The following is a 57,671-nucleotide window of genomic DNA, read 5'->3' on the forward strand; positions in this document are numbered from 1 at the left end:
TTGTGAAATTTACCGCAAAGTGCGCAAAGGTTTTTTTTATCGTCTGTACTGCTGTCTTTATTAAGGTCGCAAAGGCTGTTCGTTGCAAACTTTGCGTAATCCCTTGCGTTCTTTGAGGTTAAATAACAGTTTATTTACATGATCTCTTCTGAAAGTAAAAACTATGAGGTTCTATGGATTGGAATTTGGGATTTAAAAGTTGGAATTTCTTTTGAAAATAATACTTCCTTTTTACCGTAAACTGCGTTAGGGATAGTAGCGGTATCCTTTTGCGACACACTATACTTCTGGCAAAGCAGACTACAATCTCTCTCGCAAAAGATTTAGCGGACAGCCCGGCCCGGAGGGAAACGCCAAAATTATTATCTATGCGCATAAACACTTGATTGTTTATAAAGGTGTTTTGCTTTATTTTTTAGCTTTTAAAATAGTTTTGTGTCTTACGCTTGTAGTAACGAGAAAATAATGCCTTAAATCTTTTGTTTTGTAATTTCAAAATTGTGAAATCTGTTGTGATGAATTTTAGAATTCATTGTTCGATTATATTGGTACATTTGTTTAGCAATTATTTGAATTATGACGAAATTATTAGATGTAATAAATAGCTTTCAGGAATTGGATTTTGAAACTGAAGAAGCGATAAGAAAATATTTTATCGAGGAAAAGTTTCAAAAAAATGAACTCATAGTTAGTGAAGACAAAATATGTTCTAAAATCTATTTTATAAAATCAGGTTTAGTACGACGATTTTGTGTTGAAGATGGAATAGAAATTATAAAATGGATTTACCGATAATCAATTCGTTACTTCTTTGAGTAGTTTTTTTGAACAGAAACCTTCTTTTGAAAATTTTCAGGCTTCTGAGGACACAATTTTGTATTCGTTGTCGTATGAAGATGAAGAAATTTTATTAAAATATCCTTTATTTTCTAAGTTTCATATTAAATTACTTCGACTTTATCTTTCTAAATTAAATGAGTTTTATCATCTTTTTACATCAATGAACGCTCAGGAAAAATATTTGTATCTACTAAATACATTGCCTCAGATTATTTTAAAAGCTAAATTAAAAGATATTGCTTCTCTAATAGGTGTAAGTCCCGAAACTTTAAGCAGGATTAGAGCCCAAATTAATTGATTTTAGATCAATAAATTGTATTTGTTTCTTTTTAATATTTGTATTCTACACAAAATAATAGAAATTGAAAAATAGTGTGATTGGCCGCAAAGCTATAATTGGAAAGAATGTTCATATTGGAAATTTTACAAGTATTGAAAATGATGTTATAATTGGGGATAATACCTGGATTGGTAATAATGTAAATATTTTGAATGGTACCAGGATTGGAGAAAATTGTGAAATACACTCGGGAGCTATTTTTGGGGGGAATCCGCAAGACTTAAAATACAAAGGGGAATATAATTCTCTGGAGATTGGCAACAATACGATTATTAGAGAATTTGTTACCATAAATAAAGGAACCGCATCAAAGGGTAAAACTAGTATTGGTGATGCCAATTTAATCATGGCAAATACTCATATAGGTCACGATTGTGCTATTGGCAATAATTGTATTATTGGTTTTAATGTCGGTATAGCAGGCGAGGTAATTGTTGGAGATTGGGTGAATATTAGCGGCTTAACCGCTATTCATCAGTTCTCTATTATTGGCGAACATTGTATGATTGGTGGTATGAGCCGCATTGTTAAAGATGTTCCTCCTTATATTTTAGCATCACGAGAACCATTGTCTTATTGTGGTTTAAATGTAATTGGACTAAAAAGAAGGGGTTTTGGAGTCGATAAAATTAATGAGCTAAGAAATATCTATCATGTTATTTTTCAGGAAAAGCGAAATACAACTCACGCGCTGAAACTGATAGAACAAAATTTTGCACATACTGTAGAACGCGATAAGATTGTAACTTTTATTAAAAAATCGACCCGAGGAATTATAAAAGGGATAGATTAAAAAAACTTCATTATTTTTTTAATGGAGCTTTTTTTGTTAGATTTTCTAAAGTTATTTTACTTTTATTTAGATTAAAATATCAATCATATTCTTTTGTCATTTTGGCTAATAGAAAAATCAAAACGACTACATCTCAGATAACACTTCTTCAGACTTTTGCCTTATAATTTTAAAACAATAAAAAAATGCAAAAGACAATTTTTATCACAGGAGCGTCATCAGGTTTAGGAAAATCAACCGCAAAATTATTTCAGAGTAAAGGCTGGCGAGTAATTGCCACAATGCGTAATCCTGAAAAAGAAACAGAATTAAATAAATTAAAAGATGTAATACTACTTCCTTTAGATGTAACACAACAGGAGCAAATTACTTCGACTATAGAAAAAGTTACCAATTTATATTTGGTAGATGTTGTAATGAATAATGCAGGATATGGTTTGATTGGTGTATTGGAATCTTTAAATGACGAGCAAATTCAACGTCAAATAACAACAAATTTACTTGGTGTTATCAGGATCTCCAAAGCTTTTACTTCTCACTTTCGTGAAAGAAAAAGCGGTATATTCATCAACATTACCTCGACTTTTGGATTAATAGGATTTCCAACTTGTTCAATTTACAGTGCTACAAAATTTGCTGTCGATGGCTTTTCTGAAAGTATGGCATATGAACTCGCTCAGTTTGGAATACAGGTAAAAATTATTGCTCCCGGAGGAATGCAAACTGATTTTGCCGTACGTTCTATGGAATTAGGACAGCATGAGGCTTATGAAAAATTAACTTCAGAAGTAAGTAAAGGTTACAGTGCCGAAAAAATAAGCAATTACACTAAAGTTGAAGACATTGCTGAAATTGTTTATCAATCGGCTACAGATGGCAAAAATCAATTGAGATATGTTGCAGGTAATGATGCAAACCAATTGTATGATGAGCGATTAAATTCGGGTATTGAAAATCAAGTGCAAAATATTAAAACCATGTTTACTTTTTGAATTTTAGATAAAAAATGAAAAATCAAGCTATAGAACTGACTACCTTTAAATTAAATAATTGCACGATAACACAATTTATTGCTGCTAATAAAGAGATTGACGAATTTTTGAAAAAACAAAAAGGATTTGTTTCCAGAAGTATTTTTGAATTGAAAAAGAGTATTGTGTACGATCTTTTGGTGTGGGAAAGCGCTGAAGACGGCACAACTGCAATGCACAAATTGATGGCGGAATTAAGTGATTCTGTCGTGCATGAGCTTATTGATCAAAGTACAGTAAGCTGGAATATTGCGCCAGTAGAACATTCTGTAAATTTGTCTAATAAGTATAAAAGTCAACATTCTATAACGAAATAAGTAATGAAAAATCAGCCTAGAATATTTAGCACTATATCTGAACTTCATCGCGCAATGGGTCAGCCAAATCCAATGCATCCGCTTATTAGTATTTTAAATTATGGTGAAGCCATTTTTGATCCTAAGGATTTTGAACAGGGAATTATATTAGATTTTTATAAGATCTCTTTTAAAACTCATTTTAAAGGAAAACTACGATATGGTCACGGTTTTTATGATTTTGAAGAAGGAGGAATGTCCTTCATTTCACCGGGACAAGTTTTGAAAATGCAGAATGAAGAGGCTGATTATAGCGGAATGTCGTTGCATATTCATCCAGATTTTATTCGTCCTTATTCCCTAAATAGTGCTATTAAAAAATATGGGTTTTTTAATTATTCGGCTTCAGAAGCTTTGTATTTATCAGAGAAAGAAAAAGAAACTATTTTAGGTGTTTTTGCTTCGATTCAGAATGAACTTAATGAACGAATAGACAACTTTAGTCAGGATGTAATTATATCTCAAATAGAACTTTTACTGAATTATAGTAATCGTTTTTATAATCGGCAGTTTATTACGCGCAAAGCAGTGAATCATGATGTGCTTTCTAAATTAGAAATCCTGATCAATGATTATTTTGATCAGGAAAAAACATTGACACAAGGCGTTCTGACTGTTCAGTTTTTGGCAGAACAATTGAATTTGTCTCCCAGATATCTAAGTGATTTGTTACGCAATCTTTGCGGTCAAAATACACAGCAGTTTATTCATGATAAATTAATTGAAAAAGCAAAAGAATATATTGCAAATGGGACTCATTCAGTTGCAGAAATTGGGTATAAATTAGGCTTCGAACATCCGCAATCGTTCAATAAATTATTTAAGAAGAAGACCCAGTTAAGTCCAATAGCATTTAAAGAATTATTCAATAAAAATTAAATTATGGCCTCACTAAATTTCGAACAATTAAAAGAACGCTCTTTAAAAATAAGACAACGTTATCATGAATTAGAGCGAATTCATCACGAAAGCGAATGGACTGTGGAAGAAGATGCACTGGCTTTTTTAACAGATGCTGGTTTAATAGGTCGCTATGTGATGTCGCAACAAGGGAGATGGCCAAAAGAGAATACTGCAGAAGAGCTCAAACATAAAATTGGCGAATCAATCTGGTGGCTTACCATTTTAGCCGAAAGGATGAATATAAATATCGAAGAAGCAACAGAAGAGTTTTTAAGTAAAACCGAAAATTTGTTTGAAAAATAATATTTGCGATTTTGGCTTTTTTGCCAAATGACAAATTCCTTAATAATAACTTTGACTAACTTGCCACTATGAAAGAATTTATAGAATATATATTGCAATTTGGGAATTTAAATTCCCAACAAATTGACTTGGTTTTAAGTAAAGCGACAGCATTAGAATTAAAAAAAGAGGAATATTTTTCTGAAGCCGGAAAAGTTGCACAGCAAGTAGGCTTTGTGTTAAATGGTATTGTAAGGGTTTGTTATTATAATAATAAGGGAGAAGAAATTACGAAATATTTTATTGACGAAAATAATCTTGTAGTAGATTTGGAAAGTTTTGAAAATGAAATTCCTTCAACAGCTTATGTGCAGGCAATCACAGATACCACTATGATGATTTTTTCTAAAAAAGACTGGAAAGAACTTTCTAATACTATCGTGGGATGGGATGCAATAGTGCATAAACTTATTTCCAGAGCGTTAATGCAAAAAGTAGAAAGAAGAAGTCCGCAGATTTCAGAAGATGCGACCACACGTTATTTGAAATTTTTAGAAATCTATCCAAATGTTGTCAATCGTGTTCCGTTATCTTATGTTGCCTCTTATTTAGGTGTTACTCAATCCTCATTAAGCAGAATAAGAAAAAATATAAGTTAAATTGCTTTTTGCCAAATGGCAAATGATTTTATTTTTAAAGGAGTGAACTTTGCTTCAATAATTTAAAACAAGAAAAAATGAATTCAGTATTAATTACAGGAGCAAATAGAAGCATTGGTTTAGAACTGGTAAAACAGTTTTCTAAAAAAGGATTATTCGTTTATTTAGGGACTCGCGATCTTGAAAAAGGACAAGTAGTGGTAAACGAATTAAACAAAAATGGTTTTGAAAATATTAAAGCCATTCAAATTGATGTTACCAATCCGGATACCATTTTAGCAGCCAAAAACATTGTAGAAAGTGAAAAAGGTAAACTAGATATTCTGATAAACAACGCAGGAATAAGCGGGGAGTTTCCTCAAAGTGCTCTTAATACATCGATTAAAGATATTCAAAATGTATTTGATACAAATTTTTTTGGTGTCATTAGTGTTACGCAAGCATTTTTAGAATTGCTTAAAAAATCAAAAAGTCCAAGAATAAGTAATATTACATCGGGACTAGGATCTCTAACTTTACATAGTGATCCTACCTGGAAATATTATAATTTTAAAGCAGCGAGTTATGTTACTTCAAAAGCAGCTTTGAACGCTTACACTATTGCACTGGCATACGAGTTGAGAGAATTACCTTTTAAAGTAAATGCAATTGATCCGGGTTATACAGCTACAGATTTTAATCATCATAGTGGTCCGGGTTCAGTAGAAAGTGCTGCGGCTTTTATTATCAAACATACTTTTACAGATGAAAATGCGCCTACAGGACAATTTTTCAGTAATGATATAGAAGATGAATCAGAAGTTAGCCCTTGGTAGAAATTTCAAAATTAAAGTACAGATTCAAATGAAGTTTGAATCTGTACTTTAATAATATATTTTTGATGAAAAATGTATTAGTCTTACTGTTTTTTAGTTCGAATCTGTACTTTTTACATCAATAAATTCTTTTATATAAACAGACTTTCCTGTTACTGAAAAGCCTTCTAAAATTACTTCAAATTTACCAGAAACATCTGATGTATAAAACTGAATATTTGAATTAATTGTACTTAAATCAGTATTTGGCAGCCATAAAAGTTGATGTCTGTAGTCAGGAATTCTTGTGTTTTTTTCTTGAGTATAATCAGGTTGAAAATATTCTTTTTTAGCTACTGGTCTTAAAAGCTGTGGTTTTATTATGTAGCTTCCATCGAGTTTTGTTTCATAATCTCCTTTCTTTGTTGTAAAAAAAAGTAATCCGTTAAATGACTTTGCTCCATAGTAGTAAAGACTTTTTACAACATTTACACTATAGAGATTTCTAGGATTGTATGTAAAAAAATCATTCAAATTTTCAAGTATCAATCCGTCAACAACAACTAAAGGAGGTAATGTTGAGTTGAAATTTTTATCATGATCGTAAATCATTAAGCTATATTTATCTTTCTCTTTTCTAAAAACGACACCAGTTATAATTTCAGTAATGGTTTCTTCCATTGTTGGAAATCTGGTGAAGTCATCAAATTTATACTCTGTAGTTGAAGTGCCAAAAAATGGAGCAAATTTATCAGTAGTAATTGTGCTGTCTTTTTTTATGTTGTAATATGCGTTTTCTATTTGACTTGAAATCAATCTTTCGGTAATGTTTTTATTGGAGTCTGAATTTAATTGAAGAGCAGGAAATACTAATGTAGAAAAGTCCGTTTCCTTAGTTTCGTCAATTTCGATACTATAATTTTCTTTATTTTCTCCAAGTAACTGAATTACAACATTGGGGTTTGTATTTGATCTTTCTAAATTAAAAGTAAATCGACCTTGCTCATCTGTTTTAGCTATTTTTAAATCGTAATTTTTTCCAACAATCGATAAAGCTACTTTCTTGTTATTTATTTCTCCAAAATTAGATTTTATTCTTCCCTTAATAATTTCTCCTCGCAATTCCGGAAGAACAAAATCAGAAGAAGGAATAATACTGTTCGAAATTTTGTTTTGATTGACTAATTTATAATCGTTAAATAACGCTTTATTTTGAATCGAAAAACCATCTGATTTTCTAACAGATATTGTATAGTTTCCTTTTAAGAAATCGTCATCAGAAGTTTTAATGCTTACTTCAACTTTCTGACGATTCGCTACTATCTTATTATCAAAATGAAATGAAATATTGGTGTCAATTATCGGTTCTGAAATTGCTGCTTCATTTTGACTTTTTGTTGTTACAATATTTTCTTTATAAGGATTCACTATATAAATATCAGTGATAAAATAATAATCAATATTTTTATTGAGGATCCAGTTAGTATATCCTACTATTTTATAAGTACCAGTTTCTAAAGTGGTAGGAATAAAAAAATCACCATTTCCAGTTCCGTTTTTAAGAAATATTTTTTGTGTCGCAATTGTTTTTTTATTGCTGTCGATAAGTTTAAAATATGCAACCTTGCTATACTCGGTGGGTAAATTTGTTGATTTATTTAGGCAGGAAATGTTATATAGTAAAGTTTCTCCAGTTAAAAATGAATTACTATTAGTACTTATATAAACAATTTCGTTAAGATTTGTATCAATTTCGTTCAGTTCAACTGAAGAATTATTATTTTGAGCAAAGCTTATTTGCTTACAAATCAATAATAACGTTATGACTAATATGTGTTTTAATCTATCCAAAATGATGGTTTTATATTTGATGAAAAAATGGAGCAATCCCCACATGGAACAGGATACAATATATAGACTGTTGGTTTACTCGGGTAGTAAACTTTGCTGTTTGTACGAATGAGATCAAGAATTTCTTCGCCTCTGCAAACAGCATTGTCAGGAAAGCAATAGGTATAAAAGTACAGGTCAGGTGCTTCTTTAATAATTTGACTTTCATCAGGGCAATGATACTGATATTCCGGAATTTTTTCTTTTGGGAAAATATCTATAAAATTAAAAAACAGTCTTTTTTCTGAATATGAACTTACATCAAAAAAGCCAATTACCTTTTCGCGCGGATTATCAACAGATTTAATGTTTCCGGAGAAAAAACCCGGTTGTGTTTGTGAGAGCAGACTTCCGGAACTTGATATGCTTTTTAATGTTTCGTAGTATGTATATGAAGCAAGGCTTTGAACATATTGTTTTACAAGAATACTATACCTGTTTCTAATATAATTATCTTCACTGCTAATAAATCTCACAGGAAAATTTATCACCTGGTCTGCAGATAAATTATTCGTACTTGTTAAAAGTATAGTGTTCGATTTTTGACTTGAGAAACAAACTCTGGCCTCTGTAGTTCTTTGCTCAAAAATGATTTCACCTTTGGGATTAGATCCTGCAGGAAACATATTGGCAACAGCCTTCGAGGGAAACCATTTTGGAGCCACAATTTTAGATGTTTCTTCGTATTCGTATCTGTAATACTTAGATGTATTTGTTGGGTCGGTACTATTTGCAGTTATTTCTACACCCAAAATATTATTTCTGGTTACTGCTTTGGCCTCAACGCTTTCAAGTGGCGTTTGAGTAGTTAATTTTTCAGTACTAGAAACATATGATTTTCCATTTTTGGTCAGTACATGTAATTGATATTGTCTTTCCGGACTTGCCTGAAATTGTGTTGCAGAAACATATGAGGTGTCACCTTCTTCAAATTCATATCTATTGTTTGCGTCATCGGTCACATATACAACAGCTTCAGTTTCAAATTTAGGAGCACTTTCTTCCAGAGTGTATGTTCTTGATATTTTTATTTCCTGAAACTTGTATTCATTCGTGATGGTTGCTGCAATAACAATAACATCTTCAAAACCATTTGCCTGATAGTTATATGGAGTTGTGCATCCAAAAACTGATGCCAGCAGTATCGTTATAAGAAATCTATAGTGTAAGATTTTTTTCATAACTTTTTAAAATTTAAAATTATAAGTGATAGTTGGTATTGGAACTGCAAAAATTGACGTTTTGTAGGCTTTGATTTTTCCGTCTTCTGTTACAAAAAAAACAGAGTATGGATTATTTCGTCCTAACACATTATAAATTGAAATATTCCAAAAACTATGTGCTAATTTTTTTATTTTATGATTTCCTTCAATGTTTAAGCCAATGTCCAGTCTGTAGTAATCCGGTATTCTGTATTTGTTTCGGTCGCTATACAATGTATATTCTGCCCCATTAAAATTATATTTACCAATAGGGTAAGTTACTGGTCTTCCTGTTTGATATACAAAATTAGATGAAAAACTATATCTATGAGTAAATTTATAATTCATCACAATGCTAACATCGTGGGGTTTGTCAAAATTTGCAGGAAAAAAGTCTCCATTATTTACTTTTTCATCATTAAACTTACTGTCCAATCTTATAAAAGTCCTTGCATAAGTGTAACCAATCCATCCATTAAGCTTACCGTTTGGCTTCTTTAATAAAAATTCTACTCCATAAGCTTTTCCGTCTCCTTGAAGTAATTCGGTTTCTAAATCCTGGTTTAATATAATATTTGCACCAACCTTATAATCTAAAATATTTTTGGATGTTTTATAATATCCTTCTAAACTTAACTCGATATCATTGTTCTCTAATTTTTTAAAGAGACCTAATGAGTATTGTATTCCACTTTCTGGTTTTACGTTTAAATCAGATAATTTCCAGGTATCTGTTGGAGCCTGAGTAGAATTGTTTGATAATAAGTGGATATATTGAAAGTTTTTATCGAAACCAGCTTTAATAAAAAATGACGGATCAAAGATATAACGTAATCCAATTCTGGGCTCGAAACCTCCTGAAGTATTTATGACTTCATTATTACCATAATTTTTCTCTTCAATAACTGTAGACGGAGTCATAGGCACACCTTCCTGATATATTTTTTGAGTTGATTTTCCTAAAGCGGCATACAATGAATATCTTGCGCCAACATCAAGTAATAATTTCTCGGTAATTTGAAATTTATCTGAGAAATATACTCCAGATTCTAATCCTTTTTCGTCGTCAACTTTTATTGGATTGATCAAAGAAGACGATCCGTTTGGTGTCATTTCTCCAGGATTAACCTTGTAAAGTTTAGTTTGAATTCCGTAAGTAAATTTATGCTTTGCGTTGTATGAAGTATTAAATTTTAGACTAGCCTGAGTTTCGTCTATCTTATATTTGAAAATAAAAGACTCCGGATTAGCTGAATTGTAATTAATATTAAAATTATATTCACTGTTAGTTACATTTAATTCACTGTTCGTTTTTTCGCTGAAATTATGCTTCCACTTCAAAGAAATAAGTCTGTTGCTGTATTTATATAAAGAATCAGGGGTTATATTATAAGCGTCTTTGCTATAATAGACAGTTCCTTCGACTGAATTGTTTTGATTGATTTTATGATTGTATTTTGCAAATAAATCATAAAAAGAAGCCTTGCTATTTTTAAGATTTTCGTCATCTAATGATTTAAGAATCCAGTCAGAATAAGTGGCTCTTCCTCCAACCAATAAACTTGCTTTTCCTTTTACAACAGGAATTGAAGCGGTTAAATTACTCGTTACAGGTCCAATTCCACCTTCTCCGGAGATTTTGTCTACATTTCCATTTTTAGAAGTGATGTCAAATACAGAGGATAGTCTTCCTCCAAATTCAGTTGGAATACCTCCTTTGTAAATATCGACTTTGTTGATAGTATAAGGATTAATGGAGGAAAAAAATCCAAATAAGTGAGTAGGATTATAAATAGTTGCATTGTCTAAAAGAACTAGATTTTGATCTTCTTTTCCTCCTCGAACACTAAATCCTGATGAACCTTCTCCAGCTGTTTTTATTCCTGGAATTGTTAGCGCGATTTTTAAAATGTCACGTTCGCCAAGAACAACCGGAATATTTTTTAAACCTTCTGCTTCTAGTGTTGTAACTCCTGTAATTGCGGTTCTAATATTTTGGCTGTTTTTGCCTTTTACTACAACTTCATCCAGCTGGTTTATTTTTTCGATAATCGAAAAATCTAAAGTTCCATTGCTGTAAATCATTATTTTTCTCGAAGTGTTTTTATAAATTAAAGATTCAATTTCAATAGTATTTATACCGGTAGGAAGTTTTAAACTATAAAAACCCGAAGCATTAGTTGTCGCAGTGATTTTTGTGTTTTTTACTTTTACGGTAACATCAGTAAGAGGTTTATTGTCCTTCATGTCTGTAATAGTACCAGATAAAGTATAAAAATCTACTTCAGTTTCTTCTACTTGCTCTTTACCAATTAATGCAATCTGATTATCTTTTGCATTTGGTACATTTTTACTAACTGAATCATATTGTTGAAAGAATACAGGAGTTTGTATACTTCTCGAATCAACCGTGTTTTTTACAGGATATTTATTGTAAATAACACTATTTTTAGTAAAAATGATTTTATTTTTATCAACAAAAAAATTAAGATCAGTGTCCTTGAAGATCTTAAACAATATTTCGTCTATTGTTTTATTTTGGAAGCTGCCAGAAATTAAAACAGTATTATCAAACCACTCTTCCTGAAAGTAAAATTTATAATTTGTCGAAGCTTCAATTTTTTTTAAAACTTCAATTTGGTTAATGTTGCTGTAATTAAGACTAAGAGTTGGTTTTGAATCTTGTGAATACAATAACTGATTTAAACCCAAAAAAAGTAAAATAATAGTAAAAATTCTCATTTAATTAGTTTCTAGGAATTAAAAATTGTTAATGTATTGTATTAGATTTTTCATAAATAATACCTGATTTGTCTTTCTTAAATCCTTATTCATTAGAAAGAAATCATTTATTTTTCTTTTTTGATTCGGATATAATTTAATAAGTTCTGTTTTATCATTAATCAAGGTGAATTTATTATCTTTTAATAGTAAATAATCAGAATGAGATTTATAATCAATGAAAACAGAATAGCCTCTTATGACATCATTTTTCTCCTTATTGTATTTTATATATAAGACAGCATTATTTCCAATTATGACTTCTTCATAATAACCAGATTTGAAGTTGGTAGATGTTTGCTTTAAATTGATGAATTTTTCATTATCAATTTTAAAAGAGTCAACTTTTTCTTTAAGAAGATTGATTTGTATATAAGGTGATTCGATATAAGGTCTAATTACTAGCTGATCATTAAACAGATCATATTTTAAGTCTAGATTAAAGTAGCTTTGACCTTCATAAATAATATTACCATTTTTAAATTCGTCAGTTTTATAATAACGATGATGATCATTTATGGTTTGATCAAAATTTAAATGTCCGTTCCCATTATTGAAATCCAGAGATTCTTTACCAAAATTTTTGTCAAACCAATTATAAGTTAAAACTTCATTATTATTTTGGCCGAAAATTTGCGAAGTATTTAGTAATAATCCAAATAGAATTATAAAAAGAAGTTCTTTTTGAAGTTTTTTCAAAAGATTAAATATTTAAAGGTTGTGGTTTTGGTTTTCAAAAATATTAAAAAATATTAGAAAAAACCTATAAATATTTTTAAACTTGTTATATAAAATTAAAAATATAATATATGATGTTTAAAATTTTAACAAAAGTGAAAAATAAAATAAAAACAAAGAGTTTTTTTTAAAACATCACAACAGGTATTAAATTTGGATTTGAAGATAATAAAATAAAAAACATTGAAGTCCATAAAGCTATTTGATAAAAATACAATTTGGATAATTCTAGTTATGATCTTCAGGTTCTTATGTTGGTAAAATAAATGATATTTCTAATGGAGTTCACATCAAATATAGTAATAAATACAAATCGATTAATTCTTGAGCCAATTGATGAAAAATATATTGATGATATCAATACAAACTTCACTCCGGAAATAACAATATACATGCCCTTTAATCCAAATAGGGATAGAAAGGAAATTGTAAATTTTGTAGAGAGTGCAAAGAAAAATTTAATTCAAAAAACTGATATTGTTTTTGTGGTTCTTAATTTAAAAAGAGAATTCATAGGTTGCTGTGGAATACATAATATTAATAAAGAATCTGTTGAACTTGGATTATGGTTAAGAAAGGAATCTCAAAGTTTAGGACTTGGAGCAGAAATAATAAATGCTCTAATTGATTTTATAGAACAAAATTTTAAACTTAATTATATCATTTATCCTGTAGATCAAAAGAATTATAGAAGTGTGAAAATTCCTGAAAAATTTGGTTTTATTCCTTTTCGTACCTATAAACAGAAAAAAAATGATACAACTGATCTCTATATTATAGAATTCCGAAAGTATACGACATAATTAAATCTTCGTTATTTTTAATTCGGTTTTGCCAGCTCCAGACCCTCCTGTAATTATATAGTTATTCATTAGATTTTATAATTTTTACAATTAAATTATTGGTTTTAGGTAAAATAGGATAAAAATGTATTGGAGGTAGATAATAGAAAGTCTTTTTATTTGGCTATTTTAGCTTTTAAACAAAAGTAGAAAGTAGGCTTTAGCAAACTTATTACGTTTTAACTTTAATTTAAAATTGTACGAAAAAGAAATTGCCCTATAGCAAAAAGAGTGGAGTATGATTTATATGCATAAGAGAGATTACAAATTAGGATGTAACATTAAAAAACATAAATTATGAAAAACAAAATTTACTGCATGGCGTTATTATTCATTAGTAGTTTAATAATTTCCTGTTCTTCGGATGATGATTTGAGTTATAAAAACGATTTTCAAAGTAGTCAGGCTACATGGTTAAATTTTAAAGGATCTTCAAACAATTCATATAAATATGTCGTTGCCGGAGGTTCTGTGTTTGCGACTTATGGTTGGCAAACTACAATTACAGTCTCAAACGGGAAAATAGTGTCTAGAAATTTTAAATATTTAGGTAATCCAGCCAATATTCCGGCAGAACAATTAGAATGGACAGAGAATGAAAGTGAAATAAATGGTCATCAAAATTCAAATGCTGCTGACGCTTTAACGTTAGACGAAATCTACACTAAAGCCAAAAACGAATGGTTGGTTAAGAGAAAAAATGTAACGAATTATTTTGAAGCAAAAAATGATGGTTTGATATCAACCTGTGGGTACGTCGAAAAAGGTTGTGTCGACGATTGCTTTGCCGGAATTACCATAAAGAGTATTCAGAGTTTATAGTGAAGAGTAAATATTTTCCAATTTTAAGAGTTCATTTATTACGGCATTATATTTGTCTGGCGTAAAGAAGTTAACGAAAAGCAAAAATTAATAATTTTTAAATCAAATGGAAAATCAAATTATTATACTAAAACCCTGCAATCAAAACTGGAATTCAATGCTACCAAATAAAGAGGGTAGATTCTGTAATTCTTGTAGTAAAACCGTAATTGATTTTACTAAAATGGAGAATTCTGAAATAAGAAATTATTTGATTGAAAACTCCAAAAATGAAAGTGTTTGCGGGCATTTTAACTCTAATCAAATTAAGAACTACGATAGTAGCAAATATGATAATTTGAGAAATAGATTTAGTAGAATTAAGATTAAACCAATTAAAAAAATGGCTTTGTTTTCACTGAGTCTTCTTTTTTCTTTGACAAGTTGTATGGGAAAAGCAGTAATAGATGGAGAAACAGCAGTAATTGATAATGATACAATTAGGGATAATGAAATCGTCAATAAAGAAAAGGATACATTAAAACAGAATGATGCTATAAAAAGTGAAATTAGTCAAAAAGAGAAGAGATAATAACAGTGTATTTCGGATCAATGCTTAAAGACTCAATAATTATTTTTTACCGCAGAGAAACACAGAGACTTTTGTCTAAAAATTCTTTAGAAATCACAGAATTCACAATATTAAATCAATACAAAACTTTGCGAACTTTGCCTTTTATAAAAGTTAAGAGAAAAAAAACTTAGCGTTCTTTTCAGTAATTTTTTTTTACTCCCAAAGGTTTTGGGATTGATTAGGATTAAATAACATTGAAGAAATAAAAATAAAAAAAAACTCCTTAATTTCTTAAGGAGTTTCTTTGTGGGCGATGAGGGGTTCGAACCCCCGACCCCCTCGGTGTAAACGAGGTGCTCTGAACCAGCTGAGCTAATCGCCCTATTTTACTAGGTTGCTATCGTTTGTGATTGCGAGTGCAAATATAAGGCACTTTTTCAGTTCTGCAAACAAAACCCGCTAAAAATTTAAAGTTTTTTTAAAGTTTTTTCTATCTCGTTGTAATTGAATTTATTATAAAAGAACTTTTTTTAGTCTTTTTCTTTCAATTTAAAATTCCGTTAGTTTAATGGCAATTCGGCAACAACAAAAGTGCTTCCGCCAACATAGATAAAATCATTTTGCGCCGCATTTTGCCTTGCTGAATCGAAAGCTTCGGCAACAGAATCATATTTTGCACCAATTAAATCATATTTTTTAGCCGCTTCTTTTAATATTTCAGTAGCTAAACCTCTCGACGAATTAGGTCGGCAGAAATAATATCGCGCATTTTTAGGAAAAAGAGGTAAAATAGCATCTAAATCTTTATCATTTACAACACCAAGAACAATATGAAGCTTGTCAAAAGTTTCGTTCTGGATCTGATTCATGACAACAGTCAGTCCGTGTTTGTTATGTGCCGTGTCGCAAATAATTTTAGGGTTTTCTCCCAATTGCTGCCATCTTCCTTGTAAGCCCGTATTTTTTACCACTTTCGATAAACCAAATTTTAAATTTTCATCAGAAACCTTAAATTCATTTTGAGAGTTTAAAACTGCAATAGTTTGCTGAACGGTTTTTTTATTGCGAAATTGATAATCCCCAATTAAATCCGACGGAAAAACTTGCGAAATTAAATCAGAAGCAAAATAAATCGGTGCTTTGTTTTCTTCGGCTTTAGCTAAAAATACAGGCTGAGTTTCATTCGTATATTCACCAATAACAACAGGAACATTTGGTTTAATAATTCCTGCCTTTTCACCAGCAATTGCTGCCGGAGTATTTCCTAAAAATTGAGTATGATCTAAATCGATGTTTGTAATAACCGAAACCAAAGGCGTGATAATATTCGTAGCGTCCAATCTTCCTCCAAGACCAACCTCGATAATAGCGATATCTACTTTTTCTGAGGCAAAATAATCAAAAGCCAAACCAACCGACATTTCGAAAAAACTCATATCATTCGCTTCAAAAAAGTCTTTGTGTTTCGCTACAAATTCACAAACAAAATCTTCGGATATCTCTTCACCATTTATTTTAATTCTCTCCCTGAAATCTTTTAAGTGCGGCGAAGTATACAAGCCCACTTTATATCCCGCTTCCTGCAAAACCGAAGCCAGCATGTGCGAGGTCGATCCCTTACCATTCGTTCCCGCAACATGAATGCATTTTAACCTGTTTTGTGGGTTATCAAGATGATCGACCAATAGTTTAATATTCGTCAAATCTTCTTTATATGCCGAAGCGCCCTGAAGTTGATACATCGGGAGTTGATTAAACATCCAATTCGTAGTTTCCTGATAGTTCATGTATTTTGGATAAAATAGTTGTCGATTGAAATAATTTTCGTTTTTTTTAGTTTTATATTACAGCGAAAATTATCTTTATTGCAAATTTCAAATATTTTTTAGAATTAATTATTAAAAACCAGAATTAATATATGTTTAGTTTTATTCAATTACAAACAGACACCATTGCAAACGCATCAAACGTAGTTATCGAAAAAATTGCACCAAATACCGAAATCTCAGTTTTAGGATTTATCTTAAAAGGAGGTTTTTTCCTAATCCCGATCGCCTTATTATTATTCTATACATTTTACGTTATTATAGAGCGTTATCTCTATATCAGTAAAGCTTCTAAAATCGATGCAAGATTAATGCAGGATGTGGGAGACAAACTAAATGCCGGTAATATCGAATTGGCCAGAACAATTGTAGAAAGAAGCAATACCGCAGCCGGAAATATATTAAAAGAAGGAGTTCTCGTAATCGGAAGACCAATTGCTGAAATAGAATCAAACATGGATCGTGCCGCCGATATCGAAATTGGCGAAATGGAACGACGTTTAGGTCACCTGGGACTTATCGCCGGTATTGCACCAACATTAGGATTTATCGGAACAATTTCAGGAGTTATCAAAATATTCTACAGCATCTCCGTAACAGAAAATATTAGTATCGGAAATATTTCCGGAGGTTTATACGAAAAAATGATCAGTTCAGGTTCCGGACTTATTGTAGGTATTATTGCCTATAGCGCTTACCATTTATTAAACGGAAAAATTGATGATTTTGCTTTAAAAATCCAAAAACAAATATTAGAATTTGTCAATATAATTCAAAGAGCATAAGGTATGTCTATTAAGAGAAAAAGAAGATTTCATGCCGAAGTGGCGACTTCATCATTAAGTGATATTATGTTTTTCCTGCTGTTGTTTTTCCTTATTATCTCAACACTTGCAAACCCTAATGTTATAAAAATGACTTTGCCAAAAGCGAAATCAAATGAAAAAACAAACAAACAGCTGATCAGTTTATCAGTTACCGAAGATAAAAAATTCTACATCGACAAAGAACCCGTAGATTTCGAGAATCTCGAAACCAGTTTAATGTCAAAAATAGGGGCAGACAAAGAACAAACTGTTGTCGTTCGAATTCCGTTCAATCTGCAAGTACAGGATTTAGTCGACGTATTGCAAATAGGAGTGAAGAACAATTTAAAGTTTGTAATTGCAACAAGTCCCAAGTAAAATGATCATTTGGGCGTGACCACAATAAAAAAATGGGCCAATCAGCATAACGTTGATTCGCCCATTTTTTTATTCCGGTTGGGCTATCCGCTCCGCCGCGGCGGATAGCTCCTATCCCTCACGCAGAAAAAGAGTAAAGAGTAAAGAGTAAAGAGTAAAGAGTAAAGAGTAAAGAGTAAAGAGTAAAGAGTAAAGAGTAAAGAGTAAAGAGTATAGAATAAAAAGGATAGAATAAAGAATAAGTAACCATAGAGTTTGTCATTGCGAGGAACGAAGCAATCTCACACAATCTTGTCAATCCTGACGGAGGAAGGATCGCACTAGTAGCTCGACAAAGATGTTCGACAAAGATTGTTGTTACTTTGCGGAGATTTAATTCGTCTGTTCGCTATTGCTCGGGTTTCGTTACTTGAAATTGACAAAAAAGCGAATAAAAAAGGCTTTCTGAAATATTTCAGAAAGCCTTTTTTATTTTTATTGAATTAGTAAAAATCAGTGTAATTCGTGTTTCTCTTAATCCAAACTAAAATTATAAATAATCTTACCAACCTGTTTGGCTGCTGCATTATTATCAGCTTCCCATTTCGTGTTCATAGCGGCAATTTTAGCCTGATCAAGTAAGCATCTTGCTGTATTTGTAGTGCCTTTTATTCCTGGAGTTGCGCTAATTGTTTTTCCGTTTTGATCTACCGTGATTTCAACGACAACTCTTCCTTCTTCATTACAAGTATATTTTGGTGCAGGTTTCGACAATGCCTTTCTGGTTCCTAAAGAATATCCTGATCCACCGCCAGTTCCTCCGCCGCTTCCGGCTCCGTAACCGCTTCCAGTACCAACTCCATTTCCGGTACCGTTTCCGCCGCCAGTCCCACCACCAGAACCTCCGGCGCCATAATATCCGTTAGAGCCTAAACTTCCGTTACTTTTTCCTTTATTTCCTGCTGCTTTATCATCACCATCGCCACCTTTGTTAGATCCTTTTAAAATACTGGACAAAGCATCATTGGTAGAGTTCGAAACTTTTGGTTTCTCAGGAACAGGTTTAGCTTCCGGTTTTACAACTGGAGTAGCTTTTTTAGGTTTTTCTTTTGCCGGAATTATTACGTCATTAACATCGTCTTTTGTATTCTCTTGCGTAATGATTGCTTCGTCTGGAGTAGCTTTTGCAGGAGCTTGTTTTACGTTGTTTTTTACGTTTAAAACTTCACTTTTATAATTCGCTCCGGATCCTAAATCACTATCGCCAAAATTAACCGTCACGCCACCACCGCCACCGCCTGAAGCAAGCGCCGCATTGTTCTCCGGATTATAAGGAGGCCAAAAACGAATGAAAAATAAAAGCAACAACAAAACAGCATAAATAGCTGTAGATATTAGTAGAGATTTCTTTTTATCTGAAGAATCCGTAAAAGTCATTTTGATTCTGAGTTTTGTAATAGTATATAATAAAAACGTTTAAAAGTACTAAAAATTGTTTAGAATCAAAGAGCTGCAGCTATTTTGTAATGAGTTGTTTTCTCTCGCAGATTTGGCAGATTGAGCAGATCAATTTTTAAAAATATATTATTTATTGATTCTTCAAAAGAAAAAATCTGCTCAATCTGCCAAATCTGCGAGAAAACTTTATTACACAGCTTGAAAATCTTTTTAATCTTAATAATCTGTGGCATAAAAAAAACGAGCAAAATAATTTAGCTCGTTTTAAAATAAAAGTATAAAGAAAATTATACTAATTGTTTCAATGCAATTTCAAAAGCAGTTGCACTAATATTTGTTTTTGATGGATTCAAAGCGTGAGCTTTTACAATCGCATTTTTTATAATTTCAGACGTATCATTAAAAATAGCCTCATCTGTCATTTGTACTTTCTTCTCCATAAAATAAGCAAAAACTCTTGCCATTCCGCAGTTCGAAATAAAATCCGGAATCAAACTTACTTTATGATCTACTTCTTCCATAATAGATCCAAAGAAGATTTCCTTGTCAGCAAAAGGAACATTCGCACCACAAGAAATCACTTCTAATCCGTTTGCGATTAAACTATCGATTTGTGTTTGTTGTACCAGTCTTGAAGCAGCGCAAGGGGTGAAAATTTCAGCACCAATTGTCCATATTTTTGAGTTGATTTCTTCAAACGGAATCATATTGTCGGCAACTAATTTGTTTCCATCTTTATTAAGGAATAAAGTTTTAATTTCATCAAAAGAAAAACCCTCTTCTTTAATCAATCCTCCGTCACGATCAATAATTCCGATCACTTTTGCGCCCATTTCTGCAAGATAAAAAGCAGCAGCAGAACCTACGTTTCCAAAACCTTGAACGATTGCTTTTTTACCTTTTATATCACCTCCGTAAGTGGCATAAAAATGACGAACTGCTTCTGCAACTCCAAAACCAGTAATCATATCTGCTACTGTATATTTTCTGGTTACATCCGGAGAGAATTTAGGATTTTCGATTACCTTAATTACACCTTGGCGTAATTGGCCAATTCTATTAATTTTATCAGCTTCAGTTGGTTTAAAATGGCCATTAAAAACACCTTCTTGTGGGTGCCATACACCACATTCTTCTGTCATAGGTATTACTTCGTGAATTTCATCCACATTCAAATCTCCACCGGTTCCGTAATAACTTTTTAATAAAGGAGAAACAGCTTTGTACCAACGTTGCAAAACACCTTTTTTACGAGGATCATTTGGGTCAAAATTAATTCCGGATTTAGCACCTCCAATAGCAGGACCAGAAACTGAAAATTTCACTTCCATTGTTTTTGCCAATGATAAAACTTCATTCATATCCAAGCCTTTTCTCATTCTTGTTCCTCCACCAGCGGCTCCTCCGCGAAGTGAATTAATAACAGTCCAACCTTCAGCTTCAGTTTCAGAATCTTTCCAGTTAAAAACAATTTCAGGCTCTTTATTTTCAAATTGCTGTAATAAATCTTTCATTTTGTTGAGATATGTTTAGTTTGCGTAAAAGTATAAAATAGAATAATGCGAATAATGTATTCTGTTGCAATTTTAACAAACAAAAAAAAGAAAGCCGAAAACAATGCGTTTTCGGCTTTAGTATTCTGTGAATTTTAGTAGAATTATTATATTCCTAATAAATGTTTTTTCAGCGTTTCGTCTACTGGTTTATTAGAAAGCCAGATTCCGAACAATGCTTTTTTGAAATCGAATCCGGGAACTTTTCCTTTCAAAACTTCATTTTTATAAACATTGATAGTTTGATCAAGCGGATTGTAACCTAAAACAAAAACATCTTTTTCTTTAATCACATCGCTTAATAGTTTTTTAAAATCCTCTATTCTTGGTCGCAATTCTTCAAGATTACTTCCTGCAGATTTTTCGAAACCAGTATTCATTGCTTTCGTCAATTTGTTTGAAGAAACCATAGATGATGTAATTTCAATTCGAATGGCCATCTCAGTATCGCTGTCAATAATAAATTGAGGGTCTTGGCTTAATTGCGATAAATACAATGCCTGAACATAAACTTCGAGCCACATTTTAGATCTTCCTCCCGCTCCGTTAAGTTGTAAAGTTTTGTTTTGAAATTCAATTTTTCTTGGAACTGTAACGCCGTTTACTTCTAATTGAGTTTGGGCAGAAACTGTAGAAAATGGTATGCTTAAAAGAAGTGTAAGTAAAAGTAAAATCTTTTTCATGTTCTGTCAATTTTATAATTTTTAGGCAAAAATAATGCTAATTTATCAATTATAGGTCGTTTATTTATTAGTTTTTTTTCTTGAAGGGTTTAAGTTTTTTGTCGTATTTAATTAATAATCAAATTAGTAAGACTTGTTTTACGTAGTTTTACCCGTTTTATGATTTGTTTAAACTTTTTGCTCTTGTAAATTAAGTAAAGATTCATCCGTTACCTGTTTTTAGCTCTAATTATATTCTTAAAATTTGCAGAAAACATTGCAAACTTTTCCTCTGTATTGCTAAAATTCATAATTATAACGAAAACGATATCGTAATTGTTGCGTATCTATTAATTTTATATGCGCGCATTGTTAATTCCACATTTAAAAATTATCTTTGAGAGCCCTTTTTAAGGAAATAAAACAATTCAAAAAACAAAAATAACCATCAGCTAAACGAAATAATTAAAGATTTGGTTTAGGGGAAATAATAAAACAATAGAACTATGGATTTCAATCTGACCGAAGAACATTTAATGATTCAGCAAGCTGCCAGAGATTTTGCTCAAAACGAATTGTTACCAGGCGTTATTGAACGTGACGAAAAACAAATTTTTCCGACTGAGCAAGTAAAAAAAATGGGACAACTAGGTTTCATGGGAATGATGGTTGATCCTAAATACGGAGGCAGCGGTCTGGATGCGATTTCATATGTAATTGCTATGGAGGAAATTTCTAAAGTCGATGCATCAGCTTCTGTAGTGATGTCTGTAAACAATTCATTAGTTTGTTGGGGGTTGCAGGAATACGGAACCGAAGAACAAAAACAAAAATATTTACCGGGTTTAGCATCTGGAGAAATTCACGGAGCATTTTGCTTAAGTGAGCCGGAAGCGGGAAGTGATGCCACTTCGCAAAAAACGACTGCGGTAGATATGGGAGATCACTATATTGTAAACGGAACAAAAAACTGGATTACAAACGGAAATACAGCATCAGTTTATTTGGTAATTGCTCAAACGCATCCTGAATTAAAACACAAAGGAATTAATGCTTTGATCATGACCAAAGATATGCCGGGTTTTTCTATCGGACCAAAAGAACAAAAAATGGGAATTCGTGGTTCTGATACACACTCTTTAATGTTTAGTGATGTAAAAGTTCCTAAAGAAAACAGAATAGGAGAAGATGGTTTCGGATTCAAATTTGCGATGAAGACCCTTGCAGGCGGACGTATCGGAATTGCGTCTCAGGCTTTAGGAATCGCTTCCGGAGCTTATGAGTTGGCTTTAAAATATTCGAGAGAACGTAAAGCTTTTGGAACTGAAATTTGTAACCATCAGGCAATTGCTTTTAAATTGGCCGATATGGCGGTGAATATAGAAGCAGCGCGTCATTTATGTATGAAAGCAGCTTGGGACAAAGACCAGCATAAAAACTACGATGTAAGTGGAGCAATGGCAAAATTGTTTGCGTCGCAAGTAGCGATGGATACTGCGGTTGAAGCAGTTCAGATTCACGGAGGAAATGGTTATGTAAAAGAATACCATGTAGAGCGTTTTATGCGCGATGCAAAAATTACTCAGATCTACGAAGGAACTTCTGAAATCCAGAAAATTGTAATTTCAAGATCTGTAATTGCAGGATAAATAGAAATTCGTTTTTATATAAAAAATACCCTTTCAGCTTTTTTAGCATCGAAAGGGTTTTTTTATAGATATTTTTTTTACTTTTCAGAACATTATATTTTTTAAACCAATAACTTAGCTATCATTCAGTTTTTATTTTATGAAAAAAATATACTTTCTTCTTCCGTTTGTTTTGTTAGCCTGCAAGTCGAATCCTACTGCAGTAAGCGAAAAAGCTTCAAAATCAGTTTCGAAACCACTTGAAATTAATTATAAAGTAAATCAAACCGAAGTATCGGACTTTCTGAAATATCTTTCATCAGATGAATTAGAAGGCCGTGAAACCGGAACAAAAGGAATCGAAAAAGCAGCAGTATTTTTAGAAGATTTTTTTAAAAAGAATAATGTAAAGCCTTATTTTTCGTCTTATCGTGATACGCTTACTAATTTTAAATCTCCTGCTTATAACATTGTTGGAGTTCTGGAAGGAACAGATCCTGTTCTTAAAAAGGAATTTATAGTTTTAAGTGCGCATTATGACCATATTGGTTTGGAGAAAAAGCAACAGGATGATGTGATTAATAATGGTGCTAATGATGACGCTTCGGGAGTTACCGCTGTTGCACAAATGGCAAAATATTTTAGCGAAACAAAATCAAATAAACGAAATATTCTTTTTGTGTTTTTTGCAGGGGAAGAAAAAGGATTATTAGGTTCTAAAAGTTTAGTGCAGAAACTTCAAAAGCAAAACTTCAACTTATATGCACAGCTCAATATCGAAATGATTGGCGTGCCCATGAAACGCGATTATCTGGCATACATTACCGGTTTTGATAAATCGAACATGGCCGAAAAGATAAATGAATATACAGGGAAAAAGACCATTGGTTTTTTACCAAAAGAAGCAGAATATCAATTGTTTTACAGATCTGATAATTATTCGTTTTATGAAGCGTTTAAGAAACCGTGTCAATCGATAAGTACTTTTGATTTTGAGAACTTTGATTTTTATCACCATGTTTCGGATGAATTTAAAGTAATGGACATTTCGCACATGACTTCTTTTATTCAGGAATTTTTGCCAGCCGTTACAAAAATTGCGACTACGTCAATAGAAGAAATTACAATGAATAAATAATCGGTCTTTTTATCTGATTTGCTTATTTTTGCCTTATGAAAAATATTATTGTTACCGGAACCAGTAGAGGAATTGGTTACGAATTAGCATTACAATTTGCTAATGCCGGAAATCAGGTTTTGGCCATTTCCAGAAAAATACCTCAAACACTTTTAGAACATCAAAACATTACTTGCCTTTCAATCGATTTGTCCGAAGAAAGTGCGTTGATGGAAGTAGATAGTTTTCTTTCTTCGACCTGGAAAAAAGTCGATGCCGTAGTGCATAATGCAGGTGCTTTATTATTGAAGCCTTTTGCAGAAACCACTCAGGCTGATTTTGAAAGTATTTATAAAGTGAATGTTTTTGCTGTGGCGAATCTTACCAGAATTTGCTTGCCTTATCTTCAAAAAGGAAGTCACGTCGTTACAATTAGTTCAATTGGTGGCGTAAGAGGAAGTCTTAAATTCGCAGGATTGGCTGCTTACAGTTCAAGTAAAGGTGCAGTAATTACTTTAACCGAATTATTAGCTGAGGAATATAAAGAACAAGGAATTTCGTTTAATGTTCTGGCTCTGGGTTCAGTTCAGACAGAAATGCTAAATGAAGCTTTTCCGGGTTATCAGGCGCCAATTTCTGCCGAAGGAATGGCAGCTTATATTTATGATTTTACATTAAATGGAAATAAATATTTTAACGGGAAAGTGTTAGAGGTCTCGTCCACGAATCCATAGTTAGTTATGAATTATAAATTATGATTTATGAGTGAAAGTATTGTGAAAACTAAGAGTTTTGAATTAGTCATTAGAGGAGTTAATTTTTGTAAATGGTTAGTTTCGGAAAAGAAAGAATTTGTAATGAGTAAACAATTTTTACGTTCTATTACTTCAGTTGGTGCAAATGTTCGTGAAGCGGTCAACGCACAAAGCAAGGCAGATTTTATTCATAAGTTATCAATTTCTCAAAAAGAATGTGATGAATCTATGTATTGGTTAGAAATTTTAAATGCAACAAGCTATATTTCTGGAATAGAGTTTGAATCGATGCACAATCAATGTAGTGAAGTGCTAAAAATCATTAAAAGTATAATAATTACATCAAAGAAAAACCTAATTCAAAACTCATAACCCATACTTCATAACTCATAATTATTGTGATCGAAACATTAGCCAGATATATCCCGGAACATGCTGTAAAGCCTGTCTTTGATTTGATTGTTGCCAATCAGGTGCATCTTAAAATCGTAAATGAACGCCAGACGCGTCACGGAGATTATAGGAGAGGGCCAAGTGGTAAACATGAAATCACGGTAAATGCCAGTTTAAATAAATATCGTTTTTTGATTACGTTAATTCATGAGATTTCGCATTTGGTGGCATTTGAAAGGTTTGGTCGACAAATAAAACCACACGGAAATGAGTGGAAGCATACTTTTCAGCGTATGATGATTCCGTTTATTCGTCCGGAGATTTTCCCTGGGCAGTTATTGCCTTTACTAGCGAGGCATTTTAAGAATCCATCTGCCAGCAGTGATACCGATACTACTTTATCTCTGGCTTTAAAGCAATACGATGCGCAAAATGATAAAAACTATGTTTTCGAAATTCCATACGGAAGTGTATTCAGAATTAAAAATGGTAAAATATTCAAGAAGTTAGCCGTTAGAACCAAGCGTTTTGAATGTATTGAAATAAGCTCGGGAAGAACGTATTTGTTTAATCCAAATGCGGAGGTGGAGTTGATAAATTCAAATTAAGTTTAAATTCCAAATAAAAAAATCCAAATTCCAAAACTATGAGCAGTTGGAATTTGGATTTTTTTATTGAGTTATTCCAGAATTGGAATTTGGAATTTATATTTTGGAATTTAAAAAAGTTTTAACCTTTAAGATAGGCTTCTCTCACTTTTTTAAACAGGTTCGAAGAGTAAACGAACTTTACAATATCTTTGTTTTCTGTTCTAAAGATTTCTTCTTTAGTTCCCTGCCATGCTTTTACTCCTTTTTTCAGGAAAACAATATTTTCTCCAATTTCCATCACAGAGTTCATATCGTGTGTATTAATTACGGTAGTAATATTATATTCTTCTGTAATTTCTTTAATCAGATTATCAATCAGAGTAGAGGTGTTAGGATCTAAACCAGAGTTCGGTTCATCACAAAACAAATACTTCGGATTGTTTACAATCGCACGGGCTATCGCAACACGCTTTTGCATTCCTCCGGAGATTTCTGATGGCAATTTTTTATGTGCATCAACTAAGTTTACTCTTTCTAAAACAAAGTCAACACGCTCTTGAATTTTTGCCTTGTTGTCATGAGTAAACATTCTTAATGGAAAAGCAACATTTTCTTCAACAGTCATCGAATCAAATAAAGCACTTCCCTGAAAAACCATTCCAATTTCGGTTCTTAATTCTCGTTTTTCGTCGGGGTTTAATTCAGAATAAATACGTCCGTCAAATTCAATTGTTCCTGAATCTGGAGTGTGAATTCCTAATAAGGTTTTTAATAAAACTGTTTTTCCCGATCCACTTTGTCCTATGATCAAGTTGGTTTTTCCAGTTTCAAAAACGGTCGAAACGCCTTTTAAAACTTTACTGTCACCAAATGATTTTTCTATGTTTTTTACTTCGATCATTATCCTAATAATAATTGAGTTAATATATAATTAAAAAGAATGATACAAACAGATGTCCATACAAATGAAACTGTACTTGCCTTACCAACTTCTAATGCACCACCTTTCATGTAATATCCGTGAAAAGATGGAATTGTAGCCAATAACATTGCGAAAATTAAAGTTTTAATGAAAGCATATGTAATGTGAAAGGGATTAAAATCCATTTGAGCGCCCTGAATAAAATCTTCACTCGTTGAAAATCCTCCATATGCACAAGCCAGCCATCCGCCAAAAATTCCTAAGAACATACTAATTCCAATTACAAAAGGATACATTAATAAAGCTACTATTTTAGGAAAAACAAGATAGTTTAGCGAATTAACACCCATAACCTCTAAGGCATCAATTTGTTCTGTAACGCGCATTGTACCAATACTTGAAGTAATGTATGATCCCATTTTTCCCGCCATAATTACCGAAATAAAAGTAGGGGCAAATTCTAATATCACAGATTGACGTGTAGCAAAACCAATTAAATATTTTGGAATTAAGGGATTAGTTAAGTTTAAAGCAGTTTGAATGGCAACAACTCCTCCTATAAAAAAAGAAATAAAGCAAACAATACCAAGAGAGTCGATTATTAAATCGTCGATTTCTTTAAAAATCAATTTTTTCATCACAGACCATTTTGTCTGTTTGTTAAAAATTTCTTTCAGCATTAAAAAATATCTTCCTAGTTGAGATATATAACGAATTAGCATCATAATTTTTGAAATATTGGCTAAATTAAGGATTAGTTTACAGTTTACAGTTTCAGTTTACAGTTTTTTAAGTTTTAAAAACTAAAAAAGCTTCTGTTTCATTTTTTGAAAACGATAATTTCTTATAAATTTAGATTGTTCAGTTGTAACTAATAATGGTGTTTTGGCTTTTTTTGCTTTCCAAAATCCTTTTATATAGTCTAAAAATAAAAATGGTTTTTTCTTCATCATTGCCAGTTTTGCCGATGCAATTGCGGTAATCCAAAAACCATATCCTAAAGTATAAAAAGCCTCGCCTTGTTTATAACGGGCTGTTTTGTTGTAATTTGCACCTGTTGGTTTAAGGTGTTTTACGTGTAAAGATTCGTCGGTAACGATTTTCCAATCATAATATTTACAAAGCAATTCGTCTACTGTATCCCAGCCCATGGCAGGTTTTAATCCTCCAATTTGCTGATAAGTTGCTTTGCGATAGGCTTTCAATGCACCACGAATATGATCTTTGTCGGTTAAGTTTTCTAAAACCCAATCTCCATTTTTTTCGATGTAACAAAATCCGCCAACCATTCCGATTTTTGGATCAGATTGAAAGTGACGAATGATAGTTTCAAAATAATTTGAAGGAAATATTAAATCGCCGTCTATTTTTACAATAATATCATAATCAGAATCCAGTGTTGCAAAACCTTTCTGGAAAGCCTGAATTACTTTGCTTCCCGGCATATGAATCGCATCTGAAGTTTTGTTTACAACAGAAATATACGGATTGTCTTTAGCAAAACCCAGAACGACTTCTTCTGTTTTATCTGTAGAATTGTCGTTTACAACCACAATTTTTGAAGGCAAAACAGTTTGCGAAACCAAAGATTGCAAAGTCAGGCCAATAAGATCTTGTTCGTTGTGAGCTGGTATAACAATATAGTACTTCATGATTTTTAATTTAAATTCCAATTATTTAAAAGAAATTCCAATCTTTTAAAATTCCAAATTCCAATTTTTACCGATATGGTTTAAATTGGAATTTGGAATTTGTCTTTTTGAGATTTTCCAAATAATTGGAATTTGGAATTTATTTTTTGGAATTTGCCGTTAGGCTTTTATTTTCTCCGCCACAACAATATAATATCTTGGCGTGAAATATCTTAGTAATGGTCTGAAACCAAACTTTTTTACCGGATGTGTAAATTTTTGACGATCGGTAATTTTCCAGCCTGTTTTTTCTAAAAGCCAGTCTAATTGCCAGTCTTCAAATTCGTGGTAATGTCTGTCCCACATATCTGTTTTAGAACGATAAGCCGGAGAAAACCATAAACGTAACGGAATTGATATTAATAATTTATCACATTTTACATTTTCAAGAATCGTGTACGGATTTAGTAAATGTTCAAAAATTTCAAACGCAGTAAAAACAGTATATTCTTCGGTTTGTAAAGCAGTTTGATCGTTGTCTAAATCTTCTCCTTTAGTGTTTTTTACGGTATAGCCATTTTCTTCCATTATTTTTGAGAATGGATTTGGTACACCAAAATCAAAAATGGTTTCTGATGTTGTAACGTGTTTTTGTAAAAACTCTAAAGTAAGTTTGAATCTTTTATTCGGAAACGTTTTTTCGTACATAGTCGTTGCGAGGAACGAAACAATCTCTCGTTCTTGATTTTATAATTAGGTCGCAAATATACTAAAAAGTCCGCATTTTAAGATGCGGACTTTTTTAAGTTTTCAGTCTCAGTTTACAGTCACAGTATTCAGAAGCTGAAAACTGTGACTGCGACTGTAAACTAATTTAGTATCGGTAAACAAATGCATTAACATTCATTCCTGCTCCAACTGAAGCAAAAATGACAACGTCGCCTTTGTTGATTTCGTGATTTTCTAATTTGCCCTGAATTAATAAGTCAAATAAAGTAGGTACAGTTGCAACGCTGCTGTTTCCTAAATCATGAATACTCATTGGCATAATATCTTTAGGTGCAGTTTTATCGTATAGTTTGTAGAAACGTGCAATAATTGCTTCGTCCATTTTTTCGTTTGCCTGGTGAATCAGGATTTTCTTTACTTCATCAATACCGATTCCGCTTTTGTCTAAACAGCTTTTCATGGCACAAGGAACCTGGCTTAATGCAAATTCGTAAATCTTACGACCGTACATTTTTATGTATTTAATGTCCGGATCTAAATCTGGATTGTATGATTTTCCGAAATATAAAAAGTTAGCTTCATCATTGGCAAAAGTAGCACTTTCATAAGAAAGTAAACCTGCTTCATCATCAGAAGCTTCTAAAATTGAAGCACCTGCTCCATCAGAATAAATCATAGAATCACGATCATGATCGTCTACAACTCTTGATAAAGTTTCGGCACCAATTACCAGAACACGTTTTGCCATGCCTGATTTGATGAAAGCATTGGCCTGTAAAACTCCTTCTATCCAGCCTGGACATCCAAAAAGAATATCGTAAGCGACACATTTAGGGTTTTTGATATCCAGTTTGTTTTTTACGCGAGTTGCTAAACTTGGTAAAATATCAGATTGATTTGTTCCGGACTTTACATCTCCAAAATTATGTGCAAATATGATGTAATCTAATGTTTCGCGATCGATTTTAGCATTTTCAAGTGCTCTTTCGGCAGCAAAAAAGGCTAAATCAGATGAGGTATGTTGGTCTTCGGCATAACGACGGTTTTCGATTCCGGTGATCCCTTTAAATTTTTTAATTACAACTTCGTTAGGGTAAGCAAAAGGGGTTCCGTCTTCGTTTAGAAATACGTGATCACCAAAGTCAGTATTGCTTACTTCTTTATTTGGAATATAGCTTCCGATGCCTATTATTTTTATTTTCATTATTCAGTAATTATCCGATAAATTTATTGCTAAAGTATAAATAATTTCATGATAACTATCATAAAAAATACTATGCATGCATATAATTATGAAATAATAATTATTTGTGGGATTTATTGTTAATTTTCTAACGAATTTTAAGTTTTATCGAGATTTCAAACGATTGAGATTTGTTTTCAGGTTTATTTTTTTTCGGAAAAAACGTAAAGTTTTTTTGTGTTTTGTTACAAATAAAACCGAAGTTTCAAAAAGTGTTAAAAAATAGAAAACTTTATGATTTCATTTGAAGTTTTGTAGGTGTTATTGTAGTTTTTTGAATGAGGATAGGAGTCATTAACTTAAGCTTTTTTTACGATAAAATTAATCTCGCAAAGGCGCTAAGACGCAAAGTTTAAACACAATATTGTCCTTTCGACGAAGGAGAAATCTCCGCAAGAAGTTCGACAAAGATTACACTTTCGTTGAGGAGTTACGTACGAAGATTTCTCCTTCGTCGAAATTGACAGTATGTTACGGAAATTAATTTGTAGTTGCTCGCGTGAGGGATAGGAATAAACTGCCGAAGCAGTATGGATAGCCCGACAGTATTTAAGAAAAGGCCTCATAAGCGCAAAGCTGATTTGGCCTTTTTTTAAATACTGGCACGCCCAATTATAAGGTTTAAAAGTTTCAAGTTTCAAGTTTCAAGTTCGAGCTTAACGTGAAACGTGAAACGTGAAACAAAATAAACAAAAAACCCGACAAAGTGTTGAGACCTGTCGGGTTTTGAATATTTATTAGAAATACTTATTTCTTAGTTTTCCATGTAAGCTTCAATAGGAGCACAGCTGCAAATTAAATTTCTGTCACCGTACGCATCATCAACACGACGAACAGATGGCCAGAATTTATTTTCAGCAATGTAATCTAATGGGTAAGCTGCTTTTTCTCTAGTGTAAGGGAAAGCCCAGTTATCAGTAGTTAACATTGCTAGTGTATGAGGTGCATTTTTCAATACGTTGTTTTTATCATCGGCTGTTGCAACTTCAATCTCTTTTCTGATTGAAATAAGAGCATCACAAAAACGATCTAATTCTGCTAAATCTTCAGATTCAGTTGGTTCGATCATTAAAGTTCCTGCTACCGGGAAAGAAACCGTAGGAGCGTGGAAACCGTAATCCATCAAACGTTTTGCGATATCACCCACTTCAATTCCGTTTTCTTTAAATGCACGACAATCTAAAATCATTTCGTGAGCCGCTCTTCCGCATTCTCCTGTATAAAGAATTGGGTAGTGTCCTTCGAAACGGGCTTTCATATAGTTAGCATTCAAAATAGCATGTTCTGTAGCACTTTTTAATCCTTCGGCACCCATCATTGTGATGTAACCGTAAGAGATTAAACATACTAAAGCTGATCCGTAAGGTGCAGATGAAATCGCTGTAATCGCTTGTTCGCCGCCTACTTTTAAGATTGGGTTTGTTGGTAAAAATGGAACTAATTTTTCATTCACACAGATTGGTCCAACTCCAGGTCCGCCTCCTCCGTGAGGAATAGCGAATGTTTTGTGTAAGTTTAAGTGACAAACGTCAGCACCAATTGTCGCAGGATTTGTTAATCCAACTTGCGCGTTCATGTTTGCACCGTCCATATATACTAATCCGCCATTGTCGTGGATTAATTTTGTGATTTCAATAATTGAAGATTCGAAAACTCCGTGAGTAGAAGGGTAAGTTACCATTAAACAAGATAAATCATCTTTGTGTTCAATTGCTTTTTCTCTTAAATCTTCTACGTCAATATTTCCTTCCGGAGTTGTTTTTGTAACAATGATTTTCATTCCGGCCATCGCTGCAGAAGCAGGATTGGTTCCGTGAGCAGATGAAGGAATCAAACATACATTACGGTGACCTTCGTTTCTTGACAAATGGTAAGCACGAATAGCCATTAAACCAGCATATTCTCCTTGAGCTCCTGAGTTAGGCTGTAATGTAGTTCCGGCAAAACCGGTAATTACATTTAGTTGCTCTTCTAACTTTTTAAGCATTGTGATATAACCTTCCGCTTGTTCTACTGGTGCAAAAGGGTGAATGCTGTTCCAGTTTGGCATTGATAAAGGCAGCATTTCTGAAGCTGCGTTTAATTTCATCGTACAAGAACCTAATGAAATCATCGAATGATTCAATGATAAATCTTTACGTTCTAATTTTTTGATGTAACGCATGATCTGACTTTCTGAATGATGATTGTTGAATACATCATGCGTTAAGAAAGGTGATGTTCTTTCTAATGAAGCCGGTAATTGAGTTGCAGCAGTTAATTCAGAAACAGTAAAAGTTTCTTTTCCTACAGCCTCAGCAAAAATTGCAATAATTTGATTGATGTCAGCAATAGAAGTTGTTTCGTTGAATGAGATCGAAATGGTATCGGTATCAACGTAATAAAAGTTTACTTCATTTTTCTCAGCAATAGCTTTTACCTTTTGAGCATCAGCTTTTACCAAGATAGTATCAAAGTAAGCCGTATTGGTTTGGTAAACTCCTAATTTATTTAAAGCTTCAGCAGTAGTAACCGCCGATGCGTGAACTTTGTTTGCAATGTATTGTAATCCTTTTGGTCCGTGGTAAACCGCATACATTCCGGCCATAACCGCTAATAAAACCTGAGCCGTACAAATATTAGAAGTTGCTTTTTCACGTTTGATATGCTGCTCACGAGTTCCTAAAGCCATACGTAAAGCACGGTTTCCATTAACATCAATAGAAACTCCAATGATACGACCTGGCATAGATCGTTTGTATTCGTCTTTAGTTGCAAAAAAAGCAGCGTGAGGACCACCGTAACCCATTGGTACACCAAAACGTTGTGAAGTTCCAACCACTACTGCAGCTCCCATTTCTCCTGGAGAAGTTAAAGCAGCTAATGATAAAATATCAGCAGCAAAGGCAACTTTGATTTCATTTTCTTTTGCTTTAGCAACAAAAGCGCTATAATCGTTTACCTGACCATATTTTCCTGGATATTGTAAAATAGCTCCGAAAAATTCATTTGAAAAATCAAAGGTTTCGTGGTTTCCAACAACTAATTCAATTCCAACCGGAGTTGAACGCGTTTGCAGGATCGATAAAGTTTGTGGTAAAATTTCTTCAGAAACGAAGAATTTGTTGGTATTGTTTTTCTTTTGGTCGCGTGTACGAACGTCAAATAATAACGCCATAGCTTCTGCTGCTGCAGTTCCTTCATCTAATAAAGATGCATTGGCAATTTCCATTCCTGTTAATTCGATAACCGTAGTTTGGAAATTTAAAATAGCTTCAAGACGACCTTGAGCAATTTCTGCCTGATAAGGCGTGTAAGCGGTATACCATCCTGGGTTTTCAAAGATATTTCTCTGAATTGGAGCCGGAACGATAGTTGGATGATAACCCAAACCAATATACGATTTGAATACTTTATTTTTCTTTCCTAATTCCTGAATATGATTTGCAAATTCGTATTCCGTCATTGCAGGATCTAAATTCAAAGGCGCTTTTAAACGAATGTCGTCCGGAAGGGTTTCATAAACAAGTTGTTCAATCGATTCAACACCAATAGTTTGTAACATGTGTTGAAGATCCGTTTCTCTTGGACCAATGTGTCTTAAAGCAAAAGCATCTGTTTTCATTTGTAGCAGTCTGTTTTTTAAGGTAATGTAAGTAGCAACGTGTACTATTAAATAATGTTACACAAGGTTTATTACATTTTATAGTAAATGTGTTGTTTTTTTGTGGCGCAAAATTAAGTATTATTAATAATTTAATGGGTATTTTTAACTTCAATTTTTATCAAATTTCTAACTAAAGAGTTGATTTGTTACCAATTGATTAGATTTGAGACATGAAACTTCTAAAACAAATAGTTGATTTTTATTTAAACAGCAGTATTCACGTGGCTTTATCGTGTTATGCTTTGGTCCGAATTACATTTTACTTCTTTCATATTCAGTATGATGAGCCAATGGCTTTATTTGTTTTTTTCGGAACAATTGTAGGATATAATTTCGTAAAGTATGATGCTTTGGTTCGCGTCAAGAAAAAACCAATCGGAATACAGCTGAAAATTATTGCCGTTTTGAGTTTTATTTCGCTGATTTTAGTGGGTTATTATTTTTTCCACCTCAACCGAATTACCCAAATTGTTTCCGTTTGTATATTTTTAATAACGGCACTTTATACTTTACCCTTTTTTCCTAATAGAAAAAATGCGAGAAACTGGGCAGGTGTAAAAATCTATATTGTGTCGCTTTGCTGGGTAGGAGCGACTTTGGTTTTGCCTTACATAAATGCTGAAATTCCCTTTACAGCTAACTTTTTTATAAAATGTGGGCAGCGTTTTGTCTTGGTTTTTGTGCTGATTTTGGTTTTCGAAATTTTAGATCTGGCGAATGACGATCCGCATTTGAAAACTGTTCCGCAAACAATTGGTGTAAAACGAACTAAGATCTTAGGCTTTTCATTATTAGTTCCGTTTTGGGTTTTAGGAATTTTGAGTTTTACCCTTCATGATCTTATTATCAATCTGGTAATGGTTGTGACTTTGATGTTGTTTATTCTCTTTGCCAATACGAATAGATCAAAATATTATACTTCTTTTTGGGTCGAAAGTGTACCCATTTTTTGGTGGCTGATGATTGTGTTTTTATAAGTAAGACGCACTTAAGGTTCTAAATAATTTGGATGTGTTTCGCCGTGGCGTAAAATGAGAAAATTCATTTTTCAAAAGAAAAATTTGGTTTCTTCAGAAACCTCTTTTAAGATCTTATTTCTCTCTAAAAGAAATTGTGTGAGATGTTTTTCGAGAAATAAAATATCAAATAATTTTCCGAAAATTCCAAATGGCGTTTCATATTGTAATATATCCTTCATAACCGTTACGCCATTTTCTTCTTCAAAAACATGTTTGTGTCTGAAAGATTTAAATTTTCCTTCTTCCATTTCATCTACGAAATAATCATAAAAATTCATGACCGGAATTTTGCTTTTATGTGTGAGATAAAATCCAAAATGTTTGCCTTGCCATGTTACCGTTTCATTTAAATTAATCAAACCAGACGTCACTCCGGCAATTGCTTTTTCTTTTGTAGGACTTGCAGATTGCTGGTGAATATCGATATTTCGTGATGCGTCAAAAACAATTTGTTTTGAGGCTTTTATTTTTGTTGTGAGATTGATGGTTGTCATGAATATGAAGTGTATTTTGGTAAGTTTTATTATGCACATTTTTGTCATCCCGAGGAACGAGGGATCTTCGCGAGTAGCTCGACAAAGATTAGCAACTGTTTGGAGTTTCTTTCGGAGATCCCTCGTTCCTCGGGATGACAAAAACGCGTGCATAACTTAAGCGTAAATCTTTGTCAAAGTTGTTAGCGTAATAAATCATTAAAAGCCTCATCAAGATCTCCAAACTTAAACTTAAACCCATTTTCTAAGAGCTTTTTCGGAATCACATTTCTGCTTTTCAAAACCAATTCAGGTTGTGTACGAATCAAGAATGATCCAATCTCAAGCAGGAAAGTAGTAAGCGGCAGTCCGAAAGGAAAACCAACTGCTTTTCGAAGTTTCTCCATAAAATCAGCATTACGGATTGGTTCCGGAGAAACAACGTTTACAATTCCGGTAATTTCTTTTTCGATAATAAAATCAATCGCATTGGCAAAATCTTCTTCGTGAATCCAACTTACAAACTGATTGCCGCTTCCTTGTTTGCCTCCAAAACCAATTTTTGCCAAAGTCTTTAACGGAATTAAAGCACCGCCATTTTTTCCTAAAACTATTGAAGTTCGCAAAGCCGTTTTTAAGGTATTTTGAGTTTCGGTTTTAAAAAAGGCTTTTTCCCAGGATAATGCGACGTTTATAGAAAAGTCATTCCCGATTTCTCCATCAATTTCATCCATTTGTTTATCCAAAGAAAATCTGTAAATAGTAGAAGTTGATGAATTCAGCCAGTGTTTCGGTGGGTTTTTACAATTTAAAACGGCTTTATTTAGAATCTTCGTGCTTTCAATTCGAGATAAAAGAATTTCCTTTTTGTTTTCTTTTGTATAACGACAATCAACAGATTTTCCCGCAAGATTGATTAAAACTGTAGCGTTTTCTAATTCACTTTCCCAACCTGAAAAAGTCTTTGCATTCCAGTTCACATATTTAATTCCGTCAATTGTTTGCGATTTTCCTCTGGTCAGAATTATAATTTCTTCGAATTTATTTTTAAAATGATTGATTAAAACCTGTCCTAAAAATCCTGTTCCTGCTGCTATGATAAGTTTGTTCATGGTTTTGTGATTTTTTTCGCCACGAATTCCGCGAATTTGCACTAATTTTTAAAATATTAATTCGTGAAATTCGTGGCGACTTTTTTAATATTAAATTATGCTTTAAAAACCAGTCTTTCTTCTTCCTGTGCTTCTTTGGCTTTTCGTTTTCCTCTAAAGAAGAAATACAAATTAAAGAATAACATTACGCCAAGATAGATAGAAAATCCGCCAATTTTGTAGCTCAATCTTTCAATTAATTCCTGATAACTATTGTTGCTCAATTGCAGTTGCAAAATCATTAAGGCAAAACCAATGTTTAAAAGGTAAAAGCCTGTTTCGAAAAGTCTATTCGTAGCTTCAGCAATTTCTTCTCTTCCCTTAAAAATATCCAGCATAAAGATTTTTCCGTTTTTAAAAAGTGTTTTAGAAACATAATAAGTAAGAAATAAAGCAACTGGTAAATAAATGCCGTAACCGATTAAGATTTTTGTAGTTTCCATGATATTTGAATTTAAGTGTTATTTGATTAATTTATGAATGTACTTGGTTAGGATAATAATGTTGAGGTAATGCAAAACTGAAATGATAAAAATGATGATGGCAGTTTTTATTCCGATTGTTTCTATAAGCTGAGTTGATGATAAGATTTTCTGCCAGGAAATAAGCGTCATGGCACAATACCCAATATTTAAAAGATAATAAGCAATAAGCAAAACGTGATTGATTTTTTGGCAGATATCCGCATGATTTGGAATTAATTCGGCGACAAAAATGTTTCCGTTTTTGTAGCATATTTTTCCAACTCTTAAGATGATGAAAATCGTAATGCTGAGATAGATAAAATATCCTGTAATATTAAGATTCATAATTGCCGATTTATAAATTAATGATTGCAAATTTATTATGCCATTTCCTCCAGAGCTTTTACCGATTCTAATTTTCTTTTATTCTTAACTGTAATTTTGGAACCTTTCGCCAGAAAAACTGAAGCTGGTTTTATGTTTTGAAGGAATTTAAAATCTTCTCCATATGTTTTTTCGAAATCAATATCAGTATTATGATCTAAGACTTCATATTGCTCCCATCTTGGATGCTGAACTTCATATTCGAAAGTGAGGTCTTTTGTAATTTTGGTATAACCAAAATAATGCTCTGTGATAAATTCAGCTTCAGAATCAATTTTATTTTTTGTCAAATCTTTTTTAGTTTCTAATTCAATAGTATTCCACTTTTCGTTACTCTTCCATTGATAAATAAAAGTATTGGTCGTATCACCTTCAATGATTTTGTGTCTCATTTTCTGAGTTTCATAATGTTCCTGATACAAATTGTTGGCGATAAAAGTGATCGCTTTTTTGGGAACTATTTCTTTGATAAAAACTACGCCGCGTTTCCATTCGCCGTTTTCGAAACGTTTTACATAAAATCTTAAATTGACTTCTTCAAAATCTACATGAAACGGAACTTTCAATCCTAAAACTTTGGTGTTTTTGAACATAAAACCCACTAAGCTTACATAACATTTGTTATTCCAAAGATCTATTTCGGTTCCTGCAGGAACATATTTTTCTAATATTTTAGCATCAACTTCATAATTAAAGAGAGCTAAGTTTTTCCATTCTGCTTTTAAGAAGTTCATTGATACGCTTTTTTATAAGTTATGATAGAAAAATAGATAGCCAGAATAATTGGTATTATAAATAACAGAAAGTAAATAAATTCAAAATGCATTATAAAAGCATTAACGGGCCACAACAGGAAAAAGAAAATAACTCCGTTTACATAAGCCTGAAGATTTTTGTCATCAGGTTCATCGATTAGCATTTTTATTCCGAAAATTAATTGAAATAAACCAGTAAGTATGGTGAATAAAAGACCAAAACATGCTAGTTCTGAACTAGTAAACAGCCCTATTGTAATGAGTATTATGGGTGCAGCAACAAAAAAGTAGTTGAGGTAGTTTATAGCTTTCATAGTTATTGATTGTTTTAAACTTTCAGAAAAAAATGAAAGTTTTAATTAAATTTTTTTACTTCATTATTTTTAAAACCAAACGACCTAACCAGTTATCATTAAATTCAGTCATTTTGTCTAACATATTGTCTGCTTTTAAAACGAAATCATACAATTTAGAAGTTTGATCTACAAAGTGTTTTTCTTCAGCCGAACTGTTGGCATCGATTGTCGAAACTTCTTTTAAAATTTTAAGCGCAGGTTTAATTTCTCTTTTGCTTCTTTCTCTGGCAATTTTTACAGCCAATTCGTCAAGATCTTTTTCGGCGGTAAAAAACTCTCTTCTTTCTCCGGTTTTGTATTCTTTATAAACAATTCCCCAATCCATCAAAGCTTTTAGGTTCATGCTGGTATTGCCGCGGGAAATTTGCAATTCATCCATAATATCTTCCATAGAAACAGGTTCGTTCGAGACCATTAATAAAGCATGGATCTGTGCCATGGTTTTATTAATTCCCCACTGAGAACCTAATGCTCCCCAGGTTTGTACGAACTTATTTTTTGCTTCCTTGAATTTCATTTGTCGATTTTATTGTTTTTCAAACGGTCAAATGCAAATCGCATAAATGCTCATTGTCATAGGTCAAATGTAAGTAAAAGTTTTTAAACTTTCAAAAATAAATGAAAGTTTAATTAAAAAAAGAGTTTAATTTTTATGAAACAACCTAAAAACAGGTGTTTATACGTGTTGAATTTTTCTGTGTCATTCATTATCTCATTCATGCCCAATAATTTCCACTCTGTATCATTTTATTAATTATGCCTTTTTATTTGATTTAGTTTTGAAATAGAAAATCATCCCAAATGCATTATTTAAGATGTTTTTGAAACACTAAATAATAGTATTAACAAATCAGGTGGAGCAGAAACCACTAAAAAAAAACGAGGCGTACCCGAAAAGCCTTATGAGTAGGAAACCTAAATCAAAAAGTTATGTCAGATTTATTAGCAGGTGCTTATTTAGCACAAGGCACAATTGGAAATGTTGGAACACCGGGTGCTCCAATTGCAAAATTTAGTTTAGTAGTTGTACCATCACAACATACTGTTACAGGTACAGTTGTAATTACTCAGGCGATTCAAGGTCCGGATAGCCATATTGTTGTTCCGGTAACAGGAAAAATATATGCAACAGGACTTGGTAAAGTTACACAAGTAGTAAGTCTTCAGGGAGAATATGTACACTCTGTTCCTCCACCGGCAATTGGTTCATTCTTAGCAAAATTTGATGCTCATTTAGCAATCGATGCTGTATGGAACGGAACGGGAGGTTTTTCATATTATCAACATAATATTGAAAACGTACCGGTAGCGGCAGTAAAAAATTTACAAGAAGAATTGGTTTAAAAATTAATTTCTCCCCAAAAACAAATTCTACAGGATAGCAAAAATTTCCTGACTCGGTAAGAGTTTTGATTTAAAGATCGCCTGATTAAGGCGGTCTTTTTTATTGCAATAGTCCTGTTTATCTAATCAATTTTAAACCTATAAGAAAATGAAAAAAAAATACGTTATCATTAGTTTACTGCTTATCATTATAATAGCAGTTGGTTTGTGGTTGTTTCTTTTTAATAAAAATAACGGAGTATATAAGGATGGAGCTTCTTATGCAACTGCATCAGCCGATTCATGTAACTGTGAAACAAGTTGGTTTCCGCATGAAAAAACTCCCGCTCCAAAAGAAGGTGACGGAAGTCCGTTTGACAGTAAGAGTACCACAAATTGTGATTTTCACCAATGGTCGTGGCAAAAGTTTTTGTGGGTAACAAAACCATTGCCAAGCGGAAATCCTCTCTTTTTAGATTCTCTCGATTTAGTTAGTCCTGAAATGGAAGATGTCGCGCCACAGTTGGGCATAAAACTAGTGTTGAGTTCTATTAATCAGGCAGGTTCCAGAGGAGTTCTACGTTCTAATCCTAAATTTAACAATGCTGTAGATACAGTATATTATTCCATTCATATTAATAAGCTGCTAAAAGACAAAGCTGTTTTAGCGGCATCTTTAATCAATAGTGGAAAATTGCCTGTTTCTAATTTAGAAACATTTCCTGTCGGGGCTTTAGAATTAAAAGTTTCATGGATTAATATCGATGCAATTGCGAAAGCACAGCAAAAAGATTATTTCACAACCAAAGCTGCTGTTGTAAATAGCAAAGGGCAATATGTTGAAAAAACCATGGCGTTATTAGGTATGCACGTAGTGGGAGTTGTGAAAAATCATCCTGAATTTATCTGGGCCACTTTTGAGCATAAAGACATGGCGCCTGTTTACGATAAGAAAACCAATTCAGTAACGGCGGCAAATGAAATGCTGTTTTACGAAAAAGGTACCACTAAGGGAATAGGAGGAATTAAGTGGATTAAAAACGGAACTTCGCCTGTTGTTCCTAATAAAGCATTTATCCTTTATGAGTATGGTGTACCAAAAAATGTAAATACTGGTGCGTTTATGGCAACAAGTCAGGCAGAACCTGCTAATTTTAATAATATAGACAATATCAATAAGTGTGTAGCGTCTAATTTGAAAGATGTTTTTAAAAATTATTTTTATAATGGTTCTATTTGGTTAGATTTTGATGGCGTTTCTCCGGAAAATCAGGCAAAAGCAATTGTAACAAGAGATATCTCGAGTGCGCTTCCGGATTCATTAGCAAGAGGTTCTGTTAATTTGGCCAACATTACTATGGAAACTTACACGCAGACTTTTCAAAATGATATACACGATATTAATAATGGTAATGTAATAAGTTGCTTTTTTTGTCATCAATCTGCAAACTTTGATAAAAGCAGACCGGGAAAATCGCCTTTATTTTTAAGCCATTTATTTGGAGATTATTTGCTGTTTACCAAACCGGTATTACAATCTAGTGGTAAAAACGCAAATAATGCAAACAATTTAAGAGCACGACGTATTGAACAAATAGATGCGCTGAAAGTACAACAACTTGAAGAGTTTGTTAAAGCTAAAAAATAATTTATATTGTAAACAGAAAAGCATCTTATTTTATAAAGTTGATCCCAAAATAAAAATGTCGAAGTTTAGCTTCGGCATTTTTTATGACTTTTCTTGTCTTTAGAATAATTCAAGGAGTGAATTAAGTATCGTTATTTATTTCTTTGAATTTATTGTTGTATAAATGATTATTTACTAAGAATAGTGTAATTACTGAGGTCGTGAATTGTAAAGTTATGTTAATTCATGAAATGAAATTTTGTATTAGATAATGGAAATATATTTTTGTAAAAATCACATTTATGGAATTATACTACACCTTTTCAATACTTATTGTATTGGCCTCTTTCTTCGCCTATTTAAATTTAAGATTTTTAAAACTTCCGGGAACTATCGGAATAATGATTATTGCTATGTTGGTTTCGGTAGGTATTCGCCTTTTGGGAGATTCTTATTTTCCGGCTACAACCAAACATTTTTTTGAATTAATAAAAGAATTTGACTTCAACGAAATCTTAATGGGAGCGATGTTGAATTTTCTTTTGTTCGCAGGTGCACTTCACGTCAACATGTCTGATCTTAAAGAGCAAAAAGTTCCCATTATGATATATTCTACAGTTAGTGTAGTATTGTCAGCATTAATTATTTCGATACTGCTTTTTTATATTGCACCAATTTTAGGCATAAAAATACCTTATATATTTTGTTTAGTTTTCGGTACATTAATTTCCCCAACCGATCCAATCGTGGTGTTGGGCGTTTTAAAACAAGCAAAAGTTCCTAAAAGAATAGAAACCAAAATTGTTGGTGAATCGTTGTTTAATGACGGAGTAGCAGTAGTAATGTTTGCTGTTGTTTTAAAAATGGCAACCGATCCTACATTTGATATGACTTTTGGTTCTATCGCCTGGTTATTTGCAAAAGAAGGAATTGGCGGACTTTTATTAGGAGCTGTTTTAGGATATACTGCATCGAGGGTTATGAAAAAAATCGATGATTATAAAGTGTCAGTTTTAATCACACTTTCTATAGTAATGGGAGGCTTTTTGATTGCCCAAAGTCTTCACGTTTCAAGTCCGTTAGCAATGGTAGTTGCCGGATTGATTATTGGTAATTATGGAAAAAAAGTAGCCATGAGCGAAGTGACTCAGGATTATTTAGGTAAGTTTTGGGAACTTATTGATGAGATATTAAACGCTATTTTATTCTTATTTATTGGTTTTGAATTACTATTGCTCCCAGATTTAAACAAACAATTGTTAACAGGTTTGGTAGCTATTTTTATAGTGTTATTCGCCAGAATTTTTTCTATTGTTTTACCGTGGAAATTCTTTGATATATTCAAGTTTTTCGGAATTAAATCTGCCTACAACAAAGGATCCTTAATGGTTCTGGTTTGGGGAGGAATTCGCGGTGGAGTTTCTATCGCTTTGGTACTTTCAATGCCCGAAGGTGAATATAAAAACCTCCTTCTTGAAGTAACTTATATTGTGGTATTGTTTTCAATCGTAGTACAAGGACTTACTGTTGGAAAATTAGCCAAAAAAGTTTTGGAGAAAGAGTAAAGAACATGGAGCAAAGAATAAAGATTTTACTGAACAAGCCTGCAAAATATTTTACAGGCTTTTTTATAGCTTATCTATTTTTTTTAAATAGAAGTAAATAATTATTTTGAATGACTTTTCTTATATTTTCGTTTTTGTTTTTAATTGCAACTAAATTTTAGTTGCGTTTTGAGAATTTAATTATAAATTTGTATGAGTAAAATTGATAAACTTATTGAAAAGTTAAAATCAAAACCAAAAGATTTTTCTTGGGATGAAATGCTGAAAGTTCTAAATCATTTCGGTTATAAACAAATTTCACAAGGAAAAACAGGAGGCTCAAGAAGAAAATTTGTGAATGAAAATAAACAGATTATAAGTCTGCACGAACCGCATCCACAAAAAGTTTTGAAAGGATATCAACTTGATATTATTATTGAACATTTGGAATTATAAAATGAAAAACTATTTAGAATATAACGGATACATTGGTACATTAGAATTTTCTGCAGAGGATAAAATATTCTTTGGAAAAATTCAAGGTATAAACGATTTAATAACCTTCGAAGGTTATTCTGTTAACGAATTAGAAAAATCTTTTGAAGAAGCTGTTGACGACTATTTAGAAACATGTAAATTATTGAATAAAGCTCCAGATAAAAGTTATAGAGGATCTTTTAATGTAAGAGTTTCTCAGGAACTACACCGGAAAATAGCTCTCTTAGCCACTAAAAAAGGATTGAATTTAAATGAGGTCGTAAAGGAAGCACTATCTTACATAATTAAACACGAAGAGGTATTGAACTAAAAAGAATAAGAGGTTTTCCAAGTCATCGTTTGTCTTCTTTCGAATAATTCGAAGCTCCGTTTATATCAATCGAATTTCCTAAAAAATGAGGTTCACGATTTCTCAAAATATCAAAAAATGATTTAAAAATAGAACCATATTCTCTAAAAGTAACATATTTATATCCGCGATATTCTCCATTGTTGGCAGAATAGCCAACAGATTTTATTCCAAGTTTTTGACCAATATAAATTGCCCGGTTTAAATGATATTCCTGAGAAATTAAAGTTGCTTTTTTGATGTTGAAAATATGCTTTGCGCGATATATCGTTGAATACGTATCAAATCCTGCATAGTCAATAAATATTTTGGTCGTATCCACACCGTGATTAAAACAGTAGTTTTTCATTACCGTTAATTCATCATATTCATCGCGGCCATTATCACCAGAAAGTAAAATTTTATTGATTCGGTTGGCTTTGTATAAAGAAATTCCGGCATCCAGTCGATCCTTTAAATATTTGCTAGGCTGATCTCCGTTAATTCCGGCACCAAAAATAATTCCCACATCGTTTTTAGGGAATTTCTTAATCGAATAGTAAATGTTTTTTTTGGTCGAAGACTTCACGTAATAATTTACCGAAACAATAGCAACCAATCCGATAATTACAAGTAAAAGAAAGATTTTAAAATATTTTTTCAAAATGTATTTTTGTAAGATTAAGATTTAAAAGGTGGTGAAGATAAATAACATTTATTTACAGTCAAAATCAAATTAAAAAACCGAAGCGTTTTTTGCTCCGGTTTCTCATTATCTAATATTCTAAGAAGTCTAAAGTCTATAAAAGCCCAGCTCTCTTCAATAAAGCTTCCGGTTTAGGTTCCTGTCCTCTAAAACGTTTGTATAAAATCATAGGATGTTCTGTTCCTCCTTTAGAAAGTACATTGTCTTTGAATTTTGTAGCAATTTCATGATTGAAAATACCATTTTCCTGAAAGTAGTCAAAAGCATCAGCATCCAGAACTTCGGCCCATTTGTAACTGTAATATCCAGAAGAATATCCACCCTGAAAAATATGAGAGAAAGCCGTGCTCATTGCATTTTCTTTTACATCAGGATACAATTGTGTGTTGGCAAATTGTTGGGTTTCGAAAGTTTTTAAATCTGTAATATGTGTTGGATCCTGTCCGTGCCAAGCCATATCTAACAATCCAAAACTCAATTGGCGTAAAGTGGCCATTCCTTCCTGAAAGCTTGCACTTTCCTTAATTTTTTGTACATATTCAATCGGAATAATTTCTCCCGTTTCATAATGGTTTGCAAACAAAGCCAAAGCTTCCGGTTCGTAACACCAGTTTTCCATAATCTGACTTGGTAATTCTACAAAATCCCAAAATACAGAAGTTCCGGATAAACTTGGGTAAGTTGTATTTGCTAACATTCCGTGTAAACCATGACCAAATTCATGGAACAAAGTCGTTACTTCATTAAACGTCAATAAAGATGGTTTAGTTTCTGTTGGTTTTGTAAAGTTACAAACGTTTGAAATATGCGGTCTTTCGTTTACACCGTCTTTTATAGATTGATGTTTGAATGAAGTCATCCAGGCACCATTTCTTTTTCCTTTTCTCGGAAAGAAATCAGCATAGAAAATCGAAACTAAATTGCCATCAGCGTCTGTTACTTCGTAAGTCGTAACTTCTTCATGATATTTATCGATGTCAAAAACTTCGGTAAAAGTTAATCCGTATAGTTTTTTAGCAACTGTAAAAGCACCGTTTAATACTTTTTCTAATTGAAAATATGGTTTTAGTTTTTCATCATCTAAATTAAAAAGCTGTTGTTTTAATTTTTCAGAATAATAAGCTCCGTCCCACTTTTCCAGTTGTGCGATTCCGTCCAGCTCCTTGGCGAAAGCCGTTAATTCAGCAAATTCTTTTTGAGCTGCCGGTTTTGCTTTTGCTAATAAATCATTCAAAAAAGAGAAAACTTTCTCCGGACTTTCGGCCATTCTTTCTTCAAGAACAAAATGTGCGTGCGTTTTATAACCTAATAAATTCGCTCTTTCGAAACGTAATTTCGCAATTTTCAAGACATTTTCCTGATTGTCAAATTCGTTATTTTGAAAAGACCTTGCGCCAAAAGCAATTGCCATTTTTTTACGCAATTCACGATTGTCTGCATAAGTCAAAAATGGAAGATAACTTGGATGATCTAAAGTGAAAATCCAACCTTCTTTTTCCTGGTTTTTAGCCAATAATCTTGCCGCTTCAATTGTTCCTTCAGGCAAACCGGCCAAATCCTTTTCATCGGTCAAATGCAATTCGAAAGAATTGGTTTCAGCCAAAATATTCTCTTCAAATTGTAATTTTAATTTCGATAATTCTTTGTCAATTTCTCTAAGTTTATCTTTTTTATCTTCAGCTAAATTTGCTCCGTTTCGGGAGAAGCTTTTGTATTTTTTATCTAAAAGGGTAGTTTGCTCCGGATTTAGATTTAATGTTTCCTTTTGATCGTAAACGGCTTTTATTTTAGCAAATAAAGCAGCGTTCAAAGTAATGTCATTTCCAAATTCTGATAATAAAGGCGAAACTTCCTGAGCGATTTTTTGCATTTCATCGCTCGTTTCAGCCGAATTTAAATTGAAGAAAACACTAGAAAGACGATCTAAAATATCTCCTGAAAAATCCATTGCTACAACAGTGTTTTCAAAAGTTGGCGCTTCGGGATTGTTTACGATAGCATCAATTTCGGCTTTAGCCAAAGTAATTCCTTCCTGAAAAGCCGGAAGATAATCTTCAATTTTAATTTGCGAAAAAGGTGCTGTGTTATGTTTGGTAGTGAATTTTGAAAGTAAAACGTTCATTATAATGTAATTATTTATATTAATTGAAGTCGAATTTTTGAATTCCAAAGATAGCAATTTATAAAAATCTAATCATCTATATAAAATTGATTCTAGGCATAAAATGCTCTTAAATTGTGTTATAAATATGTTATTTATTTCGATCCCCCTTTTAAAAAGCGTAAATTGAAAAAATATGATTTAGCATTATAAAAGCTAATCAGCAATTTTAAAAAAGAAAATGATGAATTATCAAATTGTAATAAAGAATATAGATACGGTTAATGAAGTAGAAGGATATTGGTCTGATGAAGATCTTGTTCAATTGTTAGAAAAATTCAATTATCCCGATGGTGCAACTGCAGACAAAGCGAGTTTGCCGGAATTATTAGAAATGGCTATTTCGGATTACGAACCTAATGAAGCTGCTGAAATAGTTTTGAAATATAAATTTCCTGACAGATTAGGCGACGGACAAATTGAGCAAATATCACACAACATGTTAATTGATAAAGTTTGTGAGGAATATCCCGAAATAGATATGCAGGGAACTTTATTTCATATCAATCAATTACTTTTTAAAGCGTACAACGGAAAATTCCCCAATGCAAAAGCTTCTATTGTTCATTTTTCAATGACACCAACGGACGGTGAAGCACAAAAATTAACAGCTGAAAATGTGCTGAAATTATTGAACAATGGTTTATCTGATAGAAATCTTATCAAAAGATTGTTCGAAAATCAAATGTCTCAAAATATTCCATTTCCTGAAGCCGAAGCTATTGTTTGGGAGTTGACAACAAAAGACAATGTAAATTATGATCTCGTTACGTCAGAAAACTGGATAAATAAAGAAGATATTACAGAATATGAATTTGAATCTGTTCTGGAGGAAATTGAAGACGAAGCATAATTTCAGATTATAAATAAGTTTTTGTTTCACAAAGACTCGCAAAAAAACGCAGAGATTCACAAAGTTTTTCTTCACTAAAATGTGAAAAATCTCTGTTAATCTCTGCGTCTTTTTGTATATCTCTGCGGAAGAAATCTTATTTTTTCAATCCTTCAGCAGCTTTATTAACCGCAGCTTTCAATTCTTCTTTGTAAGCAATAATCGTATCAAGTACTTTTTTATCGTGACTTCCGATGATTTGTGCTGCCAGAATTCCGGCATTTTTTGCTCCGTTTAAAGCTACAGTTGCCACAGGAACTCCGCCCGGCATTTGCAGAATCGATAAAACAGAATCCCATCCATCGATAGAATTACTTGATTTTACAGGAACTCCAATTACAGGAAGTGGCGACATCGAAGCAACCATTCCCGGTAAATGTGCTGCACCGCCCGCACCAGCAATAATTACAGAAATCCCGCGAGTATGCGCGTTTTTACTAAAGTCGAATAATTTTTCCGGCGTTCTGTGTGCCGAAACGATATCAACTTCAGTTTCAATGTTAAATTGTTTTAATATGTCGATGGCATCTTGCATGACTGGCATGTCTGAAATGCTTCCCATTATAATGGCTACTTTGCTCATAGTGTGTTTTTGTTTGTTTTGTTTCAGGTTTCAAGTTTCAGGTTGTTGTTGAGACTAAAAACTAAGAATGTTTATTTTGTTTGTTAAGGTTTAAACGGTAGACTGCGACCGGGACTGAAAACTATAGACTAATCACTTTAATAGTATTCTTAACATCCTCTGCAATTCTTCTTGCTTCGCCCATGTTTTCATTTACAATAGTAACATGGCCCATTTTTCTAAAAGGTCTTGTTTGTTTTTTACCGTAGATATGTGGTGTAACGCCATCCCACCCTAAAATGGTTTCTATGTTTTCATAAACGACATTTCCGGAGAAACCTTCGGCACCTACTAAATTTACCATAACTCCCGCAACTTTACTGTCTGTATTTCCTAACGGAAGATCTAGAATAGCGCGTAAATGATTTTCGAATTGTGACGTATAACTTGCTTCGATCGAATAATGACCTGAATTGTGTGGGCGAGGAGCGACCTCATTTACCAATATTTCATCTTCATGAGTTTGGAACATTTCAACTGCTAAAAGACCAACGTGATTGAATTTCTCCGAAACATTCAAAGCAATTGCTCTGGCTTTTTCGGCCACTTTTTCGTCGATTCTGGCTGGACAAATTACATATTCGACTTGGTTGGCTTCCGGGTGAAATTCCATTTCGACAACCGGATAGGTTTTAATTTCTCCAGAAGGGTTTCTTACTACGATCACAGCCAATTCATTTTTGAACGGAACCATAGTTTCTGCAATGCATTCTACATTGGGTAAATCATCCATATCAGAAATCTGGCGGATTACTTTTACGCCATTTCCGTCATAACCAAATTCAGTACATTTCCATACAAACGGAATTGTGATTTCATTATCTCCAACTGATTTTTGCAAATGCAACGGGCTATCAAATCGTAAATATGAAGCTGTCGGAATATTACTTTTAGTATAAAAATCTTTTTGAACGCCTTTATTCTGAATTCCTTTTAAAGTTTTTGGAGACGGATATACTTTTACGCCTTCGTTCTCTAATTGCGTTAAAGCTTCAAGATTAACCAATTCAATTTCGAAAGTCAAAACATCGACTTGTTTTCCAAAATTGTAAACCGTTTCATAATCCATCAAATCGCCCTGAAAGAATTTATTGCAGGCAATTTTACTCGGAGCTTCGTCGCTCGGATCTAAAACATAAGTTTGTATGTCAAATTTTCGAGTGTCAAACAATAGCATTTTTCCTAATTGTCCGCCACCTAATATTCCTAATTTAAAATCAGAAGAAAAATAGTTCATTGTAGTTGTGTTTTTGCAAAGATACTTTTTAATCTTTTTTTTGCCACGAATTTCATGAATTTCATGATTTTTTTCCAATTCTAATTTTAATCAGAATACAATTTGTGTCAATTTGTGGATTTGTGGTAAAAAATTTAACCGCAAAGTCCGCAAAGATTTACGCAAAGTTCGCAAAGTTTAATTGTTAGAAGGAGGCAAAGAACACAAAGCTTTATGTTAAGATTTGCAGATTAAAATTTGTGCTAATTTGTGAAATTTGTGGTTAACTAAAAAAATCATTTTTAATCGTCTCATCTGTGGCTAAAAAGATTAACCGCAAAGTCCGCAAAGATTTACGCAAAGATTTACGCAAAGTTCGCAAGTTTTAATTGTTAGAAGGAGGCAAAGGACACAAAGCTATGTGTAAGATTTTGTAGATAAAAATTTGTGCTAATTTGTGAAATTTGCGGTTAATTAAAAAGATCATTGTAATCGTTTTAATTTGTGGTGAAAAATTTAACCGCAAAGTCCGCAAAGATTTATGCAAAGTTCTCAAAGTTTTATTTTTTAAGGATGCAAAAGGCACAAAGCTTTATATTAAGAATTGCAGATAAAAATTTGTGCTAATTTGTGAAATTTGCGGTTAACTAAAAAAATCATTTTAATCTTTTAATCTGTGGCAAAAATATAACCGTAAAGCTATATGTTAGGATTTGGGCAGATTAAAAATTCGCGCTAATTTGTGAAATTTGTGGCAAATTAAAATTACTTTTCGATTTTCTTCAAGACTTCTTTGGCGACAGCTTTATAAGCCGCAGAATGATTTCCATAATCTTTGTTCAGGATAATTTGCAGTTCAGGATGAATCCAGTCGTAATGATTTCCCAAAACATATAAAGTTCTGATAGAATAGGCTTTTGTTGCCACTTTTACATCATTAATCAGCCAGTCAAAAGAAGCTTCGATACAATCCTGAAGGTTTTCTTCGGAAAGTAAAATACTGTCATCGTTTTTCTTATAATGTGATTTCACCAAAAGCTGAATCACTTTTGCGATTGGCCTTATAGCACTTTCATCCTTTAGCACTTTCAAATTAGAACATAAAAAAGCAAGATGAGGTTGCAGCCAGATTAATTCTTCGTAGGATACAAATTCTAAAATCCAACAGGCTTTATGATTGTTTTTGTTTTCGGGCGAAAAACAAATTGAAACCAGCTCTTCAAATAAATGATGATTTTCTAAAACATACTGAGCCGCCATGAGTCGGTTTTCTCTGTAAGCATTTACATAGTCTAGTTTTGCTTGTAATTCAGATGACATTTTTTTCGATTTAGGACACATCTAAAATAGGTAATTTAGTGAAATGGTTCCGTAATAATTTACAGGAAGTCCCGGATAATAATATCTTGGACTTGCGTTCCCGACAGCAACAGCGTTGGGTAAAATCATTGACGCATATTTTTCATCAGTTACATTACTAATACCAAAAGCTAAATTGGTATTTAAATGAGAGAGAATTTCAAAACCATAACCAGTTTTTAAGTTGACGATATGATAAGAATCTGAATAAGCAGAATTAGCATCATTCAACGGAATTTTATCTGTAAACTGAAAATCGGCAGAAAAATAAATTCCTAAAGAAGTATTTAAAATTATTCCGGCATTCACTTTATTTGCTGCAACTCCGGTTAATTTATTTCCGGAATAATCATTTCCGTTATCAACAAAATCTTTAAACTCATACTTTCCTAACGAAGCTGCGATAAAAGAATTCAAAGTAAAAAAACGATTAATGGTCCAGTTGTGTTTTGCTAAAACTTCGATTCCTTCATGAAACGTTTTTCCGGCATTTACACCTTCATATTGATCATCGCCAATTCGTTTCGCTACCAATAAATCTTTTATTTCCATTCGGTAAACCGCAAATTCGGTATAAAGATTTTTATTGAAGAAATAGAATTTTCCGCCAGCTTCGAAATTGTAACCGCTTTCAGGTTTTATGTCAGGATTGATGTTGCCGGAACTGGTAAGCGTTTCTTCGGTCGCCGGCAATGAAAATCCGCGACTTGCCGAAAAGTATAAAGTTCTTTCGGAATTGGGTTTGTATAGAAAAGACAATTGAGGAGAAAAAATCCCATCATAACTGTATTTTTCAGTTGAGGTTTTAGTAGGCAGAAAATTCGTTAGCTCAAAATGGGTTTCATTATAATTAAGTCCGGCCTGAATTTCGAATTGATCCGAAAGTAACGTTCTGATTTGTGAAAAGATATTATAAAAATGCCTTTTTTGATCGGTTTCAGTAAGTTGATTTCCTTGTAAACTTCCCTGGCCATTGTTGTTTTTGTAGAGATTCTCAAAAGTATTTCCGTTATAATTATCTGTGAAATATTCGATTCCGGCAATAAATTGATTTTCTATTTTTCCTATTTTAAAATCTCCCGAAAACTGCGTTCTTCCGCCGGTTCCAAAAGTATATTGACGTAATATATCAAAAGGACGAGGTTCGTTACTGTCTTTATAATTCACAAATATCGAAGTAGCATTACTCAGATGATCACTAATTTTAAAATCATAAGCCAATCCCGCCAAAGTCGATTTATATTCCTTAAATCCTTTTGAAGCTACCCAGGTTGAAGCGCCCAGTTTCGGATTAGAATCAAAAACCTCCTTAGTAATCGAACTTGGAATGTAAGCTTTTAAATAGGTGTAATTCGTAAAATAAGTCAGTTTGTTGTTTTTCTTTTTGAATAATTCTCCGGCAAGTGTGATTCCTTCTCGCTTGTACGAACTGTTTTCTCTCCATCCATCGGTTTTAAGATTATGGTAACTGATATTCAGACTGGAACTTTTTTCATTCACACTATAATTCAAACTGTTTTTAAGTAATCCAAACGAACCAAAAACACTGCTTACACTGGCATTTTCGCCATTGGTTTTAGAAAGTTGAGGCGAAATTAAAATAGCACCACCCAATCCTGCACCGTAAATACTTGAAAGCGGACCTTTGATTACCTCAAGCTGACCAATATTTTCAAGATCGATATCATCAATAACTGTTTCGCTGTTTCCGGAAGTCAGCGGAATACTGCCGTAAAAAGCCCTGATTTTATTCGTTCCGTAAGGAGATCTTGCGCCAATACCACGAATCGAAATTCGGCTTGTGGTAAAATTAGAGGATTGCATGAAAACTCCCGGAATCGTATTGATTACGGTAGTAATATCTGTTGTGTTATTTTGCAGAAGATCTTTTTTAGATAAAATACCAATTGCTGCGGGTGTATTCTGTAATCTATTATTAACATGAAGTGAACTAATAACAACTTCGTCGAGTTTTTGAGTTTTGACAGAATCAATAGTTCTGCTTTCTTTTTCTTGTGCTTTACTATTATGAAAAATGCAAAACACAAAAAGTAGAAAACAATATTTTTTTAAAATCATAAAAGAGTTTTGATCAGTTTTTGCGCATAATTTTAAACACATAGAAACATAGCTTTTGATGACGTAAAAAAGGCATTTCACTTAGCATTAATTCACATAGCTATGTGAAAGAAATGTGTTTCTTTTCAATGACCTTTTCGCAAAATAAAACCTATGTTTCTATGTGTTTAAAATTATTCGCGTAAAGTTTGGGATTTGGAATTTAAAAAATTTGGGATTTATTTATTCGCCGTAACCTTCCAAATCGTATTTCCACTATCATCATTAACCAAAAGCGATCCGTCTGGTGTAACCGTTACCGCAACAGGTCGGCCAAAAACTTCCGCTTTTTCAGCATTAGAAATAAAACCAGTTAAAAAGTCCTCAGGTTTTCCAGAAGGTTTTCCGTTCGCAAAAGGAACAAATACCACTTTGTAACCTGATATTTTGGCGCGATTCCAAGAACCATGTTGTCCTACGAAAATTCCGTTTTTGTATTTTGCAGGAAAAGCATCTTTAGTATAAAAAGCCAATCCTAATGAAGCAGTATGAGCACCAACCGGAACATCCGGAACAATAGCTTTTTCTACTAAATCTTTGCGTTCACCTTTCATTCTTGGATCAGGAATATTCCCGTAATACGAATAAGGCCAGCCGTAGAATCCGTCTCTTTTTACACTTGTTACATAATCAGGAACAAGATCGTCACCCAATTCGTCACGCTCATTAACAGCAGTCCAAAGTTCCTTGTTTGCCGGATTCCAGTCCATTCCAACAGGATTTCTAAGTCCGGCAGCATAAATTTTCTCACCGGTTCCGTCAGGATTAATTTCCAAGATATCAGCACGACGAACCTCTTTGTCCATTCCGTTTTCGCCTACATTACTTCCCGAACCAACCGAAACGTAGATTTTTGTTCCTTCAGGATTCGCAATTATATTTCTTGTCCAGTGATTGTTGTAACCTCCGGCAGGAAGTTCAAGAATTTTAGTTCCCTGAGTTTCTAATTTTAGCGGATTGTTTTTGTAAGGATATCGATATAATCCATCCGTGTTAGCGATATAGAAAAAGTCTTTTAGAACCAACATTCCAAAAGGTTTGTTGAGGTCTTTTATAAAAACTTCACGTGTTTCAAATTTACCATCTTTATCTTTATCACGTAAAACCGTAATTTGATTTTTGCTGCCGCGGGTTCCGCTTTCTACCACAAAAATATCATTATTGGGAGCGATATAGGTCCAGCGCGGATTTTCGAAACCATCTGCAAATTTGGTAACCGTAAAACCTGCAGGTGCCGTTGGTGTTTTTCCTTCGGGCCAGCCAATCACTTTGCTATTGTTTGTTTTTGATTCTGTTGCGTAGGGCGGAGGCAAAGTCAGGTCGCCGACAGCTGTTTTTACAATCGTATTGGGTTGCTTGCTCAGGGCATCTTTTTCTTCTTTTTTAACCTGTCCGTTGCAGGCTGTTAGTATAGTGAGTAGGGATATTGAAAATAGTTGCGCGGTATTTTTCATTATAATTCAGGGTTAAATATTTATAGAACAACAATTTACTAAAATTAAAAATATTTTTAAGAAAAGATTTGTAAATATTATGTGATATTTAACATTCTTAAAAAAATATGTGTCCAGCCTATTTTGATACTTACAGTTTGGTTGTAATTCTGTATCTTTGCCCATTATTTTAAACATAAAAATAATGATACAACTTCACGATAAACAATTTGTTCCGTTTATTTCGGCCAAGGAAATTGATTTTGCTTTGACCAAATTAGTAGCTCAGGTAGAAGACGATTTTGGAGACGATACACCAATTTTTATAGGGGTTTTGAATGGTGCATTTATGGTTGTTGCAGATTTTTTAAAAAAATATAAAAGTCCTTGCGAGGTTTCATTCATCAAAATGGCATCTTATGAAGGAACCGAATCTACTAATACCGTAAAGGAATTAATTGGTATTAATCAGGATTTATCAGGCAGAACCGTAATTATCATCGAAGATATTATCGATACCGGAAACACAATCGAAGAATTAAAAAAGATTTTTAAAGAGCAAAATGTCAAACATTTTAAAATTGCGACTTTGTTTTTTAAACCGGATGCGTATAAAAAAGACATTAAAATAGATTACATAGGAATCAGGATTCCAAATAAATTCATCGTTGGTTACGGATTAGACTACGATGGCTTGGGCAGGAATTTAGCCGAAGTATATAAATTAGCCGAATAATTAAAAACACACACAACTATATATTCATTTAAAACTTCTTATAAAAAACAGAAGTAACAACACTCACTCATATTATGATTAATATTGTTTTATTTGGAAAGCCAGGAGCAGGAAAAGGAACTCAGGCAGAATTTTTAAAAGAAAAATACAAACTAACTCATCTGTCAACAGGAGATATTTTTCGTTTTAATTTAAAAAATGATACAGATTTAGGTAAAAAAGCAAGAGTTTTTATGGACAATGGAGAATTGGTTCCTTGCGAAGTTACCACTGCAATGTTAATAGACGAAGTAAACAAACATCCTGATACAGCAGGTTTCTTGTTCGATGGTTATCCAAGAACATTAGATCAGGCTCAGGCTTTAGATAAATTTTTACCAACAATTGGGTCAAGTGTTACTGCTACAATCGCATTAGAAGCTGATGATGAAATTCTTGTGGCACGTTTATTAGAAAGAGGAAAAACAAGCGGAAGAGTAGATGATCAGGACGAAGAAAAGATTCGTGTAAGATATCAGGAATACAACGAAAAAACAGCTCCATTAATTGGATATTATAAAGAACAAAATAAGTTTTATGCCGTAAACGGTATCGGAACTATCGAAGAAATTACAGAACGCTTAACGTCAGTTATAGATAATTTGTAATACAACTTGTTGGAAGTTAAAAGTTAAATGTTTGGAAAGAACTTTAAGTTCTGAAAAGCATTTAACTTTTGGTTTTTAACTTTAAACTTAAAAATGGAAATACTAATAATATTTTTTCTAATACTATTAAACGGAGTTTTCTCTATGTCTGAAATTGCACTTATTTCAGCAAGAAAAAACAGACTCGAAACTGCCGCAAAAAAAGGAAATAAAAGTGCCAGAATTGCGCTCGATTTGGCCAATTCACCAAACAAGTTTTTGTCTACAGTACAAATCGGAATTACTTTAATTGGGATTTTGACGGGTATTTACAGTGGTGATAAAATCACCGTAGATGTGGAAACTTTTGTGAGCGGATTTGCAGTTTTAAAACCCTATGCACATTCTGTTGCAGTAGGGATTGTAGTTGTAGTACTAACATTTTTCTCCTTAGTTTTAGGAGAATTGCTGCCAAAACGAATTGGGTTAAATTATCCTGAATCTATTGCAAAAATGGTGGCAATGCCAATGAAGATCATTTCGATTATTACAGCGCCGTTTATTTGGCTGCTTACTACTTCGACTGATTTTTTACTGAATGTTTTACAAATTAAACCTTCAGCCGACGGAAAAGTGACCGAAGAAGAAATAAAAGCCATTATAAAAGAAGGAACGGAAGGCGGAGAAGTTCAGGAAATTGAACAAGATATCGTAGAACGTGTTTTTCATATTGGAGACCGAAAAGTAAATTCGTTAATGACGCACCGTAAATCGGTTGATATGTTGCCTTTTAATGCAGATAAAGCAAAAATAAAGGAACTTGTTCTTATGGATTTGCATACTGTTTATCCGGTTTACAGAGATAATTACGATGATATTGTGGGTATCGTAACCCTAAAAAATATATTTGCCAACATCGAAAGTGATCATTTTGATTTAGGAGCAATAATGACAGATCCTCCTTATTTAATGGAGCAGACAACAGCTTACAAAGCATTAGAAAACTTTAAGAAAACCGGAGTTCATTACGCTTTAGTTTCTGATGAATACGGTGTTTTTCAGGGAATTATTACTTTAAATGATATTCTTGAAGCTTTAGTTGGTGATGCATCTGATTTTTATAAAGATGAATTTCAATTGGTCGAAAGAGAAGATGGTTCATGGTTGGTAGACGGACATTATTCCTTACACGATTTTCTGACTTATTTTGAGTTGGATGAACTAACAAATGATTACGAAGTAAATACCGTAAGCGGAATGATTATGACCGAGCTTTCTCATATTCCGAAAGAAGGCGAAAAATTAATCTGGCAAAAATTTGTGCTTGAAGTCATTGATATGGATGGCGTAAAGATTGATAAAGTGTTGGTGAAAGCACTTAAAGAGTAAAGAGAATATAATAGTTTTCAGTCACAGTATTCAGTCGCAGTTTGCACTGAAAGCGAGGCTGAGACTGAACTAAAAACAATAGAATTTAGTAATACGATTTAGAGCAATCTAAAATCTAAAATCTAAAATCTGAAATTAAAAAAAATGACAGAAGGAAATTTTGTAGATTACGTTAAGATATATGTTTCATCCGGAAAGGGAGGAAAAGGATCTACACATTTACATAGAGAGAAATTTATTGAAAAAGGAGGCCCGGACGGAGGTGATGGTGGTCGAGGTGGACACGTGTATTTAGTAGGGAATAAAGGTTTGTGGACATTATTTCACTTAAAATTTGCCCGTCATATCA

At 32.8% G+C, this 57,671-nt stretch carries 58 protein-coding genes and 1 tRNA gene (1 of these 59 running past the window's edge); 30 read left to right on the forward strand and 29 right to left on the reverse strand.

Annotated elements, in window-relative coordinates; genetic code table 11:
- The first annotated feature begins 576 nt into the window (after positions 1-576).
- From FLP_RS25650 to FLP_RS17335, 9 genes are all read left to right on the forward strand, one after another.
- A complete protein-coding gene (locus FLP_RS25650; protein WP_207797850.1) occupies positions 577-795 on the forward strand; it encodes a cyclic nucleotide-binding domain-containing protein in 219 nt (72 codons plus the stop codon).
- 16 nt (positions 796-811) lie between these two features.
- The gene (locus FLP_RS25655; protein WP_207797851.1) at positions 812-1,138 is read left to right on the forward strand and encodes a Crp/Fnr family transcriptional regulator; all 327 of its coding nucleotides are present in this window, start codon (positions 812-814) and stop codon (positions 1,136-1,138) included.
- 64 nt (positions 1,139-1,202) lie between these two features.
- Positions 1,203-1,973 (forward strand): acyl-ACP--UDP-N-acetylglucosamine O-acyltransferase, encoded by a 771-nt coding sequence (lpxA, locus tag FLP_RS17305; RefSeq protein ID WP_065450787.1) that lies wholly within the window; start codon positions 1,203-1,205, stop codon positions 1,971-1,973.
- 185 nt (positions 1,974-2,158) lie between these two features.
- On the forward strand, positions 2,159-2,965 hold the full coding sequence (locus FLP_RS17310; RefSeq protein WP_065450788.1) for an SDR family oxidoreductase: 807 nt from the start codon (positions 2,159-2,161) through the stop codon (positions 2,963-2,965).
- 14 nt (positions 2,966-2,979) lie between these two features.
- A complete protein-coding gene (locus FLP_RS17315) occupies positions 2,980-3,321 on the forward strand; it encodes a hypothetical protein (RefSeq protein WP_065450789.1) in 342 nt (113 codons plus the stop codon).
- A 3-nt stretch (positions 3,322-3,324) separates the two neighbouring features.
- Positions 3,325-4,239 carry a helix-turn-helix domain-containing protein gene (locus tag FLP_RS17320; protein WP_065450790.1) on the forward strand — a complete coding sequence of 305 codons (915 nt, stop codon included), beginning with the start codon at positions 3,325-3,327 and terminating at the stop codon, positions 4,237-4,239.
- A gap of 3 nt (positions 4,240-4,242) precedes the next feature.
- Positions 4,243-4,566, forward strand: a complete 324-nt coding sequence (locus FLP_RS17325; RefSeq protein WP_065450791.1) for a MazG-like protein — start codon at positions 4,243-4,245, stop codon at positions 4,564-4,566.
- Between the two features lie 68 nt (positions 4,567-4,634).
- Complete coding sequence (locus tag FLP_RS17330) at positions 4,635-5,204, forward strand: Crp/Fnr family transcriptional regulator (protein WP_065450792.1); 570 nt, start codon at positions 4,635-4,637, stop codon at positions 5,202-5,204.
- A gap of 77 nt (positions 5,205-5,281) precedes the next feature.
- Complete coding sequence (locus FLP_RS17335) at positions 5,282-6,019, forward strand: SDR family NAD(P)-dependent oxidoreductase (RefSeq protein WP_065450793.1); 738 nt, start codon at positions 5,282-5,284, stop codon at positions 6,017-6,019.
- Positions 6,020-6,112: 93 nt separating this feature from the next.
- Here FLP_RS17335 and FLP_RS17340 read toward each other — a convergent pair whose 3' ends face one another.
- The 4 genes from FLP_RS17340 to FLP_RS17355 are packed head-to-tail and all read right to left on the reverse strand — an operon-like array spanning position 6,113 to position 12,570.
- Positions 6,113-7,849, reverse strand: coding sequence for a hypothetical protein (locus tag FLP_RS17340; protein WP_065451174.1), 1,737 nt, complete (start codon positions 7,847-7,849; stop codon positions 6,113-6,115).
- Positions 7,837-9,069 carry a DUF4249 domain-containing protein gene (locus tag FLP_RS17345; RefSeq protein WP_065450794.1) on the reverse strand — a complete coding sequence of 411 codons (1,233 nt, stop codon included), beginning with the start codon at positions 9,067-9,069 and terminating at the stop codon, positions 7,837-7,839. The genes FLP_RS17340 and FLP_RS17345 overlap by 13 nt, the downstream gene beginning before the upstream one ends.
- A gap of 6 nt (positions 9,070-9,075) precedes the next feature.
- Positions 9,076-11,832, reverse strand: coding sequence for a TonB-dependent receptor (locus tag FLP_RS17350; protein ID WP_065450795.1), 2,757 nt, complete (start codon positions 11,830-11,832; stop codon positions 9,076-9,078).
- Between the two features lie 18 nt (positions 11,833-11,850).
- Positions 11,851-12,570: a hypothetical protein gene (locus tag FLP_RS17355; RefSeq protein ID WP_065450796.1), complete on the reverse strand. Its 720-nt coding sequence runs from the start codon at positions 12,568-12,570 to the stop codon at positions 11,851-11,853.
- A 317-nt stretch (positions 12,571-12,887) separates the two neighbouring features.
- Here FLP_RS17355 and FLP_RS17360 point away from each other — a divergent pair, with 317 nt between their 5' ends.
- From FLP_RS17360 to FLP_RS17370, 3 genes are all read left to right on the forward strand, one after another.
- Positions 12,888-13,412 (forward strand): GNAT family N-acetyltransferase, encoded by a 525-nt coding sequence (locus tag FLP_RS17360; protein WP_165606693.1) that lies wholly within the window; start codon positions 12,888-12,890, stop codon positions 13,410-13,412.
- Positions 13,413-13,748: 336 nt separating this feature from the next.
- Entirely contained in the window at positions 13,749-14,273 is a 525-nt protein-coding gene (locus tag FLP_RS17365) for a hypothetical protein (protein WP_065450798.1), read from the forward strand.
- A 106-nt stretch (positions 14,274-14,379) separates the two neighbouring features.
- On the forward strand, positions 14,380-14,844 hold the full coding sequence (locus FLP_RS17370) for a hypothetical protein (protein ID WP_065450799.1): 465 nt from the start codon (positions 14,380-14,382) through the stop codon (positions 14,842-14,844).
- Positions 14,845-15,133: 289 nt separating this feature from the next.
- Here FLP_RS17370 and FLP_RS17375 read toward each other — a convergent pair.
- Both FLP_RS17375 and FLP_RS17380 read right to left on the reverse strand, forming a co-directional pair.
- Positions 15,134-15,208: transfer RNA gene (locus FLP_RS17375), tRNA-Val, on the reverse strand.
- 178 nt (positions 15,209-15,386) lie between these two features.
- Positions 15,387-16,613 carry a bifunctional folylpolyglutamate synthase/dihydrofolate synthase gene (locus FLP_RS17380; protein WP_065450800.1) on the reverse strand — a complete coding sequence of 409 codons (1,227 nt, stop codon included), beginning with the start codon at positions 16,611-16,613 and terminating at the stop codon, positions 15,387-15,389.
- 131 nt (positions 16,614-16,744) lie between these two features.
- Here FLP_RS17380 and FLP_RS17385 point away from each other — a divergent pair, with 131 nt between their 5' ends.
- Together FLP_RS17385 and FLP_RS17390 are read left to right on the forward strand one after the other, a co-directional pair.
- Entirely contained in the window at positions 16,745-17,437 is a 693-nt protein-coding gene (locus FLP_RS17385) for a MotA/TolQ/ExbB proton channel family protein (protein WP_065450801.1), read from the forward strand.
- 3 nt (positions 17,438-17,440) lie between these two features.
- Complete coding sequence (locus FLP_RS17390) at positions 17,441-17,836, forward strand: ExbD/TolR family protein (protein ID WP_026983008.1); 396 nt, start codon at positions 17,441-17,443, stop codon at positions 17,834-17,836.
- Positions 17,837-18,349: 513 nt separating this feature from the next.
- On the opposite strand, the gene FLP_RS25565 is transcribed toward FLP_RS17390, so the two are convergent.
- The 3 genes from FLP_RS25565 to FLP_RS17410 all read right to left on the reverse strand — a co-directional run bounded on the left by FLP_RS25565 (position 18,350) and on the right by FLP_RS17410 (position 21,509).
- Positions 18,350-19,252, reverse strand: a complete 903-nt coding sequence (locus FLP_RS25565) for a hypothetical protein (protein ID WP_065450802.1) — start codon at positions 19,250-19,252, stop codon at positions 18,350-18,352.
- Positions 19,253-19,560: 308 nt separating this feature from the next.
- On the reverse strand, positions 19,561-20,787 hold the full coding sequence (locus tag FLP_RS17405; RefSeq protein ID WP_065450804.1) for a Glu/Leu/Phe/Val dehydrogenase dimerization domain-containing protein: 1,227 nt from the start codon (positions 20,785-20,787) through the stop codon (positions 19,561-19,563).
- 146 nt (positions 20,788-20,933) lie between these two features.
- Entirely contained in the window at positions 20,934-21,509 is a 576-nt protein-coding gene (locus FLP_RS17410) for a chalcone isomerase family protein (protein WP_065450805.1), read from the reverse strand.
- Positions 21,510-21,994: 485 nt separating this feature from the next.
- Between FLP_RS17410 and FLP_RS17415 the strand changes: the two genes are divergently transcribed.
- The 5 genes from FLP_RS17415 to FLP_RS17435 all read left to right on the forward strand — a co-directional run bounded on the left by FLP_RS17415 (position 21,995) and on the right by FLP_RS17435 (position 25,989).
- Positions 21,995-23,137 (forward strand): acyl-CoA dehydrogenase, encoded by a 1,143-nt coding sequence (locus FLP_RS17415; RefSeq protein ID WP_065450806.1) that lies wholly within the window; start codon positions 21,995-21,997, stop codon positions 23,135-23,137.
- Positions 23,138-23,276: 139 nt separating this feature from the next.
- Positions 23,277-24,254 (forward strand): M20/M25/M40 family metallo-hydrolase, encoded by a 978-nt coding sequence (locus tag FLP_RS17420; protein ID WP_065450807.1) that lies wholly within the window; start codon positions 23,277-23,279, stop codon positions 24,252-24,254.
- Between the two features lie 35 nt (positions 24,255-24,289).
- Positions 24,290-24,967: an SDR family NAD(P)-dependent oxidoreductase gene (locus tag FLP_RS17425; RefSeq protein WP_065450808.1), complete on the forward strand. Its 678-nt coding sequence runs from the start codon at positions 24,290-24,292 to the stop codon at positions 24,965-24,967.
- 27 nt (positions 24,968-24,994) lie between these two features.
- A complete protein-coding gene (locus FLP_RS17430) occupies positions 24,995-25,360 on the forward strand; it encodes a four helix bundle protein (protein WP_065450809.1) in 366 nt (121 codons plus the stop codon).
- Between the two features lie 26 nt (positions 25,361-25,386).
- Positions 25,387-25,989 (forward strand): SprT-like domain-containing protein, encoded by a 603-nt coding sequence (locus FLP_RS17435; RefSeq protein WP_065450810.1) that lies wholly within the window; start codon positions 25,387-25,389, stop codon positions 25,987-25,989.
- A gap of 121 nt (positions 25,990-26,110) precedes the next feature.
- Here FLP_RS17435 and FLP_RS17440 read toward each other — a convergent pair whose 3' ends face one another.
- From FLP_RS17440 to gcvP, 6 genes are all read right to left on the reverse strand, one after another.
- Positions 26,111-26,872, reverse strand: coding sequence for an ABC transporter ATP-binding protein (locus FLP_RS17440; RefSeq protein WP_065450811.1), 762 nt, complete (start codon positions 26,870-26,872; stop codon positions 26,111-26,113).
- A complete protein-coding gene (locus FLP_RS17445) occupies positions 26,872-27,618 on the reverse strand; it encodes an MlaE family ABC transporter permease (RefSeq protein ID WP_065450812.1) in 747 nt (248 codons plus the stop codon). Before FLP_RS17445 ends, FLP_RS17440 begins: the two co-directional genes overlap by 1 nt.
- Before the next feature lie 78 nt (positions 27,619-27,696).
- Entirely contained in the window at positions 27,697-28,545 is an 849-nt protein-coding gene (locus tag FLP_RS17450) for a glycosyltransferase family 2 protein (protein WP_065450813.1), read from the reverse strand.
- Between the two features lie 159 nt (positions 28,546-28,704).
- A complete protein-coding gene (locus tag FLP_RS17455) occupies positions 28,705-29,232 on the reverse strand; it encodes a methyltransferase (protein WP_065450814.1) in 528 nt (175 codons plus the stop codon).
- Between the two features lie 166 nt (positions 29,233-29,398).
- Complete coding sequence (locus FLP_RS17460; protein ID WP_065450815.1) at positions 29,399-30,457, reverse strand: 3-oxoacyl-ACP synthase III family protein; 1,059 nt, start codon at positions 30,455-30,457, stop codon at positions 29,399-29,401.
- Positions 30,458-31,250: 793 nt separating this feature from the next.
- Positions 31,251-34,100 (reverse strand): aminomethyl-transferring glycine dehydrogenase, encoded by a 2,850-nt coding sequence (gene gcvP, locus FLP_RS17465; RefSeq protein ID WP_065450816.1) that lies wholly within the window; start codon positions 34,098-34,100, stop codon positions 31,251-31,253.
- Between the two features lie 212 nt (positions 34,101-34,312).
- On the opposite strand from gcvP, the gene FLP_RS17470 reads away from it, so the two are divergent.
- The gene (locus tag FLP_RS17470) at positions 34,313-35,119 is read left to right on the forward strand and encodes a UbiA prenyltransferase family protein (RefSeq protein WP_065450817.1); all 807 of its coding nucleotides are present in this window, start codon (positions 34,313-34,315) and stop codon (positions 35,117-35,119) included.
- Between the two features lie 71 nt (positions 35,120-35,190).
- On the opposite strand, the gene FLP_RS17475 is transcribed toward FLP_RS17470, so the two are convergent.
- The 7 genes from FLP_RS17475 to FLP_RS17505 all read right to left on the reverse strand — a co-directional run bounded on the left by FLP_RS17475 (position 35,191) and on the right by FLP_RS17505 (position 39,261).
- Positions 35,191-35,655, reverse strand: coding sequence for an SRPBCC family protein (locus FLP_RS17475; protein ID WP_065450818.1), 465 nt, complete (start codon positions 35,653-35,655; stop codon positions 35,191-35,193).
- A 182-nt stretch (positions 35,656-35,837) separates the two neighbouring features.
- A complete protein-coding gene (locus FLP_RS17480) occupies positions 35,838-36,746 on the reverse strand; it encodes a TIGR01777 family oxidoreductase (protein ID WP_065451175.1) in 909 nt (302 codons plus the stop codon).
- A 95-nt stretch (positions 36,747-36,841) separates the two neighbouring features.
- Positions 36,842-37,228 carry a hypothetical protein gene (locus FLP_RS17485; RefSeq protein ID WP_065450819.1) on the reverse strand — a complete coding sequence of 129 codons (387 nt, stop codon included), beginning with the start codon at positions 37,226-37,228 and terminating at the stop codon, positions 36,842-36,844.
- Positions 37,229-37,246: 18 nt separating this feature from the next.
- Complete coding sequence (locus tag FLP_RS17490) at positions 37,247-37,594, reverse strand: hypothetical protein (protein WP_065450820.1); 348 nt, start codon at positions 37,592-37,594, stop codon at positions 37,247-37,249.
- Between the two features lie 35 nt (positions 37,595-37,629).
- Positions 37,630-38,367 (reverse strand): YqjF family protein, encoded by a 738-nt coding sequence (locus tag FLP_RS17495; RefSeq protein ID WP_065450821.1) that lies wholly within the window; start codon positions 38,365-38,367, stop codon positions 37,630-37,632.
- On the reverse strand, positions 38,364-38,702 hold the full coding sequence (locus FLP_RS17500) for a hypothetical protein (protein WP_065450822.1): 339 nt from the start codon (positions 38,700-38,702) through the stop codon (positions 38,364-38,366). The genes FLP_RS17495 and FLP_RS17500 overlap by 4 nt, the downstream gene beginning before the upstream one ends.
- Positions 38,703-38,757: 55 nt before the next feature.
- Positions 38,758-39,261, reverse strand: coding sequence for a GbsR/MarR family transcriptional regulator (locus FLP_RS17505; protein WP_065450823.1), 504 nt, complete (start codon positions 39,259-39,261; stop codon positions 38,758-38,760).
- A gap of 413 nt (positions 39,262-39,674) precedes the next feature.
- Here FLP_RS17505 and FLP_RS17510 point away from each other — a divergent pair, with 413 nt between their 5' ends.
- The 5 genes from FLP_RS17510 to FLP_RS17530 all read left to right on the forward strand — a co-directional run bounded on the left by FLP_RS17510 (position 39,675) and on the right by FLP_RS17530 (position 44,046).
- Positions 39,675-40,088: a DUF1842 domain-containing protein gene (locus tag FLP_RS17510; protein ID WP_065450824.1), complete on the forward strand. Its 414-nt coding sequence runs from the start codon at positions 39,675-39,677 to the stop codon at positions 40,086-40,088.
- A gap of 148 nt (positions 40,089-40,236) precedes the next feature.
- Positions 40,237-41,715 (forward strand): hypothetical protein, encoded by a 1,479-nt coding sequence (locus FLP_RS17515; RefSeq protein WP_065450825.1) that lies wholly within the window; start codon positions 40,237-40,239, stop codon positions 41,713-41,715.
- A gap of 281 nt (positions 41,716-41,996) precedes the next feature.
- Complete coding sequence (locus FLP_RS17520) at positions 41,997-43,259, forward strand: cation:proton antiporter (protein ID WP_065450826.1); 1,263 nt, start codon at positions 41,997-41,999, stop codon at positions 43,257-43,259.
- Positions 43,260-43,451: 192 nt separating this feature from the next.
- Positions 43,452-43,694, forward strand: a complete 243-nt coding sequence (locus FLP_RS17525; protein WP_065450827.1) for a type II toxin-antitoxin system HicA family toxin — start codon at positions 43,452-43,454, stop codon at positions 43,692-43,694.
- Position 43,695: 1 nt separating this feature from the next.
- Positions 43,696-44,046, forward strand: a complete 351-nt coding sequence (locus FLP_RS17530; RefSeq protein WP_065451176.1) for a type II toxin-antitoxin system HicB family antitoxin — start codon at positions 43,696-43,698, stop codon at positions 44,044-44,046.
- A 22-nt stretch (positions 44,047-44,068) separates the two neighbouring features.
- Here the strand turns inward: FLP_RS17530 and FLP_RS17535 are convergent, their stop codons facing one another.
- Both FLP_RS17535 and FLP_RS17540 read right to left on the reverse strand, forming a co-directional pair.
- On the reverse strand, positions 44,069-44,728 hold the full coding sequence (locus FLP_RS17535) for a SanA/YdcF family protein (RefSeq protein ID WP_065450828.1): 660 nt from the start codon (positions 44,726-44,728) through the stop codon (positions 44,069-44,071).
- 136 nt (positions 44,729-44,864) lie between these two features.
- Positions 44,865-46,892, reverse strand: a complete 2,028-nt coding sequence (locus FLP_RS17540; protein WP_065451177.1) for a M3 family metallopeptidase — start codon at positions 46,890-46,892, stop codon at positions 44,865-44,867.
- A gap of 220 nt (positions 46,893-47,112) precedes the next feature.
- Here FLP_RS17540 and FLP_RS17545 point away from each other — a divergent pair, with 220 nt between their 5' ends.
- Positions 47,113-47,784, forward strand: coding sequence for a hypothetical protein (locus FLP_RS17545; RefSeq protein ID WP_243397496.1), 672 nt, complete (start codon positions 47,113-47,115; stop codon positions 47,782-47,784).
- A 136-nt stretch (positions 47,785-47,920) separates the two neighbouring features.
- Here the strand turns inward: FLP_RS17545 and purE are convergent, their stop codons facing one another.
- From purE to FLP_RS17570, 5 genes are all read right to left on the reverse strand, one after another.
- A complete protein-coding gene (gene purE / locus FLP_RS17550; protein ID WP_039111763.1) occupies positions 47,921-48,406 on the reverse strand; it encodes a 5-(carboxyamino)imidazole ribonucleotide mutase in 486 nt (161 codons plus the stop codon).
- Between the two features lie 121 nt (positions 48,407-48,527).
- Positions 48,528-49,682: a 5-(carboxyamino)imidazole ribonucleotide synthase gene (locus tag FLP_RS17555; protein WP_065451178.1), complete on the reverse strand. Its 1,155-nt coding sequence runs from the start codon at positions 49,680-49,682 to the stop codon at positions 48,528-48,530.
- Between the two features lie 744 nt (positions 49,683-50,426).
- The gene (locus tag FLP_RS17560) at positions 50,427-50,981 is read right to left on the reverse strand and encodes a hypothetical protein (RefSeq protein ID WP_065451179.1); all 555 of its coding nucleotides are present in this window, start codon (positions 50,979-50,981) and stop codon (positions 50,427-50,429) included.
- A gap of 21 nt (positions 50,982-51,002) precedes the next feature.
- A complete protein-coding gene (locus tag FLP_RS17565; protein WP_065451180.1) occupies positions 51,003-53,099 on the reverse strand; it encodes a TonB-dependent receptor in 2,097 nt (698 codons plus the stop codon).
- A gap of 218 nt (positions 53,100-53,317) precedes the next feature.
- The gene (locus tag FLP_RS17570) at positions 53,318-54,592 is read right to left on the reverse strand and encodes a PQQ-dependent sugar dehydrogenase (RefSeq protein WP_065450830.1); all 1,275 of its coding nucleotides are present in this window, start codon (positions 54,590-54,592) and stop codon (positions 53,318-53,320) included.
- Positions 54,593-54,776: 184 nt separating this feature from the next.
- On the opposite strand from FLP_RS17570, the gene hpt reads away from it, so the two are divergent.
- The 4 genes from hpt to obgE form a co-directional block, all read left to right on the forward strand.
- Complete coding sequence (gene hpt / locus FLP_RS17575; protein ID WP_065450831.1) at positions 54,777-55,307, forward strand: hypoxanthine phosphoribosyltransferase; 531 nt, start codon at positions 54,777-54,779, stop codon at positions 55,305-55,307.
- Positions 55,308-55,381: 74 nt separating this feature from the next.
- The gene (locus FLP_RS17580) at positions 55,382-55,954 is read left to right on the forward strand and encodes an adenylate kinase (protein WP_065450832.1); all 573 of its coding nucleotides are present in this window, start codon (positions 55,382-55,384) and stop codon (positions 55,952-55,954) included.
- Between the two features lie 93 nt (positions 55,955-56,047).
- Positions 56,048-57,322, forward strand: coding sequence for a hemolysin family protein (locus FLP_RS17585; RefSeq protein WP_078006014.1), 1,275 nt, complete (start codon positions 56,048-56,050; stop codon positions 57,320-57,322).
- A gap of 144 nt (positions 57,323-57,466) precedes the next feature.
- A protein-coding gene (gene obgE, locus FLP_RS17590; RefSeq protein ID WP_065450834.1) for a GTPase ObgE crosses the window boundary here: on the forward strand, positions 57,467-57,671 show its 5' end (the start). 797 nt of this gene lie beyond the right edge of the window; the window shows 205 of its 1,002 coding nt (coding positions 1-205); it begins with the start codon at positions 57,467-57,469; its stop codon lies beyond the right edge, outside the window.

The sequence above is a fragment of the Flavobacterium piscis genome (assembly GCF_001686925.1).
GTDB lineage: Bacteria > Bacteroidota > Bacteroidia > Flavobacteriales > Flavobacteriaceae > Flavobacterium > Flavobacterium piscis.

Bases quoted from the DNA above. Each gene is read 5' to 3' on its own strand.
- FLP_RS17370 (WP_065450799.1), top strand. From the start codon at position 14,380: ATGGAAAATCAAATTATTATACTAAAACCCTGCAATCAAAACTGGAAT.
- FLP_RS17475 (WP_065450818.1), bottom strand. From the start codon at position 35,655: ATGACAACCATCAATCTCACAACAAAAATAAAAGCCTCAAAACAAATT.
- FLP_RS17325 (WP_065450791.1), top strand. From the start codon at position 4,243: ATGGCCTCACTAAATTTCGAACAATTAAAAGAACGCTCTTTAAAAATA.
- FLP_RS17580 (WP_065450832.1), top strand. From the start codon at position 55,382: ATGATTAATATTGTTTTATTTGGAAAGCCAGGAGCAGGAAAAGGAACT.
- FLP_RS17545 (WP_243397496.1), top strand. From the start codon at position 47,113: ATGATGAATTATCAAATTGTAATAAAGAATATAGATACGGTTAATGAA.
- FLP_RS17450 (WP_065450813.1), bottom strand. From the start codon at position 28,545: ATGAAGTACTATATTGTTATACCAGCTCACAACGAACAAGATCTTATT.
- FLP_RS17320 (WP_065450790.1), top strand. From the start codon at position 3,325: ATGAAAAATCAGCCTAGAATATTTAGCACTATATCTGAACTTCATCGC.
- FLP_RS17520 (WP_065450826.1), top strand. From the start codon at position 41,997: ATGGAATTATACTACACCTTTTCAATACTTATTGTATTGGCCTCTTTC.
- FLP_RS17495 (WP_065450821.1), bottom strand. From the start codon at position 38,367: ATGAACTTCTTAAAAGCAGAATGGAAAAACTTAGCTCTCTTTAATTAT.
- FLP_RS17460 (WP_065450815.1), bottom strand. From the start codon at position 30,457: ATGAAAATAAAAATAATAGGCATCGGAAGCTATATTCCAAATAAAGAA.
- FLP_RS17380 (WP_065450800.1), bottom strand. From the start codon at position 16,613: ATGAACTATCAGGAAACTACGAATTGGATGTTTAATCAACTCCCGATG.
- FLP_RS17470 (WP_065450817.1), top strand. From the start codon at position 34,313: ATGAAACTTCTAAAACAAATAGTTGATTTTTATTTAAACAGCAGTATT.
- FLP_RS17530 (WP_065451176.1), top strand. From the start codon at position 43,696: ATGAAAAACTATTTAGAATATAACGGATACATTGGTACATTAGAATTT.
- FLP_RS17510 (WP_065450824.1), top strand. From the start codon at position 39,675: ATGTCAGATTTATTAGCAGGTGCTTATTTAGCACAAGGCACAATTGGA.
- FLP_RS17345 (WP_065450794.1), bottom strand. From the start codon at position 9,069: ATGAAAAAAATCTTACACTATAGATTTCTTATAACGATACTGCTGGCA.
- FLP_RS17555 (WP_065451178.1), bottom strand. From the start codon at position 49,682: ATGAACTATTTTTCTTCTGATTTTAAATTAGGAATATTAGGTGGCGGA.
- FLP_RS17455 (WP_065450814.1), bottom strand. From the start codon at position 29,232: ATGTACGAAAAAACGTTTCCGAATAAAAGATTCAAACTTACTTTAGAG.
- FLP_RS17365 (WP_065450798.1), top strand. From the start codon at position 13,749: ATGAAAAACAAAATTTACTGCATGGCGTTATTATTCATTAGTAGTTTA.
- FLP_RS17360 (WP_165606693.1), top strand. From the start codon at position 12,888: ATGGAGTTCACATCAAATATAGTAATAAATACAAATCGATTAATTCTT.
- FLP_RS17310 (WP_065450788.1), top strand. From the start codon at position 2,159: ATGCAAAAGACAATTTTTATCACAGGAGCGTCATCAGGTTTAGGAAAA.
- FLP_RS17415 (WP_065450806.1), top strand. From the start codon at position 21,995: ATGGATTTCAATCTGACCGAAGAACATTTAATGATTCAGCAAGCTGCC.
- FLP_RS17330 (WP_065450792.1), top strand. From the start codon at position 4,635: ATGAAAGAATTTATAGAATATATATTGCAATTTGGGAATTTAAATTCC.
- FLP_RS17500 (WP_065450822.1), bottom strand. From the start codon at position 38,702: ATGAAAGCTATAAACTACCTCAACTACTTTTTTGTTGCTGCACCCATA.
- FLP_RS17570 (WP_065450830.1), bottom strand. From the start codon at position 54,592: ATGAAAAATACCGCGCAACTATTTTCAATATCCCTACTCACTATACTA.
- FLP_RS17315 (WP_065450789.1), top strand. From the start codon at position 2,980: ATGAAAAATCAAGCTATAGAACTGACTACCTTTAAATTAAATAATTGC.
- FLP_RS17445 (WP_065450812.1), bottom strand. From the start codon at position 27,618: ATGATGCTAATTCGTTATATATCTCAACTAGGAAGATATTTTTTAATG.
- gcvP (WP_065450816.1), bottom strand. From the start codon at position 34,100: ATGAAAACAGATGCTTTTGCTTTAAGACACATTGGTCCAAGAGAAACG.
- FLP_RS25650 (WP_207797850.1), top strand. From the start codon at position 577: ATGACGAAATTATTAGATGTAATAAATAGCTTTCAGGAATTGGATTTT.
- FLP_RS17420 (WP_065450807.1), top strand. From the start codon at position 23,277: ATGAAAAAAATATACTTTCTTCTTCCGTTTGTTTTGTTAGCCTGCAAG.
- FLP_RS17505 (WP_065450823.1), bottom strand. From the start codon at position 39,261: ATGAAATTCAAGGAAGCAAAAAATAAGTTCGTACAAACCTGGGGAGCA.
- FLP_RS17430 (WP_065450809.1), top strand. From the start codon at position 24,995: ATGAGTGAAAGTATTGTGAAAACTAAGAGTTTTGAATTAGTCATTAGA.
- FLP_RS17565 (WP_065451180.1), bottom strand. From the start codon at position 53,099: ATGATTTTAAAAAAATATTGTTTTCTACTTTTTGTGTTTTGCATTTTT.
- FLP_RS17390 (WP_026983008.1), top strand. From the start codon at position 17,441: ATGTCTATTAAGAGAAAAAGAAGATTTCATGCCGAAGTGGCGACTTCA.
- FLP_RS17485 (WP_065450819.1), bottom strand. From the start codon at position 37,228: ATGGAAACTACAAAAATCTTAATCGGTTACGGCATTTATTTACCAGTT.
- FLP_RS17385 (WP_065450801.1), top strand. From the start codon at position 16,745: ATGTTTAGTTTTATTCAATTACAAACAGACACCATTGCAAACGCATCA.
- FLP_RS17525 (WP_065450827.1), top strand. From the start codon at position 43,452: ATGAGTAAAATTGATAAACTTATTGAAAAGTTAAAATCAAAACCAAAA.
- FLP_RS17540 (WP_065451177.1), bottom strand. From the start codon at position 46,892: ATGAACGTTTTACTTTCAAAATTCACTACCAAACATAACACAGCACCT.
- FLP_RS17405 (WP_065450804.1), bottom strand. From the start codon at position 20,787: ATGAAAGATTTATTACAGCAATTTGAAAATAAAGAGCCTGAAATTGTT.
- purE (WP_039111763.1), bottom strand. From the start codon at position 48,406: ATGAGCAAAGTAGCCATTATAATGGGAAGCATTTCAGACATGCCAGTC.
- FLP_RS17350 (WP_065450795.1), bottom strand. From the start codon at position 11,832: ATGAGAATTTTTACTATTATTTTACTTTTTTTGGGTTTAAATCAGTTA.
- FLP_RS17425 (WP_065450808.1), top strand. From the start codon at position 24,290: ATGAAAAATATTATTGTTACCGGAACCAGTAGAGGAATTGGTTACGAA.
- FLP_RS17490 (WP_065450820.1), bottom strand. From the start codon at position 37,594: ATGAATCTTAATATTACAGGATATTTTATCTATCTCAGCATTACGATT.
- FLP_RS17515 (WP_065450825.1), top strand. From the start codon at position 40,237: ATGAAAAAAAAATACGTTATCATTAGTTTACTGCTTATCATTATAATA.
- FLP_RS17585 (WP_078006014.1), top strand. From the start codon at position 56,048: ATGGAAATACTAATAATATTTTTTCTAATACTATTAAACGGAGTTTTC.
- FLP_RS25565 (WP_065450802.1), bottom strand. From the start codon at position 19,252: ATGACTTTTACGGATTCTTCAGATAAAAAGAAATCTCTACTAATATCT.
- FLP_RS17480 (WP_065451175.1), bottom strand. From the start codon at position 36,746: ATGAACAAACTTATCATAGCAGCAGGAACAGGATTTTTAGGACAGGTT.
- hpt (WP_065450831.1), top strand. From the start codon at position 54,777: ATGATACAACTTCACGATAAACAATTTGTTCCGTTTATTTCGGCCAAG.
- FLP_RS17335 (WP_065450793.1), top strand. From the start codon at position 5,282: ATGAATTCAGTATTAATTACAGGAGCAAATAGAAGCATTGGTTTAGAA.
- FLP_RS17560 (WP_065451179.1), bottom strand. From the start codon at position 50,981: ATGTCATCTGAATTACAAGCAAAACTAGACTATGTAAATGCTTACAGA.
- FLP_RS17440 (WP_065450811.1), bottom strand. From the start codon at position 26,872: ATGATCGAAGTAAAAAACATAGAAAAATCATTTGGTGACAGTAAAGTT.
- FLP_RS17410 (WP_065450805.1), bottom strand. From the start codon at position 21,509: ATGAAAAAGATTTTACTTTTACTTACACTTCTTTTAAGCATACCATTT.